The following is a 49,999-nucleotide window of genomic DNA, read 5'->3' as shown; positions in this document are numbered from 1 at the left end:
TCTTCTTAAAATGCAAAGGTCAAGATTATTTTACTTCCCCACAACTTTTAGGGTTGATCCGTAACTCTCTTGCATCTGTCTCTTCTTAAAATGCAAAGGTCAAGATTATTTTACTTCCCCACAACTTTTAGGGTTGATCCATAAAATACAAGAAATGAAGGCAACTTGAGGGAGTAAAAATGCAAAAAGCCCTACTTGGAAGTAGGGCTTTTTAGGCTAAAATACAATTTTTTAAGATAAATTGTAGTCTCTGTGTGACCGCGAAGGGATTCAAACCCCTAACCTTCTCATCCGTAGTGAGACGCTCTATTCAGTTGAGCTACGCAGCCATATTCCCGATTTGGGACTGCAAAGGTAGCAAGTCTCTTTATATTTGTCAACTACTTTTTTACTTTTTTAATTCATTTGTTGCCTCAAGGTCAATATTCTTGAAATAATCATATATTTTCAAAATTATAGCCAATGCAATGGTTATTTCTGCAGCTGCTACTACCATCACAAATAAAGCAAACATCTGTCCTTGCAAACGATTTGGGTCATATTGGCTAAATGCAACCAGATTCAGGTTAACGGCATTAAGCATTAGTTCAATCCCCATTAATACCAGAATGGCATTTCGCTTGGTAACTGCTACCGCTAAACCAATCGAAAATAATAATGCCCCAATAATTAGATAATTTTGAATATATATCATTTTTGTATTTATTGAGTGGTTAATATCTTGAACTTTGATTGACCTGATTTTTGTGATTATATTGAATTAAAAACGAGGTTGTAAACTATTTATCCTGTTAAAACTTATCAGTAAAATCAGATTAATCAGCTAAATCATAGTTCAAGACATCATTCACTAAATCTTTTCTTTCTTCGCTATATATGCTGCGCCTATTAAAGCAGCTAGTAGCAATAAACCCATCAGTTCAAAGGCGAATACGTAATTGGTCATTAACTCTATCCCTATTTTCTGAACGGTTGTTCCTTGATGTAATTCTTTACTAACCAATTGGAAATTAGCAGTAAAAATCACCTTTAAAAAGCCCAGAAATAGCAATACTGCCACAATAGCCACCCAAAAACGATTATGATGGCTTACCAGAATTTTATTCAGTTGGCCAGCTTTCTGTTGTTCTTTTTTTTTATTGGTAAGCATGATTCCGAAAATCATCAGAATCAGAATACCGCCTACATAAATCATAATCTGGCTTACAGCCAGAAAATCTGCTCCGGCAAAAACATACAAACCTGCTATACCCAGAAGTGTAACTAATAAGCTGAATGCGGCATATAGTACATTTCTGGTAAATAATAGATAAAGCGCACCACCAATAGTAATGGCTGCAAACGTAAAAAATGAAATTTGCAGTACTAATTGTTGGTCGATATTTTTCAATAAATCTTCGATATGCACTATTCAGGTTTTTTAGGTTGAATTTTCATTGTTGGCTTAAAGACAGGTTTCGGCTTGGGTGCATCCTGTTCAGTCTTTTCTTCTTTTATTTCTTCCGGTGCTACATTTTCAATTGGTTTCGGAGCTTCTTCCTCAACTTTTTCTTCCGGTGCAGCATTCTCAACTGGTTTTGGCACTGATTTGAAAACTGGTTTAAAAGATGCTTTCGCTTTCGGGGCTTCTTCCTCAACCTTTTCTTCTTTTATCTCGTCTGGTGCAGCATTCTCAACTGGTTTTAGTGCGGCTTTAAAAACTGGTTTAAAAGATGTTTTCGGTTTCGGGGCTTCTTCCTCAACCTTTTCCTCTCTTATTTCTTCCGGTGCAGCATTCTCAACTGGTTTTGGAACTGTTTTCATGACAGGCTTAAAGACTGGTTTTGCCTTTGGAGCTGCTTCTGCTGCCTTTTCCTCTGCTTTAGGTGTCTCGTCTTCCTCTTTTCTAACCGTCTTCATTACTGGTCTGAAAACAGGCTTAGGCTTCGGAGTTTCTTCTACTACCTTATCTTCTTTTACTTCTTCCGGCTCAGTAACTGCTGGTTTTACTACTGGTTTAAAGTTGGGTTTGAATGCTGGTTTTGGTGCTTCAGTTTCTTTAACTGGAGCCGCAGGAGTTTTTGGAGTAGCTTTTGCTGCCTCTTTTTCTGCTACAAATTGTTCGTATAATTTCCGTTTTTCATCGGCCTGTTCCGGAGTCAGATTCGAAAATTCAAAATTCATTTGTGTAATATCTACCACGCTGAAATCATATTCATTCGTCATGGTAAGACATTCCGTCGGACAGACAGTTGTACATAGTCCGCAGAAACAACACTTCGCCATGTCTATATCAAACCTGGCAGCATATAAACGAATCGGAGAACCATCAGAAGCATAATTAATAATCTCAGATGATTTAATTGGCTCAATATCAATACAATCGACCGGACAAATCTTGGCACATTTATCACATACTATGCAATCATCTATCTCGCAATCCAGTTGATAACGTCCGTTATCAGGCACCAACATCGATTCATGTGGAAATTGCAATGTAACAATCCCTGTATCCTGCTGAAAATAATCAGGGTTCTGTATTGAAATGGGTTTTCTACTTTGGCGTGCATTCCAGAAATGTCGAAGCGTAAGGCTCATGCCTTTCACCGTTGTTTTTATCCCCAATCTTATATCTCTAAAATATCCCATTACAATATCCAGTCGTTAGCGCTTATTTCTATCAGCTCTATAGATTAATCCATTTGCAAATATAAACCCAAATTTGCCATTTCATCTTTAAAACCCTAATTTTGAGAAAAAGATTTGCCAACTGAAGGTTTGCGCTGGAAAAGACTCAGCTTGCTTAAGTATCTGCTTATCTTATTACTATATATATTAAAGGATAAACACCTTTCAAAATGAGACAATTATTCACGCTTACATTAGAGCCGGAAGTGGCTCTTGAAGATACAGCATTACGCCAATTTCTACTCAAACAAGCTTCATTGCCTGATACTACCGAAGAAGTTTTTATTCAGAAAATCCGCCAATCTATTGATGCCCGAAACAGACAGGTAAAAGTTAATCTGGAAGTTGAATTGTATGTAGGAGAAAAACCTGCTACAGTTATGGAGTTCCAGAAAGACTATCAGGATGTCAGTAAAAATAAACAAGCTATTGTGGTAGGTGCCGGCCCTGCCGGATTATTTGCAGCTTTACGTCTGATAGAATTAGGTATAAAGCCAATCGTATTAGAACGTGGCAAAGATGTGCAGGCACGTAGAAGAGATTTATCTGCCATTAACAAAGACCATATAGTTAATCCTGATTCTAATTATTGCTTTGGGGAAGGAGGTGCAGGTACTTATTCTGACGGAAAGCTATATACCCGTTCAAAAAAACGGGGAGATATCAGACGGATTTTAGAAATACTGGTCGCACATGGCGCTACTTCACAGATTTTAGTTGATGCCCATCCACATATTGGTACGAATAAACTACCCAATGTAGTGGCCGATTTAAGGGAGAGCATTTTAAAAGCAGGTGGAGAAATCCACTTTAATACCAAGGTTACTGATTTAACTATTACGAATAATCAGATTAAAGGCGTAACCGCTCATACTGGACAGCATTTCGAGGGAATAGCGGTTATACTGGCAACAGGACATTCGGCAAGAGATATTTTCGAACTTTTATTTAAGAAAAATATCCTAATCGAAGCAAAACCTTTTGCCATGGGTGTACGCATTGAACACCCACAATCTTTGATAGACCAACATCAATATCATCGCCCTGAAAGAGGCATATTGCCAGCGGCTGCTTATAGCCTGGTAGCACAAACCAACTATAAAAATGTGCAGCGTGGCGTATTCAGTTTTTGTATGTGTCCGGGTGGATTCATTGTTCCGGCGGCGACCGATGAGGGTGAACTGGTAGTGAACGGAATGTCACCTAACCGTAGGGATTCTAAATATGCCAACTCTGGTATCGTAGTAGCTATCAATGAAACAGATTGGCAGAAGAATAAAAAGCTAGGTGCACTGGCAGGTTTGGAACTTCAAAAGGAAGTAGAGCAAAAAGCTTTCAGATATGCAGCAAAGAGTAAGCAATTTACTCAGATCAATCAGGAGAAAAAGCTTATAGAAGATAACTCAATCACTCATTGTCAATTAGCTCCTGCGCAAAGATTAGTTGATTTTTTGAATGGAAAAATCTCCTCTTCTCTGAATGACACTTCGTATCAACCGGGGCTTGCATCTCTGGATATGGCCGAGGTTTTACCGGATATTATTGCTCGCCCGCTACAAGAAGGATTTAAGCAATTTGGTAAAATGATAAAAGGATATGTAACTAACGAGGCACAATTGATTGGTATTGAAAGCCGGACTTCTTCGCCAGTCAGGATACCGAGAGACAAGGAAACCCTTGAACATTTGCAGATCAAAGGGCTTTTTCCGTGTGGAGAAGGCGCAGGATTTGCAGGTGGAATTGTATCAGCAGCAATGGATGGTGAAAGATGTGCAGAGCAATTAGCTAAATTTTACGGTGCTTAGATAAAGTTTTTTTCTTAAATTGCAAAAACTATATATTAACCTAACGTTATTATTACACCGTGAATTTCGCTGGCTTTATCAGTAAACTTTCCTATCAATTGGCCAATTACCCTTTACCAGGTCATGACGAAATCGTAAAAAAGATGTCGCCTAACCGTATGCGGTTAAAAGGCGAGCCTAATGAAAGTACTCGTAGAAGTGGTGTATTGCTTTTGTTTTATCCGAAAGGTGAAGATATTTACTTGCCACTCATTCTTCGGCCACAATATGATGGCGTGCATGGTGGACAAATGGCTTTCCCGGGTGGTAGGGCTGAGTTAAAGGATAAAGGAATTCAGGACACCGCACTTAGAGAAGCACAGGAAGAAATAGGAATCAAAGCATCTGACGTAAAAATTATAGGAAATCTTACCGAATTATATATTAATCCTTCGAATCTGCTTTGCCAGCCTGTATTAGGTTATATCAATTATCGCCCCGATTTCTATCCTGATGAGCGTGAGGTGGCGGCTATTTTAGAAGTTCCTCTTTCTGATTTTTTAAATCCTGATACCGTGCAAACAAGACTTGTAGAAGCTCGAGGTTATAAATTTGAAACGCCAGGCTTTATCATTCAGGAACAAATGGTTTGGGGAGCTACTGCCATGATGATTGCCGAATTGTTGGATATAATAAAAGGAATAGAATAAAAAACGAGAAGAAATTAATCTTCCCGTCTTTCTCTGCGATTGGCATCGGCAATATTTGCTATTCTTATTCTCACGGCAAACTACATTATTCGATATTTTAATTAATTTTTTCAATAATTCTTTTGATTTGCAATTCGCGATTTGCAAATTGCAAATTATCAATAGAGATTTATGAAAAAACATAATGGCATGCGACCACAAGATATAGCAATCTTGATGGCTATTGTTGCAGATACAGCAATTATTACGATTAAGCCCAAAAAAACAGATGATTCAAATACTAAATTTTCTATCCCATTAGCTAATAATAAAAAAATAGCTCAGATGCTTAATATTAGTGAGTCTGAAGTTTCAGAGTCACTACATAGATCAAGCTTTTCTGGTTTAATTGATAGTCCCAAAAGGAAAAAAATTAACAAAAAAGCGCTAATGGATTTCCTACTATATGGTATAAAGTACGTTTTTCCAACTCGTCCGGGCTCAATTGTTAGAGGAATTGCTACTGCCCATTCAGCAGAGCCTTTAAAGAGTATAATTGTTTCTGAAGAGTACTATGTCTGGGAACATCCTGAAGGTAATATAAGAGGGCAAATAATTGAACCTTTATATCCAACTATACCTTCAATTGTTTCGCAAAATAACAAACTTTATGAGCTTCTTTCTTTAATTGATGCTATTAGAACTGGCACAGCAAGAGTATTTAAAATAGCTTCTGAAGAAATGGATAAACGTTTTGTATAAATATGAGAAACAAATATAAAAATATAGACAGATTAAAAACTATAGCAAATGCATTATTGCCAGTAAAAAACAAAATTGTTTTTATAGGTGGCGCTGTTGTAGATTTATATACTGACGACCCAGCGCGAGAAGAAGTAAGAATAACGGATGATATTGATATAGTCGTTGAAGTAATTAATAGAGGAGACTATAGTGAATTAGAAGAGCAAGTAAGAATTCTTGGTTTTAGAAACGATACATCCTCTGGTGTAATTTGCAGGTATAAATTCAACGAAATCATTGTAGACATCATGCCAAATGATGCAAGTGTTTTAGGGTTTTCTAACAAGTGGTATAAGGATGGAGTGGAAAATAGTATCAACTTTAATATAGATACCAAAACATCAATTTATTTATTTCCTATCTCCTATTTTATTGCATCAAAGTTAGAAGCGCTTAAATCAAGAGGGAATAGTTCAGATTATAGGGGAGATAGTGATTTTGAAGACATTATATATATCTTTAACAATCGTTCTACTATTGAAAATGACATTCTTCTAGCTGATGAATCTGTAAAAATTTACATAAAATTTGAATTAGAAATGCTATTAAAAAGACATTCTATTGAAGAAGAAATTACATCGAATTTGGAATATTCAAACAATCAGTTTCGTAAGGATAGAATTATTTCAATTTGGAAAAATATTATAAATAAACTTTCATAAAAAACGAGAAGAAATTAATCCTCTCGTCTTTCTCTGCGATTGGCATCGGCCATTCTTACAATTTTTGGAGTAAACTTAGCTAATACATCTACCAGATTGGTTTGTGAAGCAATAACGGTTTCGATATTTTTATAAACCATAGGTGCTTCATCCAAATCTCCACCTATTAATTGTACTCCTTTATCCTCTAATACTTTCTTCATGGCGTTATGGGTAATAGAACTCAATGCTTTGGTTCTTGACATTAAGCGTCCGGCACCATGAGATGCTGAATTTAATGCCTCAATTACGCCTTTACCTCGAACGATAAATCCTGGGTCAGTCATTGAGCCTGGAATAATTCCTAAGTCGTTACGACTTGCCGGAGTGGCTCCTTTTCTATGTACTATTACCTCTGTACCATCAGCCAATGCCTCTTTCCAGGCAAAATTGTGGTGGTTTTCAACTATTTTCATTGGTTGTTCACCCAACATTTTGGCTATTTTCTTATGAATTTCGTGGTGATTGGCTGACGCATAATCTCCTGCCAGATTCATGGCAATCCAGTATTCTTGTCCTTCCTGGGTATTCATATCTAACCAAGCCAGGTGGGCTGCATCTTTGGGAAGTTTAGTTTTCTTCATAGCTACCTTAGAGTAATAATTAGCGATAGCTCCACCAAAACCTCTTGAACCTGAATGTGATAAAAGTGCCAGATATTCTCCTTTAGGCACAGCCAATAAGTCATCATCTTCAAATACTTCTACAATCCCCCACTCTACAAAATGGTTGCCGGTACCTGATGTACCTAACTGACGGTAAGCCTTATCCTTCAAATCACGGATGATTTTTGTGGCTGTCCATTCTGTCTTATCCATTACGGTTTCATCAAACTTGTGAGCCGTTTCACCACCTACACCAAACTTGGTATTGTCTACCAGCGCACGTTTCAGTAAATGAGGCTGGCGTTTGAAAAAATCGCTTGGAATATCAAAAACTGACAAACACATTCGGCAGGCAATGTCTACCCCTACGGCATACGGAATAACCGTATTATTTGTAGTAGCCAATACACCACCAATAGGCAATCCATAACCCTGGTGGGCATCAGGCATTAAAGATCCTGCTACAGCAACCGGTAAACTTAGAGCAGTTTCCATCTGTTTCAGGGCACCTTCTTCAATATGTTCAGCACCATAAATCTGATATGGCAATGGTGAAGTTCTTAAATCAAAAGCAATGGTTTTTTGCTTTTCTTTTTCCTCCATTTCAAATACAGGAGATTCAGCAGGCAGATAGCTTCTCCCCTCTTCTGAAAGTTCTACTTTTGTACCCTTCTTTTCAAGGTCAAAAATCTCTTTTGCCAGATTGGTTACCTTATTCTTTGAATAGGCAAATTTCTTGGGACTAGCCAACATTTCTGCAAAGAGCCTCAATACTTTCTCTTTTGGATATTCGGCCTTTTGATGCAACCCGTTAGCGATTCTCAGAAAACTGTTTTGCAGGTTTTCTGGTATATTCCCTAATGCCAGTATTTCTTCTAATAAAATCGTTGTTTCCATTTAATAATTTTGAAAAATGGGTAAAAAATTTTTTGCCCCTACAATTTTTAATTTTTCACAAAAATCTGCTTCAACTGGTCGAGAATCTGACCATTGCCTGAAACTGAAATATTGTTGATTTTATCTGCGATTTTCTCTACATATTCCATCTCTTTCAGTTTCCACAAGGTTTCGTTTTCTTCCATCAATTTGGCAGTATTTAACAAGCTACGCATTGAAGCTGTTTCTTCTCTACGCATAATGATATTGGCTTGCGCCTTTTTCTCAGCCATCAATACCTGATTCATGATATCTTTCATGTCTCCCGGCAAGATAATATCACGGATACCACAGCCTTTGATTTCGATACCTAAACCTACCAGCTTCTCAGCAGTATTTTTCAATACGAAATCAACAATGCTATCTTTTTTATCCAGTAATTCATCTAAAGTTAATCCACCGATATATTCTCGTAAAGCTAATTGCAATAAAACATAGACTTGCTTTTCGTAATCTTTGTTTTCATACATCGCTTTTACAATATCAGTGATGCGATATTGAACAAAGGCATTCAGACGCAAATTCGCTTTGTCTTTAGTCAGAATCTCTTGTCCTGAAATTTCCAGTTGTAATTGACGCATATCCGCTTTCGCTACCTGAATATTGATAGTATTTTTCCACCAGTAGTAAGTACCTCCATCTAAAACGCGCATAAATTTACCGTCAACAATCAAGACTCCTTTCTCAAAAGCCTCAACGGTATAGCTTCTTACATAAGGCAATAATTTAGTACTGATTAATTGAGCGCTGAAATCTTCAGTAATCTCAATTTTGTTTAAATCAATAGCTGTATAAGTATAGTTTTTAATACCACGCCAAAAAGCATATTTACCCGGACCAAAAACAGTTCTGAAACGATTGTCTTCAAACTGAACTGTAAGTTTGTTATCATTTACTTCTAATATCTCCAAAGCCTCAACTACTTCCGCGTGTTGCAAAAGGGCATTCAGTTCGACAGGAGCAGCAAAGGCACTTCCTTTATCATATATATAAATTTCTTCATTGCTCCAGAACCAATAAGTGCCTTCACCAAGCAATTGCTTGAATGCCTTATTTTTCAGAATTAATGCTACCTGGTTAGTGTTTACTTGTATCTTTTTCATGATTTTAATAATTACATTTTTAAAAATCAGTCTTACATTACCCGATTCGTTGAAACGGAAATCAGATTAAGATAAACTTCAATAATTGGTTTAATAAATCTTTACTATTCTATCGTTCTAAAATATCTGCCTCTCGTAACCATGAGACAGCTACCTTATAGTATATATAGCAGTTTAGAATTAAAGCAATCATCTCTATGTATCGGTATCCTCTTTTTTGCAAGTCTTTACTGAACTGTGTTTTCGCGAAGGAGAAAACACCCGAATAGTTTCAGACTGATTTACTTGTTTTCTAAAAATGGACTGGAACTCCATCGCGTTTACCATTTCGCCACAAGCCCTCACGAGCTCGGCAGGATTCGAACCTGCATAAACTTAACAGAAATTACCTTGACAGCATATTGGCAGCTATTGCTCCAATACTATGGGGCTATACCGAAGCCCTCATCAGGTTCAAGATTCATTTCTATCGCGGAACATACGGGAATCGAACCCGTGGCTCTACCGTGACAGGGTAGCATGATAGCCATTTTACCAATGTTCCTTTAAAATTCTATCTCGAAACATAAGGGAGTGGGACGCCACCCCGGTCGAACCCGTGGCTCTACCGTGACAGGATAGCATGATAGCCATTTCACCAATGTTCCTTTAAAATTCTACCTCGAAACACACGAGAGCGTACGCCGCCCGGTGGGACGCCACCCCGGTCGAACCCGTGGCTCTACCGTGACAGGGTAGCATGATAGCCATTTCACCAATGTTCCTTTAAAATTCTACCTCGAAACATAAGGGAGTGGGACGCCACCCCGGTCGAACCCGTGGCCCTACTGTGACAGGGTAGCATGATAGCCATTTCACTAATGTTCCTTTAAAAATTCCGGGTCCGGAAACCAGGCCCGGAAAATGATATAACCCTAAATCTCAATTTTATTAATCTCAGCAATAGCGTTGCTTCCTTCTTCGATAGCCGCCAGAATGTCGAAGATTTTATCTGACCAACCGGCAATCAGGAATACTGAATCCTCATTAACTGTGTTAACAGGAGTATTTCCGTGTCCAGCCAGATCAAACAGATACAAACGAGCATTCGGAGCTATTCTTTGGTATTCAGCCCAAGCCTGAGCAATCGGGCTTCCGCCATTACTATTCCATAGTTGACAGTCAGTAAAAATCATAATTTTATCGACTACTTTTCTACGATTAATTAAATCCTGAATTACGAGATGTCCGTTGGTTGAGTAACCTACCTCACCCTCACGACGACGGAATTCCATTACATTTGCCAGAATATTATTCTTAGGCATATTGATGATTTTCCAGGTATTTCCAAACATACCACTTACTACATCCTGACAACGGTTTTGTAGCAACATGGCCAACATCAAACCAATATCGTAATTCTGAACCGTGCTTTTCGGAGAAATATTCGTCTGCATTGAACCAGATACATCAGCGGCAATTACCACTCTTGTTTGAGCATCAAAACCACGAATATTATTTGCCGAATGTTGAACGGCGGTTTCCAACGCGCTTAGAATATTGCTTAATCGTCCACTATGCAATTGCATTATCTCACGGTAAGCTGACAGGAAACGGAAAGGAAACTGTTTCGCATTGGCTACTGCACGAGCATTACTCAAAGTAGCACATACTTTTTCAATAGATGCCTGGCTTACGTTTGCTTCAATAATGTTGCGTAGGTTACGCATCATCCCCATATACCCTAGTTTTCCATCCAAAATCAATTGTTCCCAAGCCTGTGATTTTGCCTCCATTTTATCTGCCTGTGAGTCAAAATCATTCTGACCAACGGCTGACAACGTAGTTTCCCAGGTTTGAGCAATAGCTAGTTCATCTTTAGCAATTTTATTAAAGATGACTTGCTGCGCTTCATTTTTTGCTTTTGGGTGAACCAGAAACAGGGCATCACGCAGCTTCACATCTGTACCTGTACGGTTGTATTTGCTGAACTGGTATTCGTCAAATTTATTAAAAGCCACAGCCAGACCTTTCTGAATCTGTTTTGACAAACGGTTCAGTTTTTTGGTTTCTTTACGCTGGTTAGCCATCTGGTAACAAGCCAGCAATTCGGTAATTTCATCAGCACGCTGAATCACACGGCCAACCGTGCGGCTTACCAGATTGTCTCCTTTATGTGTTTGTGCCAACTCTGTCAATAATACCAAAGGCGTTGAACGCAAGTACATTTTCTCACGGGCATATACTGCCAGTTTTGCCACAAATTGCGCATCATTTTTACGGATAAGTGCCTGAATACGAGCCAAGCGCGCATCTGTTTTTTCGTAAAAAGTATCTGACAGAATACTGGTTACTACACTGGTATATAGTTCCATAGCGGGAGTAAGCGTATAAGCTTTGGCTCCTTCATAATTGGTAACTGTATTTTTTTCACGATTCAAAATATTGAATTTCATGATTTTAAAAGTTTTGTTTGAATAACGCCATCTCAGAACCGTTCTGAGAGGAAGTAAGTGATGCATCAAACTCGTAGTCTGAGATGGAGTCGAACCACCGACCTGTTCCTTATGAGAGAACCGCTCTGCCATTGAGCTATCAAACCAATTCAGGGCAAAAAACGAAAAGAGTACAGAGTTTAAAAGACGAAGTAACTCTTCTCCACGGCACCTGATGTTACCCCAGTTAGATTCGAACTAACAACCCTCATCTTAGAAGGATGACGCTCTTCCGGTTGAGCTATGGAGTAATAAAAACAAATAATCACTGTAGTCTGAGATGGGATTGAACCATCGACCTGTTCCTTATCAGAGAACAACTCTACCACTGAGCTATCAGACTAATTCAGGGCTATAAACCGAAAAGAGACATTTATTTGCTCTACCGACTGAGCTACTGCCCGAATTACTAAAAATCAGTCGGGCAGACTGGATTCGAACCAATGACCCAATAATTAACGAAGTAACTCTTCTCTACGGCACCTGATGTTACTCTGGTCGGCCTCGAACCGACGACACCCAGCTTAAAAGGCTGGTACTCTACCAACTGAGTTACAAAGTAATAATATAAACTATTCAGCAACCAGATAAGGACTTGAACCTCAATCTTCGGGGCCAAATCCCGATGTCTTAACCAATTAGACGATCCGATTATACAATCACAGCATTGACGAAAAATGCTACCTCAGTAGGGATCGAACCTACTACCATCACCTTAACAGGGTGCTGCTCTACCGACTGAGCTATGAGGTAATTTTAAAAATGAGGGCAAAAAGCAAAAAGTGTGTTTAAGGATTCGAACCTTTCAGAATTTCTTCTGTTCAGCCAAGCGAAGTAACACTTTTCTACGGCACCTCATTGCACCTGATTTAGGCGTTAGTCACAAATAGTCACAGCATTTTTGCCTAATCAAGTATTAATCAAAACCATTTTATGGTATTTGACTGGTTGCGATATGAGATTCGAACTCATCTTAACGGTTCCACAAACCGTCGTGTAAACCACTACACTAATCGCAACATTTTAAAAATAAGCAAGGTAAACAGCGACAAGAGAATATTTAGTGCTCTAACCACCTGAGCTAATAGACCTAGGTCTATGTCGGACTCGAACCGACGACCTCTGCATTAAGAGTGCGAAGTAACTCTCATCTACGACACTTGCTTATTTTTAATTTATATACTCGGATATTTGGCATCCATTTCATTAATGATTGAATATGGGCTTCCGCTTTCAACCAAATGAATATTCACGAATCCGTTTTCTGGTTTAATAATAGAATTGTCTTCAGTAACAGAACCAGTATGTTTGCCTGCACCTTTCTTATTTTCTATATTACCAGTAGTTGGATTATAGCTTCCCCAATCTGCCATTCTTCCATTGCCAATAGGCTCTATATAATATTTTCTACCCGTTCGGAACGAAGTGACAATATGTCTTCCGGTCTCTTCAGAGTTTACCAGGAAATATCTGATGATGTCATTTTTCATTGTATTAACTATTAAAATCATAAAATATAAGTACTCGGTACGGGAGTGGTCCGCCACCGCGGTCGAACCCGTAATTTCTACAGTGAAAGTGTAGTGGCTTAACCAATTTGCCCAACCGAGCGAAATAATCAAGGCAAAGAATGAGAAATCTAAACTGTTATAGGCCCATCTTCCTTGAGCTTGGTTACGCTTTTATTAAGCTACTGCAAGGTTTTGCAGATAGGATTTTAGCCATGCATGACTTGACTACTACCTATATATTAACCCCTGGATACGAAGTACGACTTCTCCACGGCACCTGATTGTCTGGGTAGTTGGATTCGAACCAACGAACCGGTGTCTCCAAAACACCGTTGTATAACCATCTGCATAACACCCAGATTTTAAAGAAGGCAAAGAGCGAAAAGAGACTATTACGTTGCTCTACCGGACTGAGCTACTGCCTGAATGAAATTTTAGTCAGGCAGATTGGATTCGAACCAATGACACACGGCGTGGAAGGCGAAGTAACTCTTTCTACGGGGACGCCTAGTCGGCACTTCTTTTTGTTTTTATCTTTATCAAAGAACTTAATTATCAATTTGATGCTACAAAGTTTCACACCTTCTACGCAGTCTTTTTGCGCAGTAAAAAATATTTTCTTTACATTATTACAAATACTTGATAGTCAAACATTTGCAATCAAAAATATTCTCAAAAAACTTTTATTCATTTACTACCGTATCACTTTTTGTGAAGTCGTCCAGCGCTTTTAGCATAGTCGGGAAGCGATAATCACCAGACATGCTGCGTACCATAGCGGCAGCTTTTGTTAAATCTTCTCCCATGGCTGTAATAAATAATGGTTTCTGGCTTATACCTCTGAATACCTCGGCCACATACTTTTTATTATTCGCAAAAGAAGTCTTGGCAACACCTATTACCGGAACCTTTATTGGTAATGCTTCGTATAAATATGCCCCTAAACCGGGTTTGCCCTCATCGTCCAGAAACACGTATCCGTCTACTATAATATAATCTAGCTGTGTCAGATCCAGATCTGCCAGAATATCCATAATGCATGGCAATTCTCTTTTATAAAATGCCCCAGGCTCATAGTTGGCTATATCGTTTCTGAACTTTTCAATTTTCTGCGCATATCTGGCATTAGTCCACTCATTAAAAATCAATCCTACTATTTTGGCGCTACTCTGTTTATAAAAAACATCTACTGCAAGTATCATTTGGTATTTATTTAAAACCCCAATATAATAGCTTTTTACTTATTTGTCGCCGGACAAGGAGTCGAACCTTGGTCTTAACGTTCGTATCGTCATGTCCTTCCGCTGAACGATCCGGCATTTTTTAGTCAGCAAAACCATTTTTAAATCATGCCCTAGGTATATATTGCGTTTCAAGTCAGAGCATTTTTATTGTAAAGGCTTTTTCAAATAATTATTTATTTATCCAATTCACAGCATATTTCAAAAACGAGTCACTGATAAAAGGGAAAACAGTAATATTTGGAATATGATTTACCTCCAGTAAATACTTATTTTTATCTGAAGCAATCATATAATCAATGCCCACAATTTCTAAATCAAAATATCTGGCAATGTTCCTTGAATCATCTAATAATTCTTCATCTATTGGCATTTGTTCTGATTGCTCATGATGAAGCGATTTTTTCCAATCATCACCCTCCAGCTTAATTTGCCAGGCTTCTTCGCCAATTAACATAATTCTTACCGCTTCACCCTCAATAAATGGCTCGAATAAAGTTGGTTCTGATGTTGAGAAATTTGATTCGAATAACTCTTTATTTTCACCACAATGCCAGTTTCCCCACTTAGCTACAGTTGTTTTTTGTACCTGCCAGCTTTCAGCTTTGATAGACATCCCTCGTTTCAAATTCTTAAATATGGTAGCTATTAAAGACCTTACCAGACCTGAATGTCTGAGTCGTAAATCCATCATTGCCATAGGATTCGGTAAACACTTACCATCCCACAAGGCCAAAAGCGTAATAAAATCATAGTCATTTTCAAAGATTCCGTGATAAATTACTCGATCTACTTTTAGATATTTATCAGGATTAAAAGAACTTTCAACGTATAAATCGCCTTCTATCAATTTTATATTTGGCAGAAAATCGTATGAAACAAGTAAGCAATTAGTATAATTACGAATGTGTTTTACTTCGTTTTCTTCCAAACCAATCATTAATAAACGTTCTTTTTCCACTGCTTTTACTTATTTAAGTACTTACTAAAACTGAATAATTAATTTTTATTTTCTGGTGGAAAAAATAGGATTCGAACCTATATCTTTAGTTTTTCAGACTAACGCCTTGACCAACTCGGCTATTTTTCCATATTTCAATCATCACCTGGCAGAGAGCAGAAGAATCGAACTTCATTCATTGATGAACCAATTGTTTAGCAAACAATGTCCTACCCAGTAGGAATTACTCTCTATTATTTTTTACAGAAAATGTATGAATCGAAATGTACAATCTGTCACAGCCAGGGTAATTGCGGCAATATTACAATTACCCTAATTCATCTATTTCATCCCTTTCATCGTGGGAAAAGTGCGAATCGAACACACAAGGCACAATGCAACGGTTTTACAGACCGCCCCGCTTCCACTTACGGACTATTTTCCCTTATTACATGTAAGCATGATGGGATTCGAACCCATACTGAACTGTTTCTGAGACAGACCCCTCTGCCGATTGGGGTACATGCTTATTTAATGTTGCGGAGGCAGTAGGAATCGAATCGCGCGGCGACCGCCCAAATCCCTCTCGGTATTACTTATAAATTTTGCGGAGGCAATAGGAATCGAACCCATAATACTTTCCAGTATTACTTGCTTTCAAGGCAAGCTCCTCGTCCATTCGGGCTACCTCCGTTTTGTTGTTTGCATGAAGCAGGAGCATTAAGCAACTCCTGCCAGTCTCCATGCGTATTGTGTTGATTTAATAGAATTATTACATAAAATGTGGTGTAAAATCACCTTGTGTACAGCCCGGCACGGGTATCAGATTATCTCCTTTCACATCACAACCTTCTATTCTGGCTAGTGATTGATGCCACGTTTTGGTATATTGTTTATCGACTTTGGCTAATTCTACCAATAAATGAAAGCCACCTCGTGTTCTTAATACTGTCAGACAATCTTCATTGATGTATTTTTTAATCTCTGCTAAAGTTTCTTCAATTTCCACTTTATCAAAATCCAGATCAAAATATACCTTCCGGCTACACGACTTTTGTATCTCTGATAATACCTCCTGATGGGGGTTATACCCGTTATATTCTTTAGTAATCAGTTCGGCAAATCTTATCAAAGCACTCTTAGCGGCCTTCTCCATATCACGTGGATTCAGGCTGATATATAGGGCTAAAGCCTCTTGTGGAACACCTACACCCTTATATTTATACGTACCCAATTCACATTCCAGTTGTTTCACCTTATCAAAGAGGAAATCTTTGGTAGCTGTGAATCGCTTTACCTGTGCTTTATCGCTTCCCACTGCCGGATGATACTTGCTACGAGCCAATAATGATACATAATAGGTTTCATTTCTTTTAAGCTCCGGCAACCAGTCAATAAAGTCGCGAAAAAGCGTTTCGTCTCTGATAATCTGATAGTTCATAAGGGTATAATTAAAGATTGTTATTCGTTAAATTTCAACAAAAACTCCGGATTAATTACCTTAAATGAAATCCGTCCGTGTCCACCAATATCTCTCAAAAGATACTTATCCAACTTCTCATCCAACAGCCTGATTACAATACCTTCAGCCCACATAGCCGGTTGAATGCTTGACTTAATCTTTGACATCTCTACCAAATCGGCGATACTATCAGGCAAAATAAAGTTATCGTTCAATACAGGTACAGTTGGCAATTCGAGTTCATTCATCAGCTTCATAAAATCGGCATAAGAAACGTACTCGAAAGTATCAATCTTAAAAAGGTTGAAAAAGAATACAGTATTACCCTTCATTCTCATCTTATTGTATTGAACTCCCTCTCCTACCAATTCGCCTTGTAAAGCAAAATTACCATTCAAAGACCTGAGTTTTTCTTCAATATTCAACTCTTTTGCTACTTTCCAGAAGGTATTTTCGTTATCTTCTTCAATTTCAAGATTTCTTGAACATACCCCAAATTCACCATTTCTGATATAATAAGTGGCTGAGCTACCATCTAGTTTTTCGGCAACATAGCAGGTTTCACCTTTATATTTTGCCAATACATTTTGCAAAATCTGTACCCTGGTTTCATCAGTTTTCGGAATAAATGACGGGAATCTTCCCTTTACATTACCGCCCAGATGTGCTGAGCCCGGGTCAAATGGTGGTTCGTATTTGGTAATACCGAGTGCGTCTGTACAGTCTGCTCCTTCTTCAATTTCAAAATCTTCCGGCAAGAAACTCAAAGGAAAACAAATGCCTTGTGAGATTTGCCCACGAAGTCTGATAGTCTTGATACGAAAACTCTTTGACTTCAAAAACTCAAATTCCGGTTTATCCGGGAGCAAACTGTCGACTTCACAATAGATACACAAATCGCCTACGGCAAATTCACCTTTTTTAGTCACAAGCTCCCAACCCAGAACTTTAGCTTTCAAGATATTATCGGCACCCTCAATTGGTTCTAATGCGATAATTCTTTGAATAGTCGCTAATTTTCTCATTGTTGTGTTTTATTTTACTTAGATATTATAAATATTCATCTACTTTAAATCCATGTTTTTCAGCCCATTCACTTAATAGAGTCGTCGCCTTAGGACTTATAGGTCTGTTAAAACGAGCTTTAGCCTGTACAATTCGTTTATTCCTTACCTCGACATCTACCGTTGCCAAGCGTTCTACTTCAAATCCGCATTGATATTTTCGTAAAGAAACAATGCTAGACTCTCCGTTAACACAATAGCGGGTATACGAAGCCACGCAATTTCTCATTTTCATCCCTTCAGCTACTAATTCCTCATCTGATGATAATTCAACCATTTTGTATTGAATTTCATTGACTCCTTTTCCTTCAATAATTTCAAAAGGTTGGAAAAAAGCTGGTTTCCATTGCGATTGTGCTTTTACAGCTTGCGATTTCTTTAGGCCCTCATGCCATCTATCAGTCTGACGAATCAATGAACTTAAAGTTCTACCTTTCAGCGAATAAGCCTGATTCTGGTTGAGTTCAAAACGAACATAGTCTATTAGGTCTCCAATTTTTTTATGACTGAAATCACCCCCTGCAATCAGAATTCTAATAAACGTTTCCCACAAAGGTTCGTCACGGATTTCGTTTCGACCTAACCAGGAGTAGGCTAAATGATAAGCCAGCATTTCATCTCCTCCCAAACCTAGGACTTGTGCGTATCTGAAAGCTTCGAAGACTCTGAATCCTTCCAGACTTCTGGTAAACTCAACTTTCATTTTCTGGTTGAGTGGTATAGCCGAACTAATGGCTTTGATACTGCCCCCTTGTGCTAAGAAGATGAAGTCTCTGATAAAGAAATAATCTTCCGGGTTGAAAAAAATATAATTCAAAAAGGTTGGAAAACGGTATTCTGCAAATAAATAGGCAATCAATTCTTTAAACCGCTGATGCTCGCTTTTCATTTTGGGTTTCCATTTTTCCAACGGACGAATCCATAGACTACGATGCCTGGCAACTACCGTTAACGCTTCTATGAAATACATATCCTTAAACCACTTCGGACATTTTCTTTCTAATTGCTTTGTCATGAAAACCAGATTGTCAATCCAGGGTTCCATCACTATTTTTTTGTTTACGGCTTCATGCTGTGACAGAAAGTTTGCAAAAAACTGAAATCTATCATTGTTTTGGTTTTCATTTCTCAGATTTCTATTAAGCGCCTGATCGATAACCACTAAGAAACTCTTGTTTAGTTTATCTGCCTGAGAAAACTTCTGTTTCAAAAGCTCTTCTCTATCCTGCTTTTGTTGTAAAATTCTTTGACGTTCAAGTTTTGATATATGCTTGCCCATAATCGTTTCATTTGAATTTTTGAAATCAACCGGGCTAAAACAAAAAGCCCGACCTCGTTTGTGGCTGAGGTCGGGCTTTATGCGGCGTTCTGAACAGAACAATCTATGTGCATAAATATACGTACCTCAGCCGTTTCCCCATTCTTGGTTCCGCTGTCCAATCGACAAATGACGCTCCGCCTAAATTTTCAATCCGGTATAGGAAGGTCACCTTAAATCGTTTCGGACTTAGGGAAATGCTTTGATGTTGATATGTATTTCTGATAAACATTGAAAATATTATATCTTTAAAATTTTGGTTCTACAATTGATTAAACTAGTGGCTTTTGCATTAAAAAAGCCCGACTTTCTTTGAAGGCCGGGCTTTGTATATTTTGGTGTAAAACTTCTACCTCAATTTACTTAAAGCCCAACAATTCCCTCTCACAAACGATAGCATATCTGTGCTACTAATCGGCGCTATGTGTTTTTCTGATTGGTACATTGTTTTCTTGTTTTTGATGCTGCAAAGATAGCGCATTTTATTTTCTACTTTCCAAATTTTTTTTTAACTTTTTTTGAAAAAATTTTTAAATCACTGACTATCAACAATTTAAAAATAAAAATTTCTTAAAATAATCTTAAAACCATTTATATCCCTATTACTAAACAATTTTAAAACTCGAAAAGGCTTAACAATTTGCTTACACTAAGTTCTCGGATTTCAGCTGATCCTCTGAAATATTTTATTCAAAAAATACTTACTAGATTTAATAATAAGAAAGTCAAAAATAAAAACACAAAATTGCACTTTTCTAATATTAAGAATTTCAAAAAACATAAGTACCAGCCACAAAAAAAGGGATTCCCTATGCTTTTTACTGCATAGAAAAATCCCATTTTCATGATGCTTTATTACTGTTTTAACGCTTATTTATCGCGTACTAAAACTTCATCAATCAAGCCATATTCTTTGGCTTCATCAGCTTTCATCCAGTAGTCACGGTCTGAATCTGCTTCAACTTGTTCAACAGTTTTTCCGGTATGACTTGCCAGGATTTCATACAACTCTTTACGAAGTTTGATGATTTCTTTTACAGTAATCTCCATGTCACGCGATTGTCCTTGCGCGCCACCACTTGGTTGGTGAATCATCACACGTGCATGAGGTAAAGCCGAACGTTTACCTGCTGCACCACCTGCCAACAATACAGCTCCCATAGAGGCAGCCAAAGAAGTACAGATAGTAGCAACATCCGGGCGCACATACTGCATAGTGTCATACATACCTAAACCGGCATATACCGAGCCACCAGGGCTATTAATATACATTAACACGTCTTTTTTCGCATCAACTGACTCAAGGAACAACAACTGTGCTACTACCACATTGGCTACATAATCATCTACAGCTGTACCCAGGAAAATAATTCTGTCCATAATCAGACGTGAGAATACATCAATCGCAGCAAAACGCATCGGGCGTTCTTCAATGATGTTAGGCGTCATGTTAGTGACATTGTGTTTCATGTAATCATCAAGTGCCAAACCACTCATACCGAGATGATTTACAGCATACTTACGGAATTCTTCTCCAAAATGCATTTTCAATCTTCTATTTAATATGTGTTTATTTATTATTCAACACGAAAAATCTGTGTGAAGTTCTACAGTAGAACTTTCTATATTTCCGTTTTGTTCGATACAAAGATGTCATTTCTTTCAGTAAATTGTAGTCAGAATTTCAGATATTTTATCGGATAAACTGATTTTACAATCTGAGCAGTTAAATAAGACCTTTCTATATTATATATTTATGACCACATAAATACTTATCATTGAACAGATTATAAGCTAAAAAGCGTTAGTATTCTATAAATGGCTTTTTATACTATTTCAAGAAACACCTATTAATTTTTGACGATTGCTTATGGAAACGAAAGCGATAATTATTGGAGAAAAAATTCGTCAGGCGCGCCTGCAAAAAGGCTTTTCGCAGGAAAATATGGCCGATATGCTAGGGGTTTCTACCACTGCTTATGGCGATATTGAACGCAATAAAACCGAATTGACTATTGCCAGAGCCACAGAAATAGCCAATTTATTAAAGGCAAATCTATTAGAATGGTTGGGTGTAGATTTACAGCCCGTAGATTTTGCTTTAGAAAAACTGCAATTAGAAAACGAAAAACTGAAAGCAGATGTAGAAAAATGGCAATTAGCCGCTCACTACTGGCGTGAAAAATTTGAACAACAACGCTTATTGGGCGATTTACTACGTCTGGGCACGCAACAAACAGAGCCACAGGAAGAACGAAAAAAGATTGGCTTCTAAAAATTCATCACATTTTTTAGGGTTTTCATAACATTATCTACTCGCACAGTTGATTGAGCCATAGCTTTGTTGAAAAATTACGAAAAAGCTATGCAATCATTTAAACAATTCAGGCGCTACGAGTTTTGGTTTATCCTTCTGGCATTTACCATATACATCACTCGACGTTTGTTTCAAATGGCCGCCCAGTTCGACAGAGATGTCGAGCTGGCGGAAAGAACTACTCATAACGCCTCTGCCGATTTATATCCAAGGACAATCCATAGTATCTGGGAAAGTCTGGCTTCTTATAATCACATACTCAACACTATTTTTCCAACCATTGCTGCTGGTGTCTTTTTCTTTTTAGCCTGGGCAACCTTTCATTATCTGGCTTTCCCACGTTGGAAATCGAAAGGGCAAGAGCAAAGCTTGTTTTTTACCTATTTGTTTCTGACGGCTGTTTTAAGTCTGGCAAGTGTCTTTTTTTATGATTTCTTCAAACTTTACTGGCGTTTCAGGTTAGATAATTCGGGGCAGATTATTGATTTTAAGGTTTATTCCCTGTTTCGCAAAGCCCATTTGCTAAGTAATACGATTGCTTTACTAACCATTATAGGTCTTTATGAACTGGTTATGCAGTTTTATTATTTTATCAAAACCAAACTGCATGAAGAACCTGAGAAGAATTACCAATATCTCGACTACATGCTGGTAACTTTTGTTGCTTTATCTCTTTTGCTGTTCGCGTTAGTTGGCCAGTTACCTGTCAATTACTGGAATGGAGACCTTCGGGATATTGTATTCGTGGCTATTGTTTTAGGCACTACCTATCTGGCTCAGGAAGTTTTTACTAACAGAGTAATGCCTTTTATAGCCAATCTGCGTTCAAAAGAATTTTCGATAGGCATTACCATGTTTCTGGCTGTTTGTGGAGTGGGTAGTCTTGTTTTTTATTCCATTCAATTAGTTTACTGGACTTCTAATGGCTTTTTTCGATTCGGGTTTCATTTAGAAGCCCTATTCATTGTATTCTTTATTATTGTTTTTTCTTCGGCCATTATCGCTTTTTTGAAAAATGTGTTCTTTAAAGAAAAACTTCAATTACGTACACTCTTTACTCAAAAAACAGCCGAGCTTTCTTCGCTTCGGTCACAGATAAATCCACACTTTTTATTTAATGCCTTAAATACACTTTATTCGGTTTCATTGAAAGAAAATGCAGATAAAACGGCTGATGGTATACAAAAGTTAGGCGATATGATGCGCTTTATGTTGAATGAGAATAATCAGGATCGAATTCCGCTCAATAAGGAAATTGAATACCTGCAAAACTACATTGAGATACAACGGATGCGTATTGCTGAATCTGACAATATAGAAATCAAAGTCAATATTCAGCCATCCGACAGAGATATTTTTATTGCTCCCATGCTCCTGAATCCATTCATTGAAAATGCTTTTAAACATGGTATTAGTTTCCGTAATCCTTCGTGGATATTTATTACGCTTACCTTTGATGATACAAAGCTTTATTTCAAAGTCCACAATTCACTGCACGCCAAATCTGAATTAGACCCTGAAAAAGACAATAATGGCATCGGGCTGGAAAACGTAAAAAAACGCTTAGAATTGATTTACAAAAATCGCTATGCCCTGGATATTCAGAAAAGCGAACAGGATTTCTTTGTTTCTCTTACAATTACTTATTGGTGATACTCTTTACAATATACAATTATGAAAAAGCTATTTATTATTACTATTATCTATTTTATTGCCTTGACTCTAGCACAAGCGCAAAATACAGCTACTAAAAAAATAGACTCTTTATTTACAAAACTCACCCAGAATGAAGATTTCAACGGAGGTATTCTGGTGGCTGAAAAAGGCAAAATTATCTACCAAAAAGGCTTAGGCTATGCTGATTTTGCCAATAAAACACCTAATACTATTGACTCCCGTTTCAATCTGGCTTCTATTTCTAAGACTTTTACTTCAGTCGCTGTTTTGCAGTTGAAAGAAAAGAAGAAATTGAAACTGGAAGATACGTTTGTAAAATACTTCCCTGAGTTTCCATTCCCAAGTATCACTATCAAACATTTGCTCTCGCATACTTCCGGCTTGCCTGATTTAGAGTTGTATGAATCGGTAGTGAATGCCAAAGCAGATAGTATTATCAGAAATCAGGCGGTTATTCCTATTCTGAAAAACTGGAATCAAAAACTCTATTTCGAACCGGGAGATAAATGGAAATATTGCAATACTAATTACGCTCTATTGGCGCTATTAGTTGAAAAAGTAAGCAAAATGCCATTTGCGACTTATTTGAAGAAAAACATCTTAGAGCCTGCTAATATGACTAATACGTATCTACGAATAGGGGCCACCGAAATACCAAAAAATCAAGTAGTAAATCACAGATTGGTTACTTGGTACGACGATACTTATAAAAGTGTAGATTCTATCCGATTCGGGGGAATTAAATATTGTACCTACAATTGTGGCGGTACTTATGGCGATAGCAATATCATGACTACTACGACTGATATGCTGAATTATGATCAGGCATTGTATAGTGGAAAATTACTTTCACAAAGCAGTCTGGACGAAGCCTTCACTCCTACCCGATTGAATAATGGCACGATTCACTATGACCCATTTGGTGGTGAAATGTCTCTCTTAGGTAAAAGTTCTTATGGCTTAGGTTGGGAAATATACGAAGATGAAGAGTTGGGTAAAGCAGTAAGTCATGGTGGGCATCTTTTTGGCTTGGCAACCAATTTTTACAGAAACCTGACAAAAAATCAAACGGTCATTATGTATCAGAACGTAGAACGGGAAGGATTAGCTTTTTATGGTAAAATACGCGCCTCTTTAGAAATTCTGAACGGTAAAACACCCAAGAAAATATTTTATAAAAAATCACTAGCCCGTAAATATGGTTCTACTTTAATTCGCGATGGTATTGACCGTGCCGTAACTGTATTTAATGAACTCAAAACTGATAGTACAAATTACTATTTATCAGAAAATGAAATGAACTGGCTTGGGTATGACTTGCTATTTCAGGCTAATAAAAAACAATATTCGCTAGAGACCTTCAAGATAAACACACTCCTGTTTCCGAATAGCTTTAATGTTTATGATAGTTATGCCGAAGCACTCAATGCTAATGGCAAGCGCGAAGAAGCGATTATCATGTATCAGAAATCTATAGGGATGAACCCTAATAATGAGGGCGGGAAAAGAATGTTAAATCAGATACTAGCCAACAAACAATAAAACGATGAAAAAGCTCACTAAAATATTCCTGATTACTTGTTCCATTGTATTTGTAGTAATCATTATCGGCTCTTTTTCGGCTAATAAATATTATGAATCGAAACTCAATAAAGAGATTCATATAGAAGAGGCATTAGAGGTGAGTGACCTGAGTCAGATATTAGATAAATACAAAGGTTCATTATTGTATGTCGACCACTCGTCTGTTAATTGCGGTGCTTGTTTCGTAGAATTGCGAGACTACGTGCCGCATTTGCAGGCACGCTATAAAGACAAGCCCATTACCTTTGTTTATATATGCTCCGAAAGCAGTTATCCTCTAAGAGACATCAGTAATAATGTATTATGGCGTCGTAAATTGGCGTCTGCTCATGCCAAGGGGCAGCACTACTTAGTGAACAAAGAATTTAGTTGGAAACTTTTTAACCAGACAGTCAAAGAAGATAAAGGCGAGGTACCTTATTATCCATGGCAATTTATTGTTGACGAAGATGGGAAGATTATCAATAGCCATGCAGTAAGACCCACTGATTTGAAGGGTCTGTATAAGCAATTAGATAGTTTGTTGTTGACTAGAAGCTATAAATCAATTTAATAAAACACTATTTTTGTTTCTAAAAACCTGCTAATGCTGACCGCCATTGCCATAGATGATGAGCCTCGCGCCCTTGAAGTTGTAGAAATGCATGCTTCAAGAGTACCCTTTCTTGACCTGAAAGCCACTTTTACGGACGCTTTTGAAGCTATCCCCTATTTGCAGCAACACAAAATCGACTTATTATTTCTCGACATAAAAATGCCTGATATATCAGGCATTGAGTTTATTCATATTCTTCAAAAAGTACCAATGGTGGTATTTACCACTGCTTATTCTGAATATGCGGTAAAAGGTTTCGAGCTGGATGCCATTGATTATCTTTTGAAACCTTTTTCGCTGGCACGTTTTACTAAGGCCTGTAATAAAGCCTTGGAAATCAGCCAGTTCACTAAAGAAAGTACTCCTGATTTCATGTTTTTAAAAACAGGCTACGAAGAAGAAAAGGTTTTCTTCGACGATATTCTATATGTTGAGGCAGAAGGTAACTATATGTCGTTTATTCTGAAAAACAAGAAACTATTAAGCCGCCAGAATATCACTGAAACGTTGAGTATCTTACCCCCCAATCAATTTGTCCGGATTCATCGTTCTTATATTGTTGCCATTAATAAAATTCAGAAACTCACACGTCAGTCGGTCTGGATAGCGGGTAATGAAATTTCGGTAGGTGCTTCTTATGAAGATAAGTTAATAGAGATTCGGGAGAAACTGAAAAAATAACTAATTATCAACACTTTATAAAATAGTTAAGGGGAGATTTGTTATTAAAAAATTATTCTAATTTTGTTGTTAAGACAACACTCAAAACCCTCGACGAAATGAAAGAAGCTAATAATACCGGATTTGCTATTATCCGTATCATTATCGGACTATTCCTTATTTATCATGGTCTGGAAATATTCGAAAGTGCCAAAATGCAGGATTATGCCTCATGGGATTCTTTCAAAAGTATGCCTTTCCCACTTCTCTTTGCCTACCTCGGGAAAGGCAGTGAATTAGTCGGTGGAATTTTATTGACCATCGGTTTCCTGACACGCCCTGCTGCCATACTTGTCACCCTAACCATGCTGTTTATCTGCTTCAAAATAGGCAATGGCAAATTCTGGTACGAAGACCAATACCCATTTTTATTTGCCTTATTGGCTATGATTTACTTTTTCATAGGGCCAGGGAAATGGAGCGTAGACAATGCCAAGAAATAATATTAACCCTGTAATTTTTTAAGGCTATTCTTCATCCCTTTTTCAATCACTGCATAGTTTTCTATCACTTTACCTACATAAATAAAAGTAATATAATAGGGCTTCGAGAGTAGCTCTTTATTCAACCGATAAGCTTCTTTCATGCGTCGGCGAATCAGATTTCGGTCAACCGCATGTTTGAACTGGCGCTTAGGTACCGAAAAAAGTACTTGTGTGAGTGCTTCTTCTGATGGCTTACAAACCACTCTGATAGGATAAGCAAAAACACCTTCGTTGGCAGAGTTTTTTCTGTCAAAAAGGCTGCCTATTATCTTCAGGCTGCATAATCTTTCATTTTTTTTGAAAGTTTTTTTCACCAATCTATCAGTTAAATCTCATACAAATCTAATAAAAAAGCCACCGATTGGTGGCTATAATATCTTGATTATGTCTCATTTACAAATCGTAAATTTTGAACTATCAAACTGCTAAAAACGAGATTATTTATGTTTTTTCTCGTCAGAAACAGTCAATTTCCATCTGCCACGTGCACGACGTGCAGCCAATACGCGTCTGCCATTAGCAGTTTCCATACGCTCACGGAATCCGTGTTTGTTACGACGCTTTCTGTTTGATGGTTGGAATGTACGTTTCATTATAATTATTAATTTTTGTTCCTATATTGCTAAATAATCCGTGCTTTTCATAACGGACTGCAAAAATACGTATTAATTTTTAGAAAGCCAACATAGGCGCAAAAAATTGTTTCATGCATTATAAAATTTATTCCAAAGACCGAACCTCACATTTTATAGATGTCGAGTGTTTTATTGATAATCTCACCAGCGATAAGGTTGAATTACAATTACCAGCCTGGCGTCCGGGGCGCTACGAATTACAAAACTTTGCCAAAAACATACAGTCTTTTGAAATTTTTGACGAAAACGGGCAAAAGCTAGTAGCCCGAAAAACTACCAAAGACCGATGGGAAGTGCAGATGAATGGAGCAAAAAGCCTTGTGGCTCGTTATAATTACTATGCCAACATCATCAATGCAGGAAGTAGCTCTGTAGACGAGCATACTTTTTATGTAAATCCTGTCAATTTATGTATTTATGCAGAGGGAAAAATTGATGAAGCCTGCACCATAGAACTACATTTACGAGCCAATGAAAAAATTGCAGGAATCAATGACATCATTCATTTTCCCGAAAAAGGGGTATATGAACTGAGCTTCAAAGATTTTTATCATCTGGCAGACAGCCCTTTTATTGTGAGTCCGACACTGAAACATGATTCTTATAAGATAGGCAAAGTAAAATTTAATTTATGGTTTGAAGGCAATTTTCAGCCTGATTTTAAGCGTATTAAATCAGATTTCAAGAAATTTACGCAGGAACAAATCAATGTTTTTGGCGAATTCCCTGAAAAAGAATATCATTTCCTGACATGGGTACTTCCTGTGCCTTATTATCATGGCGTTGAACATAGAAGTTCTACCATGCAGGTTTTAGGGCCGGATAGCCAGAATTTTGAAGAATTATACATTGATTTGTTAGGCCTGGCTTCACACGAGCTTTTCCATACCTGGAATATCTGCAAGATTCGCCCGATTGAGTTATTGCCTTATGATTACACCAAAGAAAATTATTTCCCGACTTGTTTTGTAGCAGAAGGGGTAACCACTTATTATGGTGATTTAATGCTGAGCCGCTCGAAAGTTTTCGATGAAACTCAATACCTGAAAGAATTAGAGGCCTGTTTTAAACGCCATTTTGACCATGCAGATAAGGCATCGCAATCACTTGTAGAATCATCTTGGGATTTATGGCTGGATGGATATACCCCTAGTATCCCCGACCGAAAGGTATCTGTGTATAATAAAGGAGCCATTGCTGCTCAGATATTAGATTTACATATCAGAAAAGTATCAAGTCATACGCTTTCTTTGGATGACGTGATGAAACTGATGTGGGAGCAATATGGCCGACATTTCAAAGGCTATAGCATGGAAGATTATCAGTTAGTATGTGAAGAAATAGCCAACGAAAAGCTGGATTGGTATTTTGATGTATGCATCAAAGGAAATGAATCTTTGTTTGATTTACTGAATCGTTATCTGCAATTACTTGAGCTTGAAATGGTAAGAAACGAGGAGGGTATCATCAGCCTCATTAAGAGAACAAATTAGGCTGATTGTTTGATAAATCGAAAGGCATTTTTATACTTTGCATAACAAACTAAAACGATTGTATGATTTTCACTTCAAAAACCTTTTTACTGAGTGCATTTGTCGGTTTAAGCCTATTTTCTCCCCTATTGGCTCAGAAACAACAAGCCGATTTGATTGTGCACAATGCTGTTGTATATACGGTTAATAATGAGTTTGGCACTGCAGAAGCCTTTGCCGTAAAAGATGGTAAGTTTATTGGTGTGGGTAACTCAAAGGACATATTGGCAAAATACAATGCCAAACAAAAGATAGATGCCAATAAAAAATCTGTATATCCGGGGTTTTATGACCCACATAGTCACTTTCTGGGTTTAGGACAGATGCTTAATCAATGCGATTTAGTGGATACTAAATCTTATGAAGAAATCATTGAGCGTTTAAAAAAATTTGCGGCTGAACATCCAGACCATCAATGGATTATCGGTCGCGGCTGGGACCAGAACGACTGGGAAGTAAAAGTATTTCCGACTAAAGAATTATTAGACAAAGCTTTTCCGAATAAACCTGTACTGCTGACTCGTATTGACGGGCATGCTGCTCTTATCAATTCGAAAGCTATTCAATTAGCCAAGATCTCTCCTGCCAGCAAAGTAAATGGTGGTGATGTAGAAGTAATAGACGGCCAATTAACGGGTATTCTGGTGGATAATGCCATGGGTTTAGTGAAAAGAGTAATCCCTGGTGCAACAGAGAAAGAAAAACAAGCAATGCTTCTGGCGGCTCAAAAGGAGTGCTTTAAATATGGCTTAACTACAGTTTCTGATGCAGGTCTTAATCAGGATGATATTGAATTAGTTGATAAGATGAATAAAGCGGGTACATTGAAAATCCGTGATTATGTGATGGTTTCTTTAGGTATCCGTAATCTGGACTATTATATCAAAAAAGGGCCTTATAAAACCGACCGACTGAATGTACGTTCTTTTAAATTATATGCCGATGGTGCTTTAGGCTCGCGTGGGGCTTGTTTATTACAATCATATAGCGACGAACCTAAAAAAACCGGATTCCTATTATTGAGCCCTACTGAATTAGAGAGAAGCCTGACAGCTATTTATAATTCAGACTTTCAGGCTAATACCCATTGTATTGGTGACTCGGCTAATCGTTTGATTCTGAACTTATATGGTAAATTATTGAAAGGCAAAAATGCACGCCGTTGGCGAATAGAGCATAGTCAGGTAGTATCAAAAGAAGATGTACCTAAGTTTGGCAAATATTCAGTAATTCCGTCTATTCAGGCTACCCATGCTACCTCAGATATGTATTGGGCAGGCGAACGTCTGGGTAGTGAACGGGTAAAAACAGCTTATGCTTTTCAGGATTTATTGAAACAAAATGGGGTAATTGCTAACGGAAGTGATTTTCCTGTCGAACATGTGAACCCATTATTTGGTTTTCATTCTGCAGTGGCACGTCAAGACGATAAAAATTATCCTGATGGAGGCTTTCAGATGGAAAATGCACTTACACGTGAACAAGCTTTAAAAGCTATGACAATCTGGAGTGCTTATGCAAATTTTGAAGAAAAAGAACGTGGCAGCATTGAAAATGGCAAAATGGCAGATTTTGTAATATTAGAGGCTGATATTATGAAAGAACCGAAAGAAAAACTGCGAAGCATAAAGGTTAGCAATACCTTTGTAGGTGGTGAAAAGGTTTATTAAATGTGTATTAAAATAACCTTTTCGCTGTATAACAAGTACAACAATCCTATAAATTTACGAAAATTAAATTTACACACGCAATAACACTATGGTAAAAGTACTTTTTGTTTGTCTGGGCAACATTTGCCGCTCTCCGGTTGCCGAAGGAGTCTTCAATGACCTGATTCAAAAACACAATTTAGAAGATAAACTCTCTTGTGATTCGGCCGGAACTAAAGGTTGGCATGCGGGGCAGCTTCCCGATCATCGGGCTATTAAAAATGCCTTAGATAATGGCATTGCCTTAACTCATAAAGGCAGAGAGATTCAAGCAGCTGATTTAGATGCTTTCGATCACATTGTAGTAATGGACGAAAGCAATTTTAAGGATGTGTATGAAATGTATTATAGAATAAAACATACAACCCCTTCTACCGAGAAACTGTTTTTACTCCGTGACTATGACCCGAAAGTAACAGGCGTAAAAGAAGTCCCTGACCCATATTATGGTTCAGAATTAGATTTTGAAGAGGTTTTTCATATTGTCCAAAGAAGTTGCAAGGCGCTATTAGATAGTTTGATTGAAAAGCATGGACTGGTGGAGAATGCCATTGAGTGATTTAGCGATTTAGTGAATGAGTGATTATTTTAATTGTGAATCACAAATAATGAATTACCAAATAATTTTGATGTCTATCTAAATATAAAGTGTTTATCGCTTAACAGTTTCTGAGCATGCATTAATTTGTAATTTATTAATCACTAAATCACTCATTCACTAACTCACTCAATGACTATTCCAGACTTACATATCGATAGCGAAATAAACAGAGAGTTCTCAAAGGCACAGGTAAGTAAAATTGCTACTTATATAGGTGCTGATGCAGAACGCTTTGCTGTTTTAATGAATATCTTCCTGAGAGGTCAGTATATCCATACACAAAAAGCTGGATGGGTTTTAGGTGAGTGTGCCCATAGTTATCCATTTCTGATTATTCCTTATTTCAGGAATTTCATTCAGAAAATACAAGAGCCGATGGCATCTGATTCGGTGAAAAGGAATATTGTTCGGGTATGGCAATATGTAGATATTCCTGACGAATACATAGATGATATTTATGACATCTGCTTCGGGTTCATCAATAGTAATGAAGCGATTGCCATTAAAGTTTTTTCTATGACAGTCTGTTATCATATCGCAAGAAAAATACCTGAACTTAAACCGGAATTACGATTGATTGTAGAAGATGTACTCATGAAAAATCAGGACGGTTCGGCCGCTATTCTAAGCAGAGGAAAGAAGATTTTAGCAGACTTGAAGAAAAAATAAGTAAATTTGTGGAGTAGAAACAACAAAGAAATTTATGAAACTTTCATGCGCTTAACCCTACCCCAAGGCATGAAAAGTTTCTAATAAAACTACCTTAAACAAGGTTTCGGGGTAAAAAACTATGAACAAGAAAGTAATTTTAATAATCCTTGATGGCTGGGGAATTCCCAAACCGGGCGAAGAATGGCGTTCTGCCATTGATGCCGCCAATGTACCTTATTTCAGAAAACTATTAAAAGAATATCCACACAGCACTTTAGAAGCGTGTGGGCGTGCCGTTGGTTTACCTAACGGGCAGATGGGCAACTCGGAAGTAGGACACATGAATCTAGGTGCCGGGCGTGTGGTATATCAGGAATTAGAAAAAATAAGCATAGCTGTAGAAGAAGGCAAGTTAGCCAAAGAACCTGTTTTGGTGGATGCTTTTGCCTACGCAAAAACCAATAACAAAAAAGTACACTTTATCGGCTTAACCTCTGACGGTGGTGTTCACTCACACATTGAGCATTTGAAAGGACTTTGCAGTGCTGCGGCAGGTTATGGTTTATCAAATGTATTTGTTCATGCGTTTACCGATGGTCGTGATTGTGACCCTAAAAGCGGAAAAGGTTTCTTAGCTGATTTACAAAGCCATCTAAGTAGTTCGACAGGTAAAATTGCTACTGTGGTGGGTCGTTACTATGCGATGGATAGAGATAAACGTTGGGAAAGGGTAAAAATGGCGTACGATGCAATGGTAAAAGGTGTTGGTGAAACAACTATTACCATCGATAAATTATCAGACACCATCCAAGGTTCTTACGACCAGAATGTGACTGACGAATTCTTGAAACCTATTGTTATCACTGAAAACAATGCGCCAATTGGTTTGATTGAAGAAGGCGATGTAGTGATGTGTTTCAACTTCCGTACTGACCGTGGTAGAGAAATCACAGAAGTTTTGACTCAACAGGATTTCCCTGAGTACGAGATGAAAGCGCTTAAATTGTATTATCTCACCATGACTAATTATGATGAATCTTTCCATGATGTACATGTAATTTATGAGAAAGATAATCTGACTAATACATTGGGCGAGGTTTTAGAAAGAGCAGGTAAAAAACAGATTCGTATTGCCGAAACTGAGAAATATCCTCACGTTACTTTCTTCTTCTCGGGTGGTCGTGAAGAACCGTTTGCAGGTGAAAGCCGTTTACTATGTCCATCACCAAAAGATGTACCTACGTATGACTTAAAACCACAAATGGCAGCTTATGATATTGATAATTCTATATTGCCTGAATTACAGAAACACGATGTCGACTTTGTTTGTCTGAACTTCGCTAATCCTGACATGGTTGGGCATACAGGTGTATTTAATGCTGTAGTGCAGGCAGTTGAGGCAGTTGATAAATGCTTGGAGCAAGTAGTAGATACGGCTTTGGCAAATGGCTACACATCTATTGTAATTGCCGACCACGGCAATGCCGATTATATGATTAATGATGATAAAACACCTAATACGCAGCACTCCCTTAATTTAGTGCCTTGTATTATTGTTGATAAAAACGACCGTTATCAGGTAAAAGATGGTAAGTTAGGGGATATAGCGCCAACTATCCTGACTTTGATGGGTGTAGAGATTCCGCAGGAGATGACAGGAAATGTGCTGATTTCTTAAGACTTTATCAAATCTATCATATACAAAAAATCCTCGCAGCGTAGCTACGAGGATTTTTTATATATGCTTATTACAAAAGATTAAGCGTAAATCTCTTCTGCAATTTTATTGAATTCGTCAACTTTAACAGTTTTCTTTTCTACTGTCAGGTTTGCTTTCAAGAACTCACGTACTTTCTTGCCAAAAGCACGGTCAGTATAACGACGTACGGCGTTATCTTTGTTCTCTTTCAATTGTTTACGAGCCATATTGTCGATGATGTCTTCCAGACCTTCGTAAGAGTAAGCACCGAAATAGTTACGCATTTCAGCTTTCACTTCTTCAACAATATCATTATACTCTAATTTGATTTCGTTGTTTGCTGCTACTTCGTTACGAATCAAGTCCATACGTAAACCACGGGCAAAAGCATCATAATCTTTTTCGATATCTTCTTCTGTAAATTTACCTTCGTTGATATTCAACAACCATTTTTTCAAAAATGTATCCGGCAATTCGATGTGGATATTATCTAAAAGCGTTTTTTCAACTTCAAAGTCTAATAAATAATCGCTTTCGCGCTCATAGTTTTCTTTAACAATCTTCTTGATTTCTTCTCTGAATTCTTCTTCAGTAGTTACTTTACCTGCACCAATCGCTTTGTCAAAAAACTCCTGGTCAATATCTGCAGGGGCAACTCTTGTAATTTTTTCTACTGTAAAATCAAACTCACCTGCCAAAGCAGCTGCTTCTTCTTCGCTTTTACCAGTAGCAAAACCTAAATCTTTAGCATTTTCAAAGATCGACTGAATATCAAATTTTACGCTGCTTCCTTTTTCTAAGCCTTTAAAGATATGGAAAGCATCTTCACGCACACGACCAGTTGAAATAGTAGCATCTTTGATTTCAGTTTCAGATGACTCCTGTTTCAAAATTCCAAATACTAAATCTTCTTTCTCTACCTCTTCTGCTTCTGTATCTTTTCCAAAACGACGACGAATATCTTCAATCGCTTCAGTTACTCTTTCTTCTGTTGGTTCGATGTCGTAGTTAACAATCGCAGGAATTGCACTTAAATCAACTGCAAAGTCAGAAGCTAATCCTAATTCATATTCAAAAGAAAATTCTTTGCTATTATCCCAATCAACTTTAGAAGATAGTTCATTGTCTGGCATTGGGTCACCTACTACACGTAATTTATTGCTGGTAATATATTCGTTAGTTGTTTTAGAAACCAGATTGATAACTTCGTCAACTAAAATGCTTTTACCATATAATCTTTGGATATATTCTTTAGGAACCATGCCCGGGCGAAAACCTTTCACCTGTGCTGTTTTTGTATATTGCTTGATTTTCTTATCTACTTCCGGCTTGTAGTCTGCCTCTGTAACACTTACTTTAAGTCTGCCATTTGTTGCAGAAGTCTTGTCGAATATTGTTTCCATTATGTAGGAATATGAGGTTTATTTTGATAAAATCCGCCACGTTCAGTAGTAAATAACTGAACGAAATAAAGTTCTATGGAGTTACGAACTGGTATTATTAAAAAACCCCCTGACCAGGCAAGGTTCAGAGGGTTGTCTGTACGGGCGGAGGGACTCGAACCCCCATGCCTTGCGACACCAGATCCTAAGTCTGGCACGTCTACCAATTTCGCCACGCCCGCATCGCTCATTTCCGGTCAGTTGTAACTGAATCGGGCTGCAAAGGTAATAAGTTTATTTATTCTTGTCAACACCTTTTGAAAAAAATTTCATTTTTTTTCAAACTTTTTTTTCATGACTTGAAAAATTAAAAATTTAACAAAAGCTTTACGAATTATTTGGGCTTCCCGCAATCATTGATTATATTAGTTTTAGGAATACAATAAAACGAAGAGAATGTTAGGAGAAATTTCAGAAAAAGTGGAAACCAGTCGTCAGTCTGAGCCAATGATAGACCTAGAGAAAGAAAGAACTGAGATATTAGCGAAGTATCGTCGATTACTTCGGGCGGCGAAACCTACCCTGAAAGGAGATGATGCCAAGCAGATAAAAAGAGCATTTACTATTGCCGTTGAAGCCCATAAAGACATGCGGCGAAAATCCGGCGAACCTTATATATATCACCCTTTGGAAGTAGCTCAAATCTGTGTAGAAGAAATCGGATTGGGAGCTACTTCTATTATCTGCGCTCTATTGCATGATGTAGTAGAAGACACAGATATGACTTTAAAAGAAATTGAGAAAGAGTTCGGCCCTAAAGTAGCCCGTATTATAGATGGACTCACCAAAATATCAGGCAATTTTGAACAGGGAACTTCGGCTCAGGCCGAAAACTTCCGGAAGATGCTAATTACACTTTCAGAAGATGTGCGTGTGATACTGATAAAACTGGCTGACCGCCTGCATAATATGCGTACGCTGGGAAGTATGGCTCGTAACTCGCAGCTTAAAATTGCACACGAAACTATTTTCATCTATGCTCCCCTCGCCCACCGTCTGGGTTTGTATAAAATAAAGTCAGAGCTAGAAGACCTCTACCTTAAGTATACAGAGCCTGAGATGTTTAAAGACATTGCACAAAAACTTAAGAGTACAAAATCAACTCGTGACCGATTTATCGATAATTTTATCAAACCCCTTAAGAAAAAACTCCAGGATACCGGAATCGAGTTTATCATAAAGGGTCGTCCAAAACATATTTATTCTATCTGGAATAAGATAAAAAAGCAAAATACGCCTTTCGAAGAGATTTTTGACTTGTTTGCTATCAGAATTATTCTGACCAATACAACGCCCGAAAAAGAAAAATCGGCCTGTTGGCAGGTGTATTCAATAGTTACTGATGAGTATAAACCTAATCCTGACCGATTGAAAGACTGGATTTCGATTCCCAAAGCCAATGGATATGAGTCTTTGCACACAACCGTGATGAGTCATACAGGTCAATGGGTAGAAGTACAGATTCGTACAGAGCGGATGGATGAGATTTCGGAGAGAGGTTATGCGGCACACTTCAAGTATAAAGGTAATGACACCTCTATGAATGCGCCACTCGACCGCTGGATTAATCAGGTGCGTGAAACCTTACAATCTGGTGATAAATCGGCCATCGAGTTTCTGGAAGATTTCAGAGGTAATTTCTATAATGAAGAAGTTTTCGTTTTCACACCTAAGGGCGATTTGAAGGTATTAAGAAAGGGGGCTACAGTATTGGATTTTGCTTTTGAGATTCACACCGATATTGGTAAAAAATGTACTGCAGGAAAGGTAAATAATCAACTAGTACCGATTAGTTATACTTTACAGAATGGAGATCAGGTTGAAATATTAACCACTAAAAACCAGAAACCATCGGAAGACTGGCTTCGGTTTGTGACTACCAGTAAGGCAAAAGCCCGTATCAAAGACTTATTGAAAGAAGAAAATAAGGTTTATTATAGTGATGGAAAAGAAATTATTGCCAAAAAACTGAAGATTTTAGGCTTAGAGAATAACCTTGAGACCCTTAATCAATTACGTGCTTATTTTAATAAAAAAGATTATAACGATCTCTATTATGCTTTTGGTAAGGCCTATATCCAGTCTGATGAAATCAAGAAATTCAAGACTGAGAGAGATGCCCGGTTAAATAAACAAGCCAAAATTGAAATTGATAATAAGGCTTTTACTGATGCCAAGAGTTTTGAAAAAGAGTTTAAGAAAGTAAAAGGCAATGATACGCTCTACATCGGCGATGACCTACAGGAGATTGACTTTACTTTAGCGCGTTGTTGTAATCCGATACCGGGAGATGATGTTTTTGGATTCCTGACTGTAAATGAAGGTATCAAAATACATCGTAACTCTTGCCCTAATGCCCAACAGTTACTATCACAATATGGCAATCGGGTTATTAAAGCCCGCTGGTCATCTCAGGTAGCTAAAGCCTTTGTGGCTACTGTGCACCTGGATGGCATTGACCGCATGGGAATGATTCAGGATATTTCGAAAGTTATCTCAAGTGAGCTACATATTAATATGCGTTCTTTGGCAGTTGATACAAATGATGGTATATTTACGGGTGATATCAAATTATATGTTCAGGATACCCGACATTTGGAAACGCTGATGAAGTCTTTGGAAGAGATAGAAGGTGTGCATCAGGTAACACGTGTCGATGCTGAAAGCTGAGTCTAAACATCCTATACCCCATATAACCATACTCTTCAATGAAATCATTTGCCATTCTATTAATTCTTGTAGTTATTAGCTTGCATACCTCTGCCCAGACCTTAGATACGCTTGTTGCCAAAAGAGTATTTATAACTACAAAAATTTATAGAAATGGCTTTAAGCTTTCACACGACAAGGTTTTGCGTTTATATAGAGATACCTGGCAGCCGAACGTAAAATACAAATGGGGATACTACATGAATCCGGTAGCGCCAGTCATAACTGTTGCAGGTATTGGAATAGCTGTTGTAGCTTTGAAAGGAGTAGATGCTACTGCTATGGTAAAAGGGCAGGAAGTTCAATACAAAATTCGTAGTTTACCCAGATTACTAATAGGGATTGGATTAGTGGGAGCAGGATTATGCCTGATAGAATCTTCTAATGAATTGGTACAACACTCGGTTGATATTTATAACGCCAAGCTAAAAAACAAAAAACCTCTGGCTTCTTTTATACAAAAAGCAGACTTTGGTTTTACTGAAAGTAATGGCGTTGGCCTGACAATCCGCTTTTAAAACCGGCATAAATATATTCAAATAAGCTTCGGATTTCCTGTATTATTCAAAATAGAATTCTCTGAAAAGGAGTTATTAGAAAAAATCTTACCCTTAAATAAATTTTTTCTAGCTTAATTAATATTTAATATAGGAAAGGTTCCAAATTATCTATATTTGTAACTGAATTGACACAAACTATAGATCTAAGGACTAAAAACACATTCATGATAATTTTAGGCATTTCTGCATTCTATCACGACTCCGCAGCAGCTCTCATAAAAAACGGCGAAATTCTCGCAGCAGCCCAAGAAGAAAGATTTACAAGAATAAAACACGATCCGGCATTTCCGACCAATGCAGTTAAGTTTTGTTTAGAATATAGTGGTGTGACCCTCGATAAGGTAGATGCAATCGTTTTCTATGACAAGCCCTTGTTGAAGTTTGAGCGCTTATTAGAGACCTACTATGGTTTCTCGCCAAGAGGTCTCAGATCATTTCTCACTTCGATTCCGGTATGGCTGAAAGAAAAGATGTTTCTGAAAAGAATGCTTCATGAAGAATTAGAGAAAATCGGAAACTACGATAAAAAGAAAGCTAAATTACTTTTTCCTGAGCACCATCTTTCACATGCAGCCAGTGCCTATTATCCAGCTCCTTTCGAAGATGCCGCAGTGTTAACCATTGATGGTGTAGGTGAGTGGGCAACAGCTTCTATTTGCTATGGCAAGGGGGGGCAGATGACGATATTAAAAGAGTTACGTTTCCCACATTCATTAGGCTTGTTGTATTCAGCAGTTACCTATTATTGCGGATTCAAAGTAAACTCTGGTGAATATAAACTCATGGGTTTAGCACCTTATGGTAACCACGGTTCGGAGCAGGTAGCCAAGTTTGTAGATGTGATCAGAAATGAATTAGTAGAAATCAAAGCTGATGGTTCAATCTGGTTGAATCAGGAATATTTCAATTATGCTACTGGCCTGAGAATGGTATTTGACGATAAGTGGGAGAAACTGTTAGGTTTCAAACGCCGTGAGTCTGAAAGTCTTTTACAACAAATCCATTGCGATTTTGCCTTAGCCATTCAGGAGATAACTGAAGAGGTTGTTATTAAAATGGCCGAAGAGGCCAAACGTTTAACAGGCTCGAAAAACCTTTGTATGGCTGGTGGCGTAGCTCTGAACTGTGTGGCCAATGGTAAATTACAGAAGACCAATATTTTTGAAAATGTATATATCCAACCGGCTGCAGGAGATGCCGGTGGCGCTTTAGGTGCTGCTTTAGCCGCTAATTATATCTACTTTAATCAGGAGCGCAATCTGACACCAAATACTTTAGACGAAATGCATGGCTCCTATCTAGGACCTGAGTATTCGGATATGGATGTGAAGCAAATGGCTAAAAAGTACGATGCTCATTACCAATACTTCGGCAACTTTGATGAATTAGCAGCTAAAACTGCTGAGTTATTGGCCGAAGGGAATGTTATAGGCTGGTTTCAGGGGCGTATGGAGTTTGGTCCGAGAGCCTTGGGTGGCAGAAGTATTTTAGGAGATGCCCGCAACTCTGAAATGCAGAAAAAACTGAATTTAAAAATCAAATATAGAGAAGGATTCCGCCCTTTTGCACCATCTGTATTAGCAGAAGATGTAGAAGAGTATTTTGAGTGCGAAACGCCTTCGCCTTATATGTTATTAGTACATGGAGTAAACCCAAAAAGAAGAAACGCTTTTCCGGCAGATTATGAAGATTTACCAATGATGGAAAAGTTATATTTCTTACGCTCAGATCTACCCTCAATTACACATATCGATTACTCTGCTCGTATTCAAACTGTTCATCAAGAAACCAATCCTCGGTATTGGACACTCATCAACGAATTTAAGAAACAGACTGGCTATGGCGTTATTGTAAATACCAGCTTTAACGTACGTGGCGAACCCATTGTTTGTACACCCGAAGATGCTTACAAGTGCCTTATGCGTACCGAAATGGACTATTTGGTAGTTGGAAATTTTATTTTTGATAAGAAATTCCAACCAAAATGGACCGAATCGGAATCATGGAAAGATGAATACAAATTAGATTAGTTTTGCGTCCCTAAAAACTAACAAAACCTTAAACCAATCCCCCTCAGGGAAGGGAGGAGTACTATCATGGATTTTTTACAAGACCTTTGGAATTTCTTAAAAGAAAGAAAAAAATGGTGGCTTATGCCAATGATTGTGGTATTGTTATTAATTGGCGTATTGATTGTAATTGGCGGTGGTTCGGCTATTGCTCCGTTTATTTATACCTTATTTTAAGCAATGAAACAACAAAACACAAAAGAGATTATCCTGACAATTGTGGTAGGATTATTAGTATTTTTTTTCATTTTCCTACCAAAAGGCGTATTAGCTGCACAGCCAAAAGGCACATTATTACAAGGTTTATTGATTGCGGCACTTGGGATTGGGGTGTTAAGTATATTTTCCAATTTTGTTGCCGAAAAAATTGCCTGGGTTTGGCTTAAATTCGCTGAAATATTGGGCAGAGTAAACTCTACTGTCTTATTAAGCCTGATTTTCTTCATTTTCCTGACACCAATTGCTCTTTTAATGAGAATCTTCAAAAAAGGCGATGCCTTGAAATTGAAAAAACCAGCTACTGCCAGCGCGTATGATGAAAGAAATCATACTTACGTAAAAAAAGATTTAGAAAACACCTGGTAATATTTATTTATTGGAACTCTCATTCTTTATACAAGCATTGAACTTTACTCAGTGCTTGTATATTTTTTTTAGAAAAATAATCATTCCTGCATTCATTTTTCCGTTCTTATCTATTTTCTTTGTAACTTCACAGCAAAATAACAGTCAAACATAGCGAACAATATGGTTCCGAACCCTTCAAATTTTGACTCAGCCAAGCGTATTTTCACTGCTTATCTTGAAGCCAAACAGCTTCGGAAAACTCCGGAAAGGTATGCGATATTGGAAGAAATATACTCTCGTGACGACCACTTTGAGGTAGAAGACTTGTATATTTCAATGAAAAACAAAAAGTATCAGGTTAGTAGAGCAACAGTATATAATACCCTTGATTTATTGGTTGAGTGTGACCTTGTAACAAAACATCAGTTTGGTAAAAATCTGGCACAGTATGAAAAGGCTTATGGTTACAAACAACACGACCATCTGATTTGTGTTGATTGCCATAAAGTAATGGAATTCTGCGACCCTCGCGTGCAGAATATACAAAGTATGGTAGGCGATATGCTCCAGTTTAAAGTAATGCACCACTCGCTTATATTCTACGGAAACTGTCAGCGTGAGAAATGTGAAAACAAAATTTAATTTTTTCTAATATAAAATAGAGACATAGTCTTTTTAATAAGTAATGGTTGATATACTTCTAGGTTTACAATGGGGCGATGAAGGCAAAGGAAAAATTGTTGATGTGCTTGCCCCTGACTATCAGGTTGTTGCCCGTTTTCAAGGTGGCCCGAATGCCGGACACACCCTTGAGTTTGATGGCATCAAACACGTTCTTCACCAGATTCCATCAGGTATTTTCCGTGCCGATTGCTTGAATATTATCGGTAATGGTGTAGTCCTTGACCCTATCGTTTTCCGTAGAGAAATCGAGGGTTTAGCCAAATATAATCTTGAATTGAAGAAGAATCTGATTATTTCGAAAAAGACTGCTATCATTATCCCAACGCATAGATTATTAGATGCTGCTTTAGAAAAAGCTAAAGGTGATTCAAAAATTGGCTCTACCCTACGCGGTATCGGCCCTGCTTATTCTGACAAAGTATCGCGTCAGGGTTTGAGATTAGGTGATATTCTTTCTCCTAATTTTGAAGACAGATATAAAAATCTTGTAGAAAAGCATAAACAAGTGCTGGATTTCCATGAGTTTGCTTATGATCTTTCAGAGTCTGAAAGAGAATTCTTTGCAGCCGTTGAATTCCTGAAAGAATTTACGATTCTTGATAGCGAATACATTGTAAATGAGGCCATTAAAGATGGCAAGAAAATATTAGCCGAAGGAGCTCAAGGTTCATTACTAGACATTGACTTTGGTTCGTATCCATTCGTAACCAGCTCTAATACTACTGCCGCAGGGGTATGTTCGGGTTTAGGTGTCGCTCCGCGTCAGATAGGTGAGGTATATGGTATCTTCAAAGCCTATTGCACAAGAGTAGGTAGCGGTCCATTCCCTACTGAATTAAATGATGATTTAGGCGAAGCTATTCGCCAAGAAGGAAGAGAATTCGGTGCAACCACAGGTCGCCCACGTCGCACAGGTTGGTTAGATTTACCTGCCCTGAAATACAGCATCATGCTGAATGGCGTTACGCAATTGATAATGATGAAGGTGGATGTATTGAATTTCTTAGATGAAATCAAGGTATGTACACATTATAAATTGCCAGATGGTACGCTTACTGAGCAAATGCCATTTGATTTGACAGATATTACAGTAGAACCAATCTATAAATCTTTCAAAGGCTGGAAATGTTCGTTAGCAGACTTCCATACGTATAATGAGATTCCGGCAGAATTGTCAGACTATATCAATTATTTAGAGACCGAATTAGCGGTTCCGATTAGTTTCATCTCTACCGGACCAGACCGTCAGGCTGTTATTTTAAGAGAAGCGGTGATTTCTTGATAATTAAATATATTTTCGTTTTGTAGAGACGTATTGCAATTGCGCGGCGAACCGTACGTCTCTACAAAAACAACAAAAATGAATCATATACTAGCCCAATATCTTTTCAATAAAGAAACCCTTTACAAAAGTCCACAGACTGAAATAGTTTCTGAAAAGGAAATTGTAGTTGAGAAGAAAGAAGTCGCTCCAGCGTTTATATCAACTCCTAAAGTTTCAGTTACTCCGCCTCCTACTCCTATAGTTGAAACACCAAAACCTGTTGCACCGGTTATTGTTCCTCTAAAATTAAATCATCCGGTTTTAATAATTGCTGATGTAATTTCGGAAGATGAAAAAGTTTTATTGGGTAATATCCTGAAAGCAGTTGGTTTATCGTTGGCACAAATAGATTTAATAGAGATTCAGAAAACACAGCACATAGATTATCCGTCTTTTATTGAGCAAAAAGTTACGACCAAATTTATCAGTTTTGGCGTAGGACTAGGCAAACTTAATTGGGACTTACCTTTAATGCCCTATCAAATCAAAACCGTATCAGGTATTGATTTTCTCTTGGCTAATAACCTGGGCGCTATTGCTACTGACACAAATTTAAAGAAAAACCTCTGGACAGCTTTACAAAAAATGTTCAGTAAATAATCTCCCTTGTCTATACAACATTTCATTTAGGCTTTCGCATACATATTTCAATGGCATGTCATACTATTTAACAATTTTGTCAGTATTTACTGAAAATTTGTCAGAAAAACGTACCTTTGCGGCTCGTTGGCAAAAATCTTGTTGACTTGTCAGCATCTCGATATCAGACACGTTTGTCTGGTTTTAACAAGTATAATTATTAAAACCATAAAAAATCAAAATAACTATGTCAGTAAACGTTAAGCCACTAGCAGACAGAGTATTAATTGAAGCTGCTCCGGCGGAGGAAAAAACGGCATTCGGTATTATTATTCCCGACACTGCTAAAGAAAAACCACAAAAAGGTATTGTAGTAGCAGTAGGGCCTGGTAAAAAAGACGAGCCTCTATTAGTAAAAGTAGGTGATAGCGTGCTTTACGGAAAATACGCCGGAACTGAAATTACCGTTGAAGGCAAAGAGTATCTTATCATGCGTGAATCAGATATCTACGCAATCGTTTAATTTTTTGAGCCTTAGGTTCGCCATTATAGTGTGGACAGTAGAATACTCGCTTTCTACATATAATTTCCATCTCTATTCAATCATTCACTCATTTTTATTCACTAATTAATAATTAGTAAAACAACATGGCAAAGCAAATCATTTTTGATACAGAAGCAAGAGAAAAATTGAAGCGTGGCGTTGATACACTTGCTAACGCTGTTAAAGTAACCTTAGGACCAAAAGGTCGTAACGTAATTCTAGATAAAAAATTCGGTTCACCAGCTATTACTAAAGACGGTGTAACTGTAGCAAAAGAAATCGAATTGAAAGATTCGATTGAAAATATGGGAGCTCAACTAGTAAAAGAAGTAGCTTCTAAAACTGCTGACCAAGCTGGTGACGGTACAACAACCGCTACTGTATTGGCACAAGCAATCTACACAATCGGTGCTAAAAACGTAGCAGCTGGTGCAAACCCAATGGACTTGAAACGTGGTATCGATAAAGCTGTTACAGCTGTTGTTGAAGCATTACAAGGCCAATCAAAACCAATTTCTACCTCAAAAGAAATCGAACAAGTTGCTACTATTTCTGCTAACAACGATTTCGAAATCGGTCAGATGATTGCTCACGCAATGGAGAAAGTTGGTAAAGAAGGTGTAATCACAGTAGAAGAAGCACGTGGTACTGAAACTGAAGTTAAAACAGTAGAAGGTATGCAGTTTGACCGTGGTTATTTATCGGCTTACTTCGTAACTAACCCAGAGAAAATGGAAGTTGAATTAGAAAAACCTTTCATCTTGATCTCTGAGAAAAAAATCTCTTCAATGAAAGAGTTACTTCCAGTATTGGAAGGTGTAGCACAAACTGGTCGTCCGTTGTTAATCATCTCTGAAGATGTTGACGGAGAAGCACTTGCTACATTAGTAGTAAACAAAATCCGTGGTGCATTGAAAATATGTGCTGTAAAAGCTCCAGGTTTCGGTGACCGTCGTAAAGCAATGTTGGAAGACATCGCTATCTTGACAGGTGGTACTGTAATTGCTGAAGAGCGTGGATTCAAATTAGAAAACGCTGACCTATCTTACCTAGGACATTGCGATAAAATCATCATTGATAAAGATAACACAACCATCGTAAATGGTGCTGGTGATCAGGAACAAATCACAGGTCGTGTAAATCAAATCAAAGCACAAATCGAATCAACTACATCTGATTACGATCGTGAGAAACTACAAGAACGTCTGGCTAAATTGTCAGGTGGTGTAGCGATTATTTATATCGGTGCTGCTACAGAAGTAGAAATGAAAGAGAAAAAAGACCGCGTTGATGATGCACTTCATGCCACACGCGCTGCGGTTGAAGAAGGTATCGTATCAGGTGGTGGTGTAGCGTTAATCCGTGCGCAAGCAGCTTTAGAAGGCTTAAAAGGCGCTAATGGTGACGAAACAACAGGTATCGCTATCATCAGATCTGCTATTGAAGCGCCATTACGTACAATCGTTGCTAACGCAGGTGGCGAAGGTTCAGTAATTGTTCAAGCGGTTAAAGGTGGTGAAGGTTCGTTCGGTTACAATGCTCGTGAAGACAAATATGAAGATATGTTGGCTGCGGGTATCATCGACCCTACTAAAGTAACTCGTTTAGCATTAGAAAACGCTGCTTCTATCGCAGGTTTATTATTAACTACAGAAGCTGTAGTTTCTGATATTCCAGAAGAAAAAGCGCCAGACATGGGTGGTCATGGCCACGGTGGTGGAATGGGCGGCATGATGTAATCAAATGCTTATCACATACAAAGAAGCCCTCGGAGAAATTCGAGGGCTTTATTTATACCTGAATTTTAGAGATTAAACACCAATCTGATGTTTGCTAAAGCCTATCAAATCGCCAGTAATTATACACAACCTGTTCTTATTTCAATCGTACGTTTTGATGGTACTGTTGAATGCAGTGTGGGCTCATTTGTCATAGTTAATGCTGATGGCTGGATTGTGACTGCTGCTCATATATTTGATATTATGCTGACACATCAGCGGGATACAGCAGAAATCAATCAGTATAATCAGGAGGTAAGCGAAATAGAAGGCAATAAGTATCTGTCGTCACAGGATAAAAAAAGAAGACTAGCAAAGCTAAAGTACAATCCAAAATGGATAAGTACTTACTCTTATTGGTGGGGCGCTGATATACATGGGATTGATAATATATTTCTGCTTACAGAAAATGACTTAGCTATTGGCAGGCTAACTAACTATAATCCGCAATTTTGTGCACAATATCCTGTCTTTAAAAAATCTGATAACTTAGCTATAGGAACAAGCCTTTGTAAATTGGGATACCCGTTTCATGAAGTAAAAGCTACTTTTAACGAAGCTACTAATGCTTTTCAGATTGCGCCAAATGCCTTGCCAATTCCTCGTTTTCCGATTGATGGGATTTTTACCAGAGAGGTTTTACAGCCTAATTCCGGGAATAATCAATATGAGATAAAATTTATTGAAACTTCTACGCCCGGATTTCGAGGACAAAGTGGCGGGCCTATATTTGATACTGCTGGTAATATCTGGGCTATCCAAAGCCGAACAGCTCACTTAGCCTTAGGATTTTCGCCCAAAATTGTGGTGGATAACAAAGAAATCACCGAGCATCAGTTTATCAATGTTGGCATGGGCGTGCATGTAGAAACAATTCTGAAATTTTTAGATGCCAATAAAGTTCGGTACCAAGTAAGCGAATCTTAATCACTTACCATAGCTAATGTCCTGACTTCCTCTACATTCCCTTCAGGGGTTAGGGGCTAAGCACCTCTCCTACTCTCAGGGCTTTTAAATCGCCTTTGATTTCACCTTGTTCTTCTAATTTATGGAGTACTCTCAAAGGGTCTCCCATGGGTTCGTCAGATAAATCAAAGGTGCCGTAGTGCATCGGTATCATTACTTTGGCGTGCATGTCATGAAAAGCTTTTACGGCATTGGTAGGTGAAACATGGCTTTGTCCCATAAAAAACTCAGGTTTATAGGCGCCTACTCCTATAATACAATAATCAATATTTGGGAAGATTTTGCCAACATCTTCGAAATGACCACCATAGCCCGAATCTCCACTAAAGTAAATTGTTTTCCCTGCCCCCTGAATCACATAGCCACCCCATAACCGGACATTCGTATCTGTCAGAAAACGTCTTCCCCAATGTCTTGAGGGCACATAATATACTTTTATGGCATCATCCGTTTTGTATTGCTGATACCATCCTGCCGCCTGAATCTTATTGCTCTGTGTAAATGTTTTTATTAGACCATCTACTCCTAAGCTTGTCAGATAAGTAGTATCAGGATTATTTTTGGCTAATAATCGTAAGCTCTTCTCATCGCAGTGGTCTCGGTGATCATGTGAAACCAGAATATAATCAAGATTACGTAAATCCTCTGGCTGAACTGGTAAGGCTGATTGGCGCTTTATTAGTGAGACATTAAATAATACAGGATCTATCAACAAAGTAATACCTGCCAATCGTATAAAGAAAGAGGCATGACCCAGCCAAACAATACAATCTTTTTTTGATTCAAGAAAACCTTGATTTTGTAAGACTTCTGCCCGCCATTTATCGGTTTTCTTCTCTGTCTTCTGCGGATTTTTGGTGAATTGCCATCGTAATACATCTCTGAACGAATCAACAAAAGGAAATTCATAATTCACAAATCTTCCTCTTTCATCAATGGGAGTTCCATTCCATTCAAAAGGTAATTTGAGTGTTGGTAAGTCAGGATTAGAGGTATATGGCATGGGAGAAATTGATTTCTATTTACAATTCAAAGTCTTTTGTAAAAGTTCCATTTTATGGGTTGTTAAGGTTAAACAGGTTTATACTGCTATTTTCTTAGTCTCGGGCTGTTACTTTTTGTGGCTGCAAAAAGTAACCAAAAAGCAGCCCATCATTCTAACTCACGCAATTAAAAATCTGATAAATCTTTGTACAATTTATAGTATTTAGCTAGATTTTTAATCGCGCTCAAACAGGAATGACGTAATAAGGTTACAATTTTTAGTTGTTTATTTTTTTACCTATCAAACATAGCTACCAAAATTACTCCTTAATAAATTCTATTCTTATAATTTTCGAAACTCAAGAACTTTAATTAATAGTTTGTTTCTCATCACAATAAACTTTTAACATATTTGTCGAAACAATATTGAATACTATGCCAACATTTCAAGCTTTTTATGCGAGCGAAAATGAAGATAAAACATTTTCTAACCAGGTTATAGAGCGTTCTACCGATGATTTACCTGCCGGAGAAGTATTAATACGTGTAAAATATTCATCACTTAATTATAAAGATGCCCTTTCATCAATTGGTAATCGTGGTGTGACTCGTAATTATCCGCATACGCCTGGCATTGATGCCGCAGGAGTAGTAGAAGAATCCAGTTCTGATGAATTTTCAGTAGGCGAACAAGTAATTGTGACAGGTTTTGATTTAGGTATGAATACCTCAGGGGGATTTGGGCAATACATTCGCGTACCTGCCAAATGGGTAATAAAATTACCAAGAGGTTTGCGGTTGAAAGAAAGTATGATTTTCGGCACAGCTGGGCTGACAGCGGCTCTATGTATAGATAAACTATTACAGAATGGTTTGACGCCAGACAAAGGTAAAGTAATTGTGACAGGTGCTACAGGTGGCGTAGGTACCATGGCTGTCATGATTCTGGCAAAATTGGGTTTTCAAGTAACAGGTGTCACAGGTAAGCCAGAAGGAGAAGCCTTTCTATTAAATTTAGGAGCAAAAGAAGTTATCTCTCGTGACGCTGTTAATGACCAGTCAGGTAGGCCTATGTTAAAAGGTATTTATGCGGGCTGCATTGATACGGTGGGCGGTAATATGCTAGCTACTATCCTGAAATCAATGCAATATAATGGCGTTGTCAGTTTATGTGGTTTGGTACAATCACCTGAATTACCGACAACTGTTTTTCCTTTCATCTTGCGCGGTGTTTCAATGTTTGGGATTGACTCTTCCGAATGTGATATTGAGTGGCGTAAGAAAATATGGAAAAACCTAGCTAGGAAATGGAAACCGGAAGGAATCCAGACTATTACAAAAACAGTTGGTTTAAAAGGATTAGATAAAGAAATCAAGAAGATATTGAAAGGCGGACAGATGGGGAGAGTGGTTGTGAGGTTATGACCCCACGCCAGCGGCCGACCGCCCTAGACCTCTCCAACAATGGAGAGGGTAAAAAAAGTCTCTCTCTCCAATGTTGGGTCAGACCGCCGATGGGGAGAGAGATTTAGAGAGTGGGGTTATACTACCTATTTTATTACAAACCATACTTATCAATCAAATACACTAACGCTGCCATTGAAGCAGCACCCAATTTCAATTCTCTTTCGTTTACGGCTTCCAATCTATCATTTTGAGCGTGATGGTAATCAAAATAGCGTTGAGAATCAGGCTTGAAGCCTATCAATAAAGTACCTAATTTCCCTAAAGGCCCAATATCGGCACCACCAGCACCTCTTCCGATTTCAGCTATTCCATAAGGTGAAAATAACTTCTTATATACATCTACTTTAGCAATCTGCGCAGCAGTACCTACCATACCAAATGCTCTTGGTGTAAAACCACCATCGTCTGACTCAAGCGCTGCAATATGATTTTCATTATTTTCTTTTGCTAAATCAGCATACTTGGTACCTCCTCTCAAACCATTTTCTTCGTTCATAAACATCACTGCTCTGATTGTACGTTTAGGTTTAATGCCTAAAGCATTCATGGCACGTAAAACTTCAATGGCTTGTACACAACCAGAACCGTCATCGTGTGCACCTTCTGCCAAATCCCATGAATCCAGGTGACCACCGATTACAATAATTTCGTCAGGTTTTTCTGTACCACGTATCTCTCCTACTACATTGTGAGAAGGAGCATCAGCCAGCGTTTCACAGTTTTGTTTGAAATAGAATTTTAATTTTGGATTTTCTTTTATTAGTTTGCTCAACAGATTTGCGCCATTCGTACTAATCGCCGCAGTTGGAATCATCGGGATTC

45 protein-coding genes and 14 tRNA genes (1 of these 59 running past the window's edge) are annotated in these 49,999 nt (G+C 37.9%); 27 read left to right on the top strand and 32 right to left on the bottom strand.

What is annotated here, in order from left to right:
* Positions 1-255: 255 nt before the first annotated feature.
* The 4 genes from ACYVFA_RS10420 to ACYVFA_RS10405 all read right to left on the bottom strand — a co-directional run bounded on the left by ACYVFA_RS10420 (position 256) and on the right by ACYVFA_RS10405 (position 2,577).
* Positions 256-329: transfer RNA gene (locus tag ACYVFA_RS10420), tRNA-Arg, on the bottom strand.
* 59 nt (positions 330-388) lie between these two features.
* A complete protein-coding gene (nuoK, locus tag ACYVFA_RS10415) occupies positions 389-694 on the bottom strand; it encodes an NADH-quinone oxidoreductase subunit NuoK (protein WP_460471751.1) in 306 nt (101 codons plus the stop codon).
* Between the two features lie 156 nt (positions 695-850).
* Positions 851-1,408, bottom strand: a complete 558-nt coding sequence (locus tag ACYVFA_RS10410) for an NADH-quinone oxidoreductase subunit J family protein (protein WP_460471750.1) — start codon at positions 1,406-1,408, stop codon at positions 851-853.
* Entirely contained in the window at positions 1,408-2,577 is a 1,170-nt protein-coding gene (locus ACYVFA_RS10405) for a 4Fe-4S dicluster domain-containing protein (protein WP_460471749.1), read from the bottom strand. Before ACYVFA_RS10405 ends, ACYVFA_RS10410 begins: the two co-directional genes overlap by 1 nt.
* A gap of 260 nt (positions 2,578-2,837) precedes the next feature.
* Here ACYVFA_RS10405 and ACYVFA_RS10400 point away from each other — a divergent pair, with 260 nt between their 5' ends.
* From ACYVFA_RS10400 to ACYVFA_RS10385, 4 genes are all read left to right on the top strand, one after another.
* Positions 2,838-4,472, top strand: coding sequence for an NAD(P)/FAD-dependent oxidoreductase (locus ACYVFA_RS10400; RefSeq protein ID WP_460471748.1), 1,635 nt, complete (start codon positions 2,838-2,840; stop codon positions 4,470-4,472).
* Positions 4,473-4,531: 59 nt separating this feature from the next.
* Positions 4,532-5,161, top strand: a complete 630-nt coding sequence (locus tag ACYVFA_RS10395; RefSeq protein ID WP_460471747.1) for an NUDIX hydrolase — start codon at positions 4,532-4,534, stop codon at positions 5,159-5,161.
* 171 nt (positions 5,162-5,332) lie between these two features.
* Complete coding sequence (locus tag ACYVFA_RS10390; protein ID WP_460471746.1) at positions 5,333-5,902, top strand: hypothetical protein; 570 nt, start codon at positions 5,333-5,335, stop codon at positions 5,900-5,902.
* A 2-nt stretch (positions 5,903-5,904) separates the two neighbouring features.
* Entirely contained in the window at positions 5,905-6,606 is a 702-nt protein-coding gene (locus ACYVFA_RS10385) for a hypothetical protein (RefSeq protein WP_460471745.1), read from the top strand.
* Positions 6,607-6,620: 14 nt separating this feature from the next.
* On the opposite strand, the gene ACYVFA_RS10380 is transcribed toward ACYVFA_RS10385, so the two are convergent.
* The 22 genes from ACYVFA_RS10380 to ACYVFA_RS10275 form a co-directional block, all read right to left on the bottom strand.
* A complete protein-coding gene (locus ACYVFA_RS10380) occupies positions 6,621-8,147 on the bottom strand; it encodes an RtcB family protein (protein WP_460471744.1) in 1,527 nt (508 codons plus the stop codon).
* A 47-nt stretch (positions 8,148-8,194) separates the two neighbouring features.
* Positions 8,195-9,289: a slipin family protein gene (locus tag ACYVFA_RS10375; protein ID WP_460471743.1), complete on the bottom strand. Its 1,095-nt coding sequence runs from the start codon at positions 9,287-9,289 to the stop codon at positions 8,195-8,197.
* 472 nt (positions 9,290-9,761) lie between these two features.
* Positions 9,762-9,833 (bottom strand) — tRNA-Asp (locus ACYVFA_RS10370).
* A 370-nt stretch (positions 9,834-10,203) separates the two neighbouring features.
* Positions 10,204-11,724 carry a TROVE domain-containing protein gene (locus tag ACYVFA_RS10365; protein ID WP_460471742.1) on the bottom strand — a complete coding sequence of 507 codons (1,521 nt, stop codon included), beginning with the start codon at positions 11,722-11,724 and terminating at the stop codon, positions 10,204-10,206.
* A gap of 74 nt (positions 11,725-11,798) precedes the next feature.
* A tRNA-Met gene (locus tag ACYVFA_RS10360) sits at positions 11,799-11,870 on the bottom strand.
* Between the two features lie 71 nt (positions 11,871-11,941).
* Positions 11,942-12,014: transfer RNA gene (locus tag ACYVFA_RS10355), tRNA-Arg, on the bottom strand.
* Positions 12,015-12,034: 20 nt separating this feature from the next.
* Positions 12,035-12,106: transfer RNA gene (locus ACYVFA_RS10350), tRNA-Ile, on the bottom strand.
* 146 nt (positions 12,107-12,252) lie between these two features.
* Positions 12,253-12,325, bottom strand: a tRNA-Lys gene (locus ACYVFA_RS10345).
* 118 nt (positions 12,326-12,443) lie between these two features.
* Positions 12,444-12,516 (bottom strand) — tRNA-Asn (locus tag ACYVFA_RS10340).
* A 192-nt stretch (positions 12,517-12,708) separates the two neighbouring features.
* Positions 12,709-12,781: transfer RNA gene (locus ACYVFA_RS10335), tRNA-His, on the bottom strand.
* A 157-nt stretch (positions 12,782-12,938) separates the two neighbouring features.
* Positions 12,939-13,253: a hypothetical protein gene (locus tag ACYVFA_RS10330; protein ID WP_460471741.1), complete on the bottom strand. Its 315-nt coding sequence runs from the start codon at positions 13,251-13,253 to the stop codon at positions 12,939-12,941.
* Positions 13,254-13,957: 704 nt separating this feature from the next.
* Positions 13,958-14,476 (bottom strand): endonuclease V, encoded by a 519-nt coding sequence (locus ACYVFA_RS10325; RefSeq protein WP_460471740.1) that lies wholly within the window; start codon positions 14,474-14,476, stop codon positions 13,958-13,960.
* A 46-nt stretch (positions 14,477-14,522) separates the two neighbouring features.
* Positions 14,523-14,593, bottom strand: a tRNA-Arg gene (locus ACYVFA_RS10320).
* 94 nt (positions 14,594-14,687) lie between these two features.
* Positions 14,688-15,476, bottom strand: coding sequence for an ATP-grasp domain-containing protein (locus tag ACYVFA_RS10315; protein ID WP_460471739.1), 789 nt, complete (start codon positions 15,474-15,476; stop codon positions 14,688-14,690).
* A gap of 53 nt (positions 15,477-15,529) precedes the next feature.
* Positions 15,530-15,605, bottom strand: a tRNA-Phe gene (locus ACYVFA_RS10310).
* 212 nt (positions 15,606-15,817) lie between these two features.
* Positions 15,818-15,900 (bottom strand) — tRNA-Tyr (locus ACYVFA_RS10305).
* 10 nt (positions 15,901-15,910) lie between these two features.
* Positions 15,911-15,984, bottom strand: a tRNA-Leu gene (locus ACYVFA_RS10300).
* 79 nt (positions 15,985-16,063) lie between these two features.
* A tRNA-Ser gene (locus ACYVFA_RS10295) sits at positions 16,064-16,147 on the bottom strand.
* Positions 16,148-16,227: 80 nt separating this feature from the next.
* Entirely contained in the window at positions 16,228-16,896 is a 669-nt protein-coding gene (locus tag ACYVFA_RS10290; RefSeq protein ID WP_460471738.1) for a hypothetical protein, read from the bottom strand.
* 20 nt (positions 16,897-16,916) lie between these two features.
* On the bottom strand, positions 16,917-17,942 hold the full coding sequence (locus tag ACYVFA_RS10285; protein ID WP_460471737.1) for an RNA ligase (ATP): 1,026 nt from the start codon (positions 17,940-17,942) through the stop codon (positions 16,917-16,919).
* A gap of 25 nt (positions 17,943-17,967) precedes the next feature.
* Entirely contained in the window at positions 17,968-19,260 is a 1,293-nt protein-coding gene (locus ACYVFA_RS10280; protein ID WP_460471736.1) for a PcfJ domain-containing protein, read from the bottom strand.
* Between the two features lie 909 nt (positions 19,261-20,169).
* Positions 20,170-20,844: a ClpP family protease gene (locus tag ACYVFA_RS10275; protein ID WP_181842393.1), complete on the bottom strand. Its 675-nt coding sequence runs from the start codon at positions 20,842-20,844 to the stop codon at positions 20,170-20,172.
* A 325-nt stretch (positions 20,845-21,169) separates the two neighbouring features.
* On the opposite strand from ACYVFA_RS10275, the gene ACYVFA_RS10270 reads away from it, so the two are divergent.
* From ACYVFA_RS10270 to ACYVFA_RS10245, 6 genes are all read left to right on the top strand, one after another.
* Positions 21,170-21,574 (top strand): helix-turn-helix domain-containing protein, encoded by a 405-nt coding sequence (locus tag ACYVFA_RS10270; protein ID WP_460471735.1) that lies wholly within the window; start codon positions 21,170-21,172, stop codon positions 21,572-21,574.
* Positions 21,575-21,664: 90 nt separating this feature from the next.
* Positions 21,665-23,269, top strand: coding sequence for a sensor histidine kinase (locus ACYVFA_RS10265; protein WP_460471734.1), 1,605 nt, complete (start codon positions 21,665-21,667; stop codon positions 23,267-23,269).
* Between the two features lie 21 nt (positions 23,270-23,290).
* The gene (locus tag ACYVFA_RS10260) at positions 23,291-24,835 is read left to right on the top strand and encodes a serine hydrolase (protein WP_460471733.1); all 1,545 of its coding nucleotides are present in this window, start codon (positions 23,291-23,293) and stop codon (positions 24,833-24,835) included.
* A gap of 4 nt (positions 24,836-24,839) precedes the next feature.
* Entirely contained in the window at positions 24,840-25,430 is a 591-nt protein-coding gene (locus ACYVFA_RS10255; protein ID WP_460471732.1) for a TlpA family protein disulfide reductase, read from the top strand.
* A gap of 33 nt (positions 25,431-25,463) precedes the next feature.
* Positions 25,464-26,153: a LytR/AlgR family response regulator transcription factor gene (locus ACYVFA_RS10250; protein WP_460471731.1), complete on the top strand. Its 690-nt coding sequence runs from the start codon at positions 25,464-25,466 to the stop codon at positions 26,151-26,153.
* A gap of 98 nt (positions 26,154-26,251) precedes the next feature.
* Positions 26,252-26,635: a DoxX family protein gene (locus ACYVFA_RS10245; RefSeq protein ID WP_460471730.1), complete on the top strand. Its 384-nt coding sequence runs from the start codon at positions 26,252-26,254 to the stop codon at positions 26,633-26,635.
* A gap of 2 nt (positions 26,636-26,637) precedes the next feature.
* On the opposite strand, the gene ACYVFA_RS10240 is transcribed toward ACYVFA_RS10245, so the two are convergent.
* A complete protein-coding gene (locus ACYVFA_RS10240) occupies positions 26,638-26,991 on the bottom strand; it encodes a ribonuclease P protein component (protein WP_460471729.1) in 354 nt (117 codons plus the stop codon).
* 123 nt (positions 26,992-27,114) lie between these two features.
* Complete coding sequence (rpmH, locus tag ACYVFA_RS10235) at positions 27,115-27,270, bottom strand: 50S ribosomal protein L34 (RefSeq protein WP_116985206.1); 156 nt, start codon at positions 27,268-27,270, stop codon at positions 27,115-27,117.
* 113 nt (positions 27,271-27,383) lie between these two features.
* Here rpmH and ACYVFA_RS10230 point away from each other — a divergent pair, with 113 nt between their 5' ends.
* The 5 genes from ACYVFA_RS10230 (at position 27,384) to gpmI (ending at position 33,483) form a co-directional block, all read left to right on the top strand.
* Complete coding sequence (locus ACYVFA_RS10230; protein WP_460471728.1) at positions 27,384-28,805, top strand: M61 family metallopeptidase; 1,422 nt, start codon at positions 27,384-27,386, stop codon at positions 28,803-28,805.
* Between the two features lie 62 nt (positions 28,806-28,867).
* Positions 28,868-30,514: an amidohydrolase gene (locus tag ACYVFA_RS10225; protein WP_460471727.1), complete on the top strand. Its 1,647-nt coding sequence runs from the start codon at positions 28,868-28,870 to the stop codon at positions 30,512-30,514.
* A gap of 88 nt (positions 30,515-30,602) precedes the next feature.
* A complete protein-coding gene (locus tag ACYVFA_RS10220) occupies positions 30,603-31,112 on the top strand; it encodes a low molecular weight protein-tyrosine-phosphatase (RefSeq protein WP_460471726.1) in 510 nt (169 codons plus the stop codon).
* Positions 31,113-31,283: 171 nt separating this feature from the next.
* Entirely contained in the window at positions 31,284-31,823 is a 540-nt protein-coding gene (locus ACYVFA_RS10215) for a hypothetical protein (protein WP_460471725.1), read from the top strand.
* Positions 31,824-31,944: 121 nt separating this feature from the next.
* Positions 31,945-33,483 carry a 2,3-bisphosphoglycerate-independent phosphoglycerate mutase gene (gpmI, locus tag ACYVFA_RS10210; protein ID WP_460471724.1) on the top strand — a complete coding sequence of 513 codons (1,539 nt, stop codon included), beginning with the start codon at positions 31,945-31,947 and terminating at the stop codon, positions 33,481-33,483.
* A gap of 80 nt (positions 33,484-33,563) precedes the next feature.
* Here gpmI and ACYVFA_RS10205 read toward each other — a convergent pair whose 3' ends face one another.
* Complete coding sequence (locus ACYVFA_RS10205; RefSeq protein ID WP_460471723.1) at positions 33,564-34,907, bottom strand: trigger factor; 1,344 nt, start codon at positions 34,905-34,907, stop codon at positions 33,564-33,566.
* A 139-nt stretch (positions 34,908-35,046) separates the two neighbouring features.
* Positions 35,047-35,128 (bottom strand) — tRNA-Leu (locus ACYVFA_RS10200).
* Between the two features lie 214 nt (positions 35,129-35,342).
* Between ACYVFA_RS10200 and ACYVFA_RS10195 the strand changes: the two genes are divergently transcribed.
* The 11 genes from ACYVFA_RS10195 (at position 35,343) to ACYVFA_RS10145 (ending at position 46,687) form a co-directional block, all read left to right on the top strand.
* Complete coding sequence (locus tag ACYVFA_RS10195; protein ID WP_460471722.1) at positions 35,343-37,616, top strand: RelA/SpoT family protein; 2,274 nt, start codon at positions 35,343-35,345, stop codon at positions 37,614-37,616.
* 38 nt (positions 37,617-37,654) lie between these two features.
* Positions 37,655-38,173, top strand: coding sequence for a hypothetical protein (locus ACYVFA_RS10190; RefSeq protein WP_460471721.1), 519 nt, complete (start codon positions 37,655-37,657; stop codon positions 38,171-38,173).
* Between the two features lie 206 nt (positions 38,174-38,379).
* Positions 38,380-40,245 carry a carbamoyltransferase family protein gene (locus ACYVFA_RS10185; protein ID WP_460471720.1) on the top strand — a complete coding sequence of 622 codons (1,866 nt, stop codon included), beginning with the start codon at positions 38,380-38,382 and terminating at the stop codon, positions 40,243-40,245.
* A gap of 66 nt (positions 40,246-40,311) precedes the next feature.
* On the top strand, positions 40,312-40,461 hold the full coding sequence (locus ACYVFA_RS10180; RefSeq protein WP_165372095.1) for a DUF5989 family protein: 150 nt from the start codon (positions 40,312-40,314) through the stop codon (positions 40,459-40,461).
* A 3-nt stretch (positions 40,462-40,464) separates the two neighbouring features.
* Positions 40,465-40,869, top strand: coding sequence for an SxtJ family membrane protein (locus ACYVFA_RS10175; RefSeq protein ID WP_460471719.1), 405 nt, complete (start codon positions 40,465-40,467; stop codon positions 40,867-40,869).
* A 162-nt stretch (positions 40,870-41,031) separates the two neighbouring features.
* Positions 41,032-41,493, top strand: a complete 462-nt coding sequence (locus ACYVFA_RS10170) for a Fur family transcriptional regulator (protein WP_460471718.1) — start codon at positions 41,032-41,034, stop codon at positions 41,491-41,493.
* A 43-nt stretch (positions 41,494-41,536) separates the two neighbouring features.
* Positions 41,537-42,817, top strand: a complete 1,281-nt coding sequence (locus ACYVFA_RS10165; RefSeq protein WP_460471717.1) for an adenylosuccinate synthase — start codon at positions 41,537-41,539, stop codon at positions 42,815-42,817.
* 78 nt (positions 42,818-42,895) lie between these two features.
* Complete coding sequence (locus tag ACYVFA_RS10160) at positions 42,896-43,459, top strand: hypothetical protein (RefSeq protein ID WP_460471716.1); 564 nt, start codon at positions 42,896-42,898, stop codon at positions 43,457-43,459.
* A 226-nt stretch (positions 43,460-43,685) separates the two neighbouring features.
* Positions 43,686-43,961, top strand: a complete 276-nt coding sequence (locus ACYVFA_RS10155; protein ID WP_101725194.1) for a co-chaperone GroES — start codon at positions 43,686-43,688, stop codon at positions 43,959-43,961.
* A 125-nt stretch (positions 43,962-44,086) separates the two neighbouring features.
* Positions 44,087-45,721 (top strand): chaperonin GroEL, encoded by a 1,635-nt coding sequence (gene groL / locus ACYVFA_RS10150; protein ID WP_460471715.1) that lies wholly within the window; start codon positions 44,087-44,089, stop codon positions 45,719-45,721.
* A gap of 87 nt (positions 45,722-45,808) precedes the next feature.
* Positions 45,809-46,687, top strand: coding sequence for a S1 family peptidase (locus ACYVFA_RS10145; RefSeq protein WP_460471714.1), 879 nt, complete (start codon positions 45,809-45,811; stop codon positions 46,685-46,687).
* Between the two features lie 49 nt (positions 46,688-46,736).
* Here the strand turns inward: ACYVFA_RS10145 and ACYVFA_RS10140 are convergent, their stop codons facing one another.
* Complete coding sequence (locus tag ACYVFA_RS10140) at positions 46,737-47,729, bottom strand: MBL fold metallo-hydrolase (RefSeq protein ID WP_460471713.1); 993 nt, start codon at positions 47,727-47,729, stop codon at positions 46,737-46,739.
* 416 nt (positions 47,730-48,145) lie between these two features.
* Between ACYVFA_RS10140 and ACYVFA_RS10135 the strand changes: the two genes are divergently transcribed.
* Positions 48,146-49,135 carry a YhdH/YhfP family quinone oxidoreductase gene (locus ACYVFA_RS10135; RefSeq protein WP_460471712.1) on the top strand — a complete coding sequence of 330 codons (990 nt, stop codon included), beginning with the start codon at positions 48,146-48,148 and terminating at the stop codon, positions 49,133-49,135.
* A 133-nt stretch (positions 49,136-49,268) separates the two neighbouring features.
* Here the strand turns inward: ACYVFA_RS10135 and ACYVFA_RS10130 are convergent, their stop codons facing one another.
* On the bottom strand, positions 49,269-49,999 hold the 3' portion of the coding sequence (locus tag ACYVFA_RS10130) for a zinc-binding metallopeptidase family protein (RefSeq protein WP_460471711.1). Its footprint extends 631 nt past the window's final position; 731 of the gene's 1,362 nt are visible here — the last part of the coding sequence; its start codon lies beyond the right edge, outside the window — the gene reads right to left on this strand; the stop codon is at positions 49,269-49,271.

The sequence above is a fragment of the Emticicia fontis genome, assembly GCF_054779675.1.
The sequence above is the reverse complement of the archived record's forward strand: the minus strand, read 5'-3'. Positions and strand labels throughout refer to the sequence as shown.

What these genes read in the sequence shown, in the direction of transcription:
- ACYVFA_RS10180 (WP_165372095.1), top strand. Translation starts at nt 40,312, where the DNA reads ATGGATTTTTTACAAGACCTTTGGAATTTCTTAAAAGAAAGAAAAAAA.
- ACYVFA_RS10365 (WP_460471742.1), bottom strand. Translation starts at nt 11,724, where the DNA reads ATGAAATTCAATATTTTGAATCGTGAAAAAAATACAGTTACCAATTAT.
- ACYVFA_RS10375 (WP_460471743.1), bottom strand. Translation starts at nt 9,289, where the DNA reads ATGAAAAAGATACAAGTAAACACTAACCAGGTAGCATTAATTCTGAAA.
- ACYVFA_RS10255 (WP_460471732.1), top strand. Translation starts at nt 24,840, where the DNA reads ATGAAAAAGCTCACTAAAATATTCCTGATTACTTGTTCCATTGTATTT.
- ACYVFA_RS10215 (WP_460471725.1), top strand. Translation starts at nt 31,284, where the DNA reads ATGACTATTCCAGACTTACATATCGATAGCGAAATAAACAGAGAGTTC.
- ACYVFA_RS10325 (WP_460471740.1), bottom strand. Translation starts at nt 14,476, where the DNA reads ATGATACTTGCAGTAGATGTTTTTTATAAACAGAGTAGCGCCAAAATA.
- ACYVFA_RS10250 (WP_460471731.1), top strand. Translation starts at nt 25,464, where the DNA reads ATGCTGACCGCCATTGCCATAGATGATGAGCCTCGCGCCCTTGAAGTT.
- ACYVFA_RS10290 (WP_460471738.1), bottom strand. Translation starts at nt 16,896, where the DNA reads ATGAACTATCAGATTATCAGAGACGAAACGCTTTTTCGCGACTTTATT.
- ACYVFA_RS10245 (WP_460471730.1), top strand. Translation starts at nt 26,252, where the DNA reads ATGAAAGAAGCTAATAATACCGGATTTGCTATTATCCGTATCATTATC.
- ACYVFA_RS10330 (WP_460471741.1), bottom strand. Translation starts at nt 13,253, where the DNA reads ATGAAAAATGACATCATCAGATATTTCCTGGTAAACTCTGAAGAGACC.
- ACYVFA_RS10265 (WP_460471734.1), top strand. Translation starts at nt 21,665, where the DNA reads ATGCAATCATTTAAACAATTCAGGCGCTACGAGTTTTGGTTTATCCTT.
- ACYVFA_RS10380 (WP_460471744.1), bottom strand. Translation starts at nt 8,147, where the DNA reads ATGGAAACAACGATTTTATTAGAAGAAATACTGGCATTAGGGAATATA.
- ACYVFA_RS10145 (WP_460471714.1), top strand. Translation starts at nt 45,809, where the DNA reads ATGTTTGCTAAAGCCTATCAAATCGCCAGTAATTATACACAACCTGTT.
- ACYVFA_RS10390 (WP_460471746.1), top strand. Translation starts at nt 5,333, where the DNA reads ATGAAAAAACATAATGGCATGCGACCACAAGATATAGCAATCTTGATG.
- ACYVFA_RS10275 (WP_181842393.1), bottom strand. Translation starts at nt 20,844, where the DNA reads ATGCATTTTGGAGAAGAATTCCGTAAGTATGCTGTAAATCATCTCGGT.
- nuoK (WP_460471751.1), bottom strand. Translation starts at nt 694, where the DNA reads ATGATATATATTCAAAATTATCTAATTATTGGGGCATTATTATTTTCG.
- ACYVFA_RS10135 (WP_460471712.1), top strand. Translation starts at nt 48,146, where the DNA reads ATGCCAACATTTCAAGCTTTTTATGCGAGCGAAAATGAAGATAAAACA.
- ACYVFA_RS10285 (WP_460471737.1), bottom strand. Translation starts at nt 17,942, where the DNA reads ATGAGAAAATTAGCGACTATTCAAAGAATTATCGCATTAGAACCAATT.
- ACYVFA_RS10175 (WP_460471719.1), top strand. Translation starts at nt 40,465, where the DNA reads ATGAAACAACAAAACACAAAAGAGATTATCCTGACAATTGTGGTAGGA.
- ACYVFA_RS10280 (WP_460471736.1), bottom strand. Translation starts at nt 19,260, where the DNA reads ATGGGCAAGCATATATCAAAACTTGAACGTCAAAGAATTTTACAACAA.
- ACYVFA_RS10170 (WP_460471718.1), top strand. Translation starts at nt 41,032, where the DNA reads ATGGTTCCGAACCCTTCAAATTTTGACTCAGCCAAGCGTATTTTCACT.
- ACYVFA_RS10220 (WP_460471726.1), top strand. Translation starts at nt 30,603, where the DNA reads ATGGTAAAAGTACTTTTTGTTTGTCTGGGCAACATTTGCCGCTCTCCG.
- ACYVFA_RS10270 (WP_460471735.1), top strand. Translation starts at nt 21,170, where the DNA reads ATGGAAACGAAAGCGATAATTATTGGAGAAAAAATTCGTCAGGCGCGC.
- gpmI (WP_460471724.1), top strand. Translation starts at nt 31,945, where the DNA reads ATGAACAAGAAAGTAATTTTAATAATCCTTGATGGCTGGGGAATTCCC.
- ACYVFA_RS10165 (WP_460471717.1), top strand. Translation starts at nt 41,537, where the DNA reads ATGGTTGATATACTTCTAGGTTTACAATGGGGCGATGAAGGCAAAGGA.
- ACYVFA_RS10185 (WP_460471720.1), top strand. Translation starts at nt 38,380, where the DNA reads ATGATAATTTTAGGCATTTCTGCATTCTATCACGACTCCGCAGCAGCT.
- ACYVFA_RS10205 (WP_460471723.1), bottom strand. Translation starts at nt 34,907, where the DNA reads ATGGAAACAATATTCGACAAGACTTCTGCAACAAATGGCAGACTTAAA.
- ACYVFA_RS10190 (WP_460471721.1), top strand. Translation starts at nt 37,655, where the DNA reads ATGAAATCATTTGCCATTCTATTAATTCTTGTAGTTATTAGCTTGCAT.
- ACYVFA_RS10385 (WP_460471745.1), top strand. Translation starts at nt 5,905, where the DNA reads ATGAGAAACAAATATAAAAATATAGACAGATTAAAAACTATAGCAAAT.
- ACYVFA_RS10260 (WP_460471733.1), top strand. Translation starts at nt 23,291, where the DNA reads ATGAAAAAGCTATTTATTATTACTATTATCTATTTTATTGCCTTGACT.
- ACYVFA_RS10225 (WP_460471727.1), top strand. Translation starts at nt 28,868, where the DNA reads ATGATTTTCACTTCAAAAACCTTTTTACTGAGTGCATTTGTCGGTTTA.
- rpmH (WP_116985206.1), bottom strand. Translation starts at nt 27,270, where the DNA reads ATGAAACGTACATTCCAACCATCAAACAGAAAGCGTCGTAACAAACAC.
- ACYVFA_RS10160 (WP_460471716.1), top strand. Translation starts at nt 42,896, where the DNA reads ATGAATCATATACTAGCCCAATATCTTTTCAATAAAGAAACCCTTTAC.
- ACYVFA_RS10230 (WP_460471728.1), top strand. Translation starts at nt 27,384, where the DNA reads ATGCATTATAAAATTTATTCCAAAGACCGAACCTCACATTTTATAGAT.
- ACYVFA_RS10405 (WP_460471749.1), bottom strand. Translation starts at nt 2,577, where the DNA reads ATGAGCCTTACGCTTCGACATTTCTGGAATGCACGCCAAAGTAGAAAA.
- ACYVFA_RS10155 (WP_101725194.1), top strand. Translation starts at nt 43,686, where the DNA reads ATGTCAGTAAACGTTAAGCCACTAGCAGACAGAGTATTAATTGAAGCT.
- groL (WP_460471715.1), top strand. Translation starts at nt 44,087, where the DNA reads ATGGCAAAGCAAATCATTTTTGATACAGAAGCAAGAGAAAAATTGAAG.
- ACYVFA_RS10140 (WP_460471713.1), bottom strand. Translation starts at nt 47,729, where the DNA reads ATGCCATATACCTCTAATCCTGACTTACCAACACTCAAATTACCTTTT.
- ACYVFA_RS10400 (WP_460471748.1), top strand. Translation starts at nt 2,838, where the DNA reads ATGAGACAATTATTCACGCTTACATTAGAGCCGGAAGTGGCTCTTGAA.
- ACYVFA_RS10195 (WP_460471722.1), top strand. Translation starts at nt 35,343, where the DNA reads ATGTTAGGAGAAATTTCAGAAAAAGTGGAAACCAGTCGTCAGTCTGAG.